Source organism: Brevibacterium samyangense (assembly GCF_039529845.1).
Classification (GTDB): Bacteria; Actinomycetota; Actinomycetes; order Actinomycetales; family Brevibacteriaceae; genus Brevibacterium; species Brevibacterium samyangense.
Map to the genome: position 1 here is coordinate 76,090 of NZ_BAAANO010000015.1, position 49,618 is coordinate 125,707.

Sequence of the window (49,618 nt, forward strand, 5' to 3'; positions counted from 1 at the left end):
GGTCGGTCCGAGGTCCGGGGCCGACCACCACCGGCGTGCGGCTCAGTGGAACTGAGCGGCCTCGGTCGAGTCCTTGAGCGCGGTGGTCGAGGACTGCGGGTTGATCGCGGTGGCGACGAGGTCGAAGTAGCCGGTGCCGACCTCGCGCTGGTGCTTCGTCGCGGTGTAGCCGCGTGCCTCGTCGGCGAACTCGCGCTCCTGGAGTTCGACGTACGCCTTCATCTGCTCACGGGCGTAACCGTGGGCGAGGTCGAACATCGAGTGGTTGAGCGCGTGGAAGCCGGCGAGGGTGATGAACTGGAACTTGTAGCCCATCGCCCCGAGCTCACGCTGGAACTTCGCGATCGTCGCGTCGTCGAGGTGCTTCTTCCAGTTGAACGACGGCGAGCAGTTGTACGCGAGCATCTGGTCCGGGAACTCGTCCTTGACGGCCTCCGCGAACTGCCGCGCCGCGTCGAGGTCCGGGGTGGAGGTCTCCATCCACAGCAGATCCGAGTAGGGCGCGAACGCCTTGGCGCGGGCGATGCCGTGCTCGATCCCGTTCGTGATCTTGTAGAAGCCCTCGACCGTGCGCTCGCCCGTGATGAACCGGTGGTCGCGCTCGTCGATGTCGCTCGTGATGAGCGTCGCGGACTCCGCATCCGTGCGGGCGATGAGGAGCGTCGGCACGTTCTCGACGTCCGCGGCGAGGCGCGCGGCGTTGAGGGTGCGGATGTGCTGGGCGGTGGGCACGAGGACCTTGCCACCGAGGTGGCCGCACTTCTTCTCGGAACCGAGCTGGTCCTCGAAGTGGACGCCCGAGGCACCGGCGTTGATCATGCCGCGCATGAGTTCGTAGACGTTCGCGGTGCCACCGAAGCCGGCCTCCGCGTCCGCGACGATCGGCGCGAACCAGTCCTCGACGTTGACCTTGCCCTCGGAGACCTCGATCTGATCGGCACGCATGAGGGCGTTGTTGATGCGGCGGACGACGGACGGCACCGAGTCGGCCGGGTAGATCGACTGGTCCGGGTAGGTCTGGGAGGCGTTGTTCGCGTCCGCGGCGACCTGCCAACCGGAGAGGTAGATGGCCTTGAGGCCGGCCTTCACCTGTTCGACGGCCTGGTTGCCGGTGAGGGCGCCGAGTGCGTTGACGAAGTCCTCGGAGTGGAGGAGGTCCCACAGGCGGGCGGCGCCGCGGCGGGCGAGCGTGTGCTCCTCGATGACGGAACCGCGGAGCTTGACGACGTCCTCGGCGTTGTAGTCACGGGCGATCCCGGACCAGCGCGGGTTCGTCGCCCAGTCGCTGCGGATCGCGTCGACGTCGTGGAGGTTGTTCTGAGTCATGGCACTCACTCCTTCGTGGGTGTGTCGGTCATCGGTGCCCGGTCGGACCCGGTCGTTCCGTTCGTTCGTTCCGGTCCGGGTCGTCCGGTGCGTGTGGAACCAGTCTTGACCGCCCGCAACCCTCGTGGGCAGAGTTTTTCGGTAGAAGAATTCGCATTTTTCTGCCTCAGAGAATTTTCCGTGTTCTGCTGCGAATTTCTCGTCCCGGCGTGGCCGAAGGGCTACGATCGGGCCCATGACACCCAGGACGAGGACGTCCGCCGGGGTCCCCGCAACCGGCCCCGCGACCCGACCGGGCACGGCCCTCACCACCGGCGACCCCACGGACACGACCACCCCCGAGGCGCCCGACGCCCTCAGCATCGGCCGGCGCGTCCGGCACTTCCGCACCGCCCGCGGCATGACGCTCACCGAGCTCGGTGCCGCCGTCGACCGGGCTCCGTCCCAGATCAGCGCGATCGAGAACGGCAAACGAGAGCCGAGCCTCACGATGGTGACGGCCCTCGCGAAGGCGCTCGGCACCTCGGCGGAGGAGCTGCTCGACCCGCGGCCGGTCGACGAGCGGCAGGCACTCGAGATCGAACTCGAACGTGTCCAGTCGAGTCCCCTGTACTCGACTCTCGGACTGCCGCAGGTCCGTGTGAAATCGCTTCCGCAGGATGCGCTCGAATCGATCGTCGGTCTGCAGCGCCAACTCACCTCGATGGTGAAGACCCGCGCCGCGACCCCCGAGGAGGCCCGGCGCGCGAACAAGCGACTCCGGGAACGGATGCGCGAGCGGAACAACTACTTCGGGGAACTCGAGCAGGCTGCGGCGGACATCCTCCGGACCATCGGGTACGAGGACGGACCGCTCTCGCAGCGGCAGGCCGCACGCATCGCCGAGCACCTCGGATTCACCCTCCACTACGTCCCCGACCTGCCACGATCCACCCGTTCGGTGTCCGACACCCGGCACAAGCGCCTGTACCTCTCGGCGCAGGAGGCGACCGGACACGACCCGCGATCGACGCTCCTCACGGCACTGTCCTCGCACATCCTCGGGCACACACCGCCGCAGGACTACGCGGACTTCCTCTCCCAGCGCGTGGAGACGAACTACCTCGCGGCGGCGCTCCTGCTCCCGGAGGCGGCCGCCGTGCCCTTCCTCCAGGAGGCGAAGAAGGAACGGCGGATCTCCGTCGAAGAACTCCGGGATTTCTTCTCGGTGAGCTACGAGACCGCGGCGCACCGGTTCACGAATCTCGCGACCGAACACCTCGGCCTGCCCGTGCACTTCATGAAGGTGCACATCTCCGGGACGATCCACAAGGCGTACTCGAACGACGGGCTGCCGTTCCCCACGGACCCACTCGGGGCGATCGAGGGGCAGTACGCGTGCAAGCGCTTCACGAGCCGTACCGTGTTCGGCGTCGCGGACCGCTTCAGCCCGTACTTCCACTACACGGACACCCCGCACGGGACTTTCTGGTGCACCGCGCGCGTCCTGCCCGGTGGCGGCGACTTCAGCGTGAGCATGGGAGTGCCCTTCGCCCACGTGAAGTGGTTCGAGGGACGGGAGACGGCCAACCGTTCGGAGTCGCGGTGCCCCGATCCCGGGTGCTGCCGGAGTGCACCCGAGGACCTCGCCGAGGCGTGGGCCGAGCACTCGTGGCCGGCCGCCCGCACCCATGCGAGCCTCCTCGCCGCCGTACCTCCCGGGGTCTTCCCCGGCGTCGACACGACCGAGGTCTACGAGTTCCTCGAGGCGCACGCCCCACGGGGGTGAGCTTCGGGTCGGTCAGTCGGTGCCGGTTCCCGTGCTCAGCACACCCCGGCCCCACGCCAGCAGTTCCGCGAGGTGCACGCCCTTCTTCTCGGACAGGTCGCTCACCTGGGTGCGGCACGAGTACCCGTCGGCGAGGACGATCGTGTCCTCGCCCGCGGCGTCGAGCGCGGGTTTCAGTGCGAGCTCGGACACCGCGACCGAGGTCTCGTAGTGCCCCTCGACGACCCCGAAGTTGCCCGCGAGGCCGCAGCACCCACCGAGCACCTGGGTCGTGATCCCCGTCTTCGCGAGGAGTTCCCGGTCCGCTGCGAACCCCATGACCGCGCTGTGGTGGCAGTGCGGCTGGACGACGGCGGTGAGCCCGCGCAGGTCCGGCGCCTCGTACCCGATCGACAGGAGGAACTCCGCGAGCGTCGTCGTCCGGCCCGCGACCCGCGCCGCCGCCTCCGTGCCGAGGAGTTTCTCTCCCTCGTCCTTGAGCGTCGCGGTGCACGAGGGTTCGATTCCGATGATCGGGGCGTCCCCCGTGGCGTCGAGCGAGGCGACCGCGGACCCGAGGACGTGCTTCGCCTCGTCGAGCTGTCCGGTGGAGATGAACGTGAGCCCGCAGCACTCCGTCTGCGGCACGATCCTGACGTCGACCCCCGCGTCGAGGAGCACGTCCGTCGCCGCCTGCAGCACCCGCGGCGCGAAGAAGTTCGACCACGTGTCCGCGAAGAGCACGACCTCGCGCACCTCACGCCGGGCGCCGCGGGGCGCCTCGGCGGTGTGGTCGGGGTGCTCCGCTGCGAACCGCCGCGTGAACGTGTCCCGGGTGAAGGTGGGGATCGTGCGGTGGGGGTCGATCCGGGAGACCTTCTTCGCGACCTTCGCGAGGGCCGGGATCCGGCTCACGAGGTTCGCCGCCGGGGCCATCGGGGCGGCGAGGCGCGAGAGGACGGGCAACCAACCGAGGACGTAGTGGTCCATCGGGCGGAGGCGACCCTTGTACGCCTGGAAGAGGACCTCGGACTTATAGGTCGCCAAGTCCGTGCCGGTCGGGCACTCGGAACCGCACGCCTTGCAGCTGAGGCAGAGGTCGAGGGCCTCGTGGACCTCGGGGGCGCGCCAGTCGGTGTCGACGAGGTCGCCGGTCACCATCTCCTGGAGGACGCGGGCGCGACCACGGGTCGAGTGTTTCTCGTCGCGGGTCGCCTGGTACGACGGGCACATGACGCCGCCGGTGAGCGCGGAGTCCGAACGGCATTTGCCGACACCCGTGCAGCGGTGGACGGCCGACCCGAAGTCCCCGTCGTCCTGGGCGAAGGAGAAGCCGTGGCCGCCGTGGTTCCCCGCCGCATGGGAGCCGCCGGCCGGCCCGCCCGTCCGTACCGGCAGCAGCTGCCCGGGCCGGTTCACCGCGAGGCGCATGTTCGCATCGAGCGGGTCCGGGTCGACGATGACGCCGGGGTTCATCATGCCCGTCGGGTCGAACAGCGCCTTCACCTGCGAGAACAGTTCGAGCGCGGCGGGGGAGTACATGCGCTGGAGGAGTTCGCCGCGGGCACGGCCGTCCCCGTGCTCGCCGGAGACCGAACCGCCGTACTTCGCGACGAGTTCCGCGGCGGCGAACATGAAGTCGCGCATCCGCTCGCGGCCGTCGGGTTCGTCGAGCGGGAAGTCGACGCGCATGTGGAGGCAGCCGTCGCCGAAGTGCCCGTACGGCAGCGCCCACATGCCCTTGTCGTCGAGGAGCTGCATGAGTTCGCGCAGGTAGTCGCCGAGTTTCTCCGGCGGCACCGCGGAGTCCTCCCACCCCGCGTGGCAGTCGCGGCCGTCGGGCGTGCGGGAGACGAGCCCGGCGCCGTCGGCGCGGATCTTCCAGATCGGGGCGGAGGTCGCCCCGGGCATCACCATGAACTCCCCGGCGGCCGAGGCGGCGGCGAGTTCCTGTGCCTGCGCGGCCAGCGCCTCGGGGTCGTCGCCCGCGAGTTCGACGATCATCCAACCGCCACCGGCCGGCAGTGCGGGGACCGCACCCGGGCCCTTCTGCGCGATGAGGCGGTCGAGCATCCGACGTTCCATGCCCTCGCACGCGGTGACCGGGAAGTTGCGGAGGACCGGGACGTCGTCGGCGGCCGCGGGCATGTCCGGATACCCGAGGACGACGGTCGTGACGAACGCGGGGTCTTCGACGAGGCGCATCTTCGCCCGCAGGACGACGCCCCAGGTGCCCTCGGTGCCGGCGAAGGCCCGGCGGACGTCGAACCCGTTCTCCGGCAGGAGGTTCTCGAGTCCGTACCCGGACACCTGCCGCGAGAAGGTACCGAGCTCGGTACGGATCAGCCCGAGGTGCCTGCCCACGAGTTCCTGCAACCGTGGGAAGTGCTGTGCGTCGTTCTTCCCGTCGAGGAGGACGATCTGCCCGTCCGGCAGCATGACCTCGAGTTCGATGATGTTGTCGACCGTCCGCCCGTAGCCGAGGGCCCGCGGCCCGCACGCGTTGTTGCCGATCATCCCGCCGATCGTGCAGCGGGAGTTCGTCGAGGGATCCGGGCCGAACCGCAGTCCGTGCGGTTTCGCGTGCCGCTGGAGGGTTGCATGGACGACGCCGGGTTCGACCCACGCCGCCCGCTCCTCGGGGAGGATCTCGAGCACCCGGTCCATGTGCCGGGAGAAATCGAGGACGAGGCCGGGCCCGATCGCGTTGCCGGCGAGGGTCGTGCCCGCCCCGCGGGAGGTCACCGCCACGCCGAGGCGCCGTGCGGCACCCAGCGCGGCCCGCACCTCGGCGGCGTTGCGGGGGAAGACGATGCCGAGCGGCACGATCCGGAAGAGGGACCCGTCGGAGGAGTACGCGCCGCGGTCGACCGCTTCGACGGTCAAGTCGGTGAGGCCCGCTCCCCGGAGGGCCGCCGCGAGGGCGTCGACGGATTCCTGCGGGGGCGCGGGGGTGTCGAAGGCGAGTTCGCGGAGGGTGGCGGCGGTGGGATCGACGGACCCGGGGGTGCCGTACGGAGTGGGGGAGGAGTGACCGGTGGGGATTCCGGGGTGCGGGCTGAGGGCAGTCATGCACCCATCCAACACCCGGTGCGGTGTGCGTCTCAAACAGCTGTCCGTCAGGGGGACGGCGTGCGTCGACCACGCGGGACGGCGCGCGGGAGTCGTGGGGACGGAATGGGGCCGCGGTCGTTCCGGCACCGGTCTTCGGGACCCTCTGTGACATGCGCAGATAAAGGTTCGATAACCGAGTGGCTTTCGAGTTGTAGGTCACAAAACGCGGTGTCTAGAGTGTGCCCAACAGCGCCGCTGCGGCGGATCCGGCCCATCCCCGACCAGCAATGAACCATGCCGGATTCTCACTCCCCGTGAAGCTCCCCGGTGGCGCCGAGAACGAGCAGAACGACCCCCGAGTACCCCGCGCGGGAGCCCTCCCCCGGGCCGTCCCGCGAAAGACCCAGAGCAGCACCGATGATGTGGTGAGAGGTAGAGCGATGTCCCGACGCGCGCGAGAGTTGAACAGCGACCAGCAGGCCGTGGTGGGCGCGGTGAAGAGGATCGCGAAGCAGCGCGCGAAGGTGAACGCGAACTACGTCTCCACCATCCTCCGCGCCCGCGAGCAGGGTGTCACCTACGCCGCGATCGCCGATGCCGCCGGGACCTCCTCTCAGGCGGTCCAGGAGGTCGTCCGCCGTCACCAGAATCGCGTCATCGCCGTCGAGGACGCGGTGCCCGGCCTCGCGGCGCCGGCTGCGGACGCCACGCCCGCTGAGGCCACGCCCGTTGCGGACGTCACCCCTGCCCAGGCGCCGGCACCCGAGGCCGCTCCCGTACCCGAGGCCGCTCCCACCACCGGGACAACGGCACCCACCCGGGTCCGCGCCTCGGTACCCGAGCAATCGCGCGACGCCGGCTTCGGCATCTCCGCCGCCACCGGTGACGGCACCCTGCGGAACGCTGCCGCGAGCTGATCACGCGCCGTTCACACCCGACCGTTAGGGTCGGGCGCATGGACATCGCCGCATTCCTCTCCGACCCGCTCCTCCTCGTCGCACGCAACGCCGCGGCGATCGCGACCGCACGACTCGATCACTGGTCGGGGCGCCTCGCGGGGGCGGACGTCGGCTCGAAGGACAACCCGAACGACCTCGTCACCGTCGCCGACGGGGAGATCGAGTCGCTCGTGCTCGGGTACCTCACCGCACTGCGCCCGCAGGACACCGTCATCGGCGAGGAGCACGCCGAGCCCCGCACCCTCGGGACCGCGCCGGACGGTGGGAAGGCGGCCGCCGCCCTCCTCACGATCCCCTCGTGCCTGAGCGACGGCCCCGTGTGGTCGACCCCGGTCGAATGGCACGTCGACCCGATCGACGGCACCGTGAACTTCGTGCGCGGGATCGAACACCACTGCTTCTCGATCGGTGGGAAGGACCCGGAGACGGGGGAGTGGATCGTCGGCCTCGTCGCCTCACCGGCGCTGCGGTCGGTGTGGTTCGCCCGGCGGGGTGCCGGTGCCTGGAAGACCGACCGCCTCCCCGTTCCCGGGGGTGACGGCACGGTTCCGACCGCCGCCGAGGCGGTCCCGGCGGGTACCTTCACGCGCCTCACCGGCGCCCCGGCCAACCGCAGGGGAACCGTCGCCGCCACCGGATTCGGGTACGCCCGTGAACGCCGCATCGAACAGTTCCGCCGGCTCGAGACGATCATGGAACGCTTCGACGACATCCGGCGCTGCGGATCCGCCGCGATCGACCTGTGTATGGCCGCCGAGGGGAAGGTCGACGCGTACTTCGAGCGGGGTCTCGGGATCTACGACTGGGCCGCCGGCGCGCTCATCGCGGAGGAAGCGGGAGTGCAGGTGGCGCGCGCCGCCTCGGGCCCGGAACCGACGATCGCCGCGAGCGATCCGGAACTCTTCGCGTTCCTGCGCGCGCACGCCTGAGCGCGCACGTGACGAGCGTGGGCGGGGGCGCCTCGGCCCGGGCGCCCGCGAACGACGGGGTCGAGTACGTCGCGTCGGCGCGGACGACCCTGCTCGCTTCAGCTCTCCTCGTCGAGACCGATGAAATCGCGGAAGGGCTCGGCGCCGATGACGACGACGGGTTCGGCAGGACGCACGAGCGCCTCGGAGCGGAGCACCATGCGGTGGGAGACGGTCGCCTCGCCGTCGGCGTTCGTGCTGCGGACCCGGCCGTTCTCCACGTACCCGGTCTTCTCGGAGACCCGGCGGCTGGGCGCATTGCCGTCGACGTACGTCGTGTAGAGCTCCTTCGCGTCGAAGGAGTCGAAGAAGGCGGCGGCGATCGTCTGCCGCATGAGCGTGCCGAGGCCGCGGCCCTGGAAGTCGCGGGACATCCACGAACCGGTCTCGGCGGCGTGGAGGACCGGGTAGTGCTCGGCGCGGATGCTCTGCACACCGATGACCTCGCCGCGCAGGCGGGCGGTGAACTCGAACGCCCAGTTGTCGGGTTTCGTCGCCGCGCGCACGCCCCAGTGGTAGGTGGCGAGATTGCCGGCGACGGTCCGCATATCGCCCTCGTCCCAGTTGAGGGGGAACACGCGCAGGCCCTCGGGCTGCACCCCGCCCTTGGCCGCACGGAGGAGTTCGGGCAGGTCCGCCTCACGGACGGGGGACAGCGTGAGGTCCCCGCACCGGATGGTGAGGGCGTACGGGGGCCAGATCTCTTCGAGCGTGCGCAGTGCGGGCATGCCTTCGATTGTCCCGGAGGACGGGGCGCGGGCGCTGTGATCCGGGCGTCCCGAGCCCGCGATCTTGCTCACGGCGGGCACGCGCTGCGTCCCCTGCACCCGGAATGCCAACGGTTTCGCCGAGAACGACCGAATGCGTTGCCGTTCCGCGGAAAGGCAAGCGATTCGATCGTCGTGGGTGAAAGCGTTGCCACGGGAGCGCCTCGGACGCGGCAGCCCCGAGAGCTGCAGCCCGCTCAGTAGTAGACCGCGAGCTTCCCGCGGGGGCCGTCGATGACCTCGACCGGGGTCTCGAACACCTCGGTGAGCACCGTGTCGGTCATGATCTCCTCGGGGGTACCGAACTCGACGACCTTGCCGTGCTTGACCGCGCAGATCCGGTCGCCGTAGTGACCGGCGAAGTTGATGTCGTGGATGACGATGACGACGGTGCGCCCAAGCTCGCGCGCGGCCCGCTGCAGGTGCTGCATCATCTGCACCGAGTGCTGCATGTCGAGGTTGTTGAGCGGCTCGTCGAGGAGCACGTAGTCGGTGTCCTGCGCGAGGACCATCGCGACGTACGCGCGCTGCCGCTGCCCGCCGGAGAGCTCGTCGAGGTACCGGTTCTCGAGCTCCTCGAGGCCGAGGAAGTCGATCGAGCGGCTGATGATCTCCTCGTCGTGACGGTTGAGCCGGCCCTTCGAGTACGGGAACCGTCCGAAGCCGACGAGCTGGCGCACCGTGAGGCGGGTGACGAAATGGTTCTCCTGGCGGAGGATCGACACGATCTTCGCGAGGTCCTTCGAGTGCGTGCTCGCGACGTCGTACCCGGCGATCTCGATCGTGCCCTCGTCCATGCCGAGGAGACGTCCGATCATCGTGAGGAGCGTCGACTTGCCGGCTCCGTTGGGGCCGACGAGTGCGGTGATGCCGCCCTCGGGGATCGTGAGGTCGACGGGTCCGATCGAGACCTCGTCGGTGTAGGACTTGCGGACTCCGGTCAGCGTGATCACAGGCGGCCCTTTCGGAGGATGTAGACGAGGAAGAACGTGCCGCCGACGAGCTCGATGATGATGCTCACGGCACCGGCGGCGTAGAAGATGTTCTTGAGGACGAAGTACGCCCCGGCGAGGACCGTGACGCCGACGGCCCAGGCCATCGGGAACACATAGCGGTGGTCGTGGGTGTCCGCGAGCTGGTACGCGATCATCGCGACGAGGAACCCGAAGAAGGTCATGGGCCCGACGAGCGAGGTCGACACGGCCATGAGCACGGACACGCACAGCAGGACGATCATCGTCTGCCGCTGGTAGTTCACACCGAGGTTCATCGCGGTGTCCCGTCCGAGTGCGAGCACGTTGAGACGCGTGGAGAAGAACCACAGCCCGCCACCGGCGAGTGCGACGAACGGCAACCCGATGAGCAGGTACGTGCTGTCGGCGTTCGCGATCGACCCGATGAGCCGGGCGGTGAGGACGTCGAACTCGCTCGGCGTGAGGAGCCGCTGCATGAACGTCGTGATGGATCCGAGTCCGCCACCGATGACGATGCCGACGAGCAGCATGATCTGGATGTTCCCGCGCTTGCCGGTGAGCAGCCAGCCGTAGAGCAGCGCGGAGAACCCGATCATGAGGATCACTTGGAACACGAACTGTGCGGGCCCCTGGACGATGACGACCCCGGCGGCACCGAACGCGAACACCGCAGCGGTCTGCACGAGTGAGTACAGGGACTCGAAGCCCATGATCGACGGGGTGATGATCCGGTTGTTCGTGGCGGTCTGGAACGCGACCGTCGCGACGCCCTGACAGAACGCGACGACGATGACGATCGCGACGTTCTCGGCACGCAACTGCGCGATCTTCCAGAACCCGTCGGATCCGATCGGCATCGGGTTGTCCCACGCGAGATTGCCCCACGAGAACAGGAGCGCGGCGGCGATGAGCGACCCGAGGATCACCCAGTACCGGCGGTGGCCCTGCTTCGTCGGGATCGGCCCGGCGTGCCGCAGCGGCTTGTGCACCGGGCGGTTGCTCAGCGGCGGGGTCGTGCGTTGGGGCGTCGTCGGCCGCCCGGTCCGGCGCACTCCCGAGGTGGTCGGCAGGCCCTTGCCGAGCAGCGACGGCGCCGCAGCGCCGGCGGGGCGGGAGGACGCGGAACCCGAGGCGCCGGAGGGCGCGGTACCGGAAGGGGCGGAACCCGCCGAGGCGCGGGTCGCCTCGGCGTCGTCGGCACCGGTCGCCCGGATGACGGGCGTGCCCGAGGTGCCCGGCGCCTCGGGAGCGGAGGTCCGGGGGATCCGCTTGCCGACGGAGCCGCCGGCCGGAGGATTCGGGAGGGAGTAACGATCAGCCATGGCGACGGGTCCTCAGGATCAGGATGACGAAGACGACGGATCCCACGACACCGAGGATGAGGGAGACGGGGACTTCGAACGGCATGATGATGGTGCGACCGATGAGGTCGCAGACGGCGACGATCCAGATCCCCGCGAGGGCGACCCACGGAAGGTTCGAGCGGAGGTCGTCCCCGCGGATCATCGAGACGATGTTCGGCACGATGAGGCCGATGAACGGCAGATTCCCGACGACGACGGTGATGACGCCGGTCGCGATCGCGATGAGACCGGTGCCGAGGTACATGACGCTGCGGTAGTTGAGGCCGACGTTCGTCGCGATCTCCTCGCCGAGGCCCGCCACGGTGAACCGGTCGGCGGTGACGAACACGGCGACGACGACGAGGATCGTCACGAGCAGGGGTTCCCACTGACCCTCGACGACCGAGGTGAAGGACCCGGCGAACCAGATACCGACGTTCTGCAGCATGTCGGTCGAGAGGGCGATGAAGCTCGAGAGGGCGCCGACGATCGCGCCCATCATCATGCCGACGATGGGGACGATGACCGAGGAGCGCAGGCGCACGCGCTGGAGGAACGCGAAGAAGATGACGGTGCCGATGAACGAGGCGATGATCGCGAGCGTCATCTTCACCATGAGGTTCCCGTGGGGGAACAGGATCATCGCGAGGAGGAGACCGAGGCCGGCCCATTCCGTCGTCCCCGCCGTCGAGGGGGAGACGAAACGGTTCTGGGTGAGCAGCTGCATGACGAGGCCGCACATCGCGAGCGTCGCCCCGGCGAGGACGAGCGCGATCGTGCGGGGGACGCGGGTGATGAGGAACATCTCCCACCCGTCCGGGTTGTTCCACACGTCGTAGACCCCGACGAAGAGGGACGCCACGAGCAGCCCGAGCGTGAAGACGATCGCGAGGCCGAACTGCCAGGTGAGGAGGCTGCGGCGGGTGCGGTTCCGGGCGTGGTTCGCGGTTTCCGGCAGGGCGGTGCCGCCGGCGGGGGGCGTGGTGCCCACCGGGGCGGTGGTGCCGGTGCCCGCCGGGTCCGACGGTGGTGGTGAGTCGAGTGTGCTGCTCATGCTTCCGAACTGTCTCGTGTGGTGGAGGGCCGGTGCGACCCGTGGGCCGGGGGCAGTCGGCCCACGGCCCGGTGGAGCGGGCCGCCGAACGCGACGATGGGCCCGACGACGCTGTCGTCGGGCCCAGGTCACGTGGCGGGCCGAGGCTTCAGGATGCCACTCAGCCGTTCTGCTCGAAGGCGTCGGCCATCTGATTGAGGTAGGTCGTGTACGTCTGGATGGACTCGTTGGTGTAGGTGTCCTGCGGCATGTAGAGGATGTTCTCCTCCTGCACGGCGGTGACGTTCTGCAGTGCCGCGGAGTTCGCGAGGAGTTCGTTCGCCGGCTTGTAGGCGGGGTCCTCGGTCGCGGTGGAGATCGCGGCGTCACGGTCCATCACGAGGATCCAGTCGGGGTTCGACTGGGCGATCGCCTCGACGGAGATGTCGTCACCGTGCGAGGTGTCCTCGGCCTGCTGCTCGAGCGCCGGGGTGAGGCCGGCCCAGTCGTAGATCGGGCCGAGCGTACGACCGGTGGACGGGGCGACGTAAGAGATCTCACCGCCGGAGGTGAGCACCGACATGACGGTGTCCTCCGGGTCGTAGGCGGCCTTCACGCGCTCGACGGCGGCGTCGAAGTCCTCGACGAGCGCGGCGGACTCCTCCTCCTTGTCGAACATGAGACCCATTGCCTCGATCTGGCGGACGAGGCCTTCATCGAGCGGCTCGTCCTCGCGCACATTGAGGTTGACGGAGTCGGCTTCCGGGGCGAGCTCGGCGAAGTCGTCCGCGTACTGTGCGAAGCGACCGCCGGAGATGATGAGGCCGGGCTCGGCGGCGACGATCGACTCGAGGTCGGGCTCATTGTGGGAGCCGAGGTCGATGATCTCCTCGTTCTCCTTCATCGGGTTCGTCGACGGCATGAGTGCGCGCGGAGCGGCGACAAGCTCGATGCCCCAGTCGGAGGCCGTCTGGAAGAGGCGGTTGTCGGTGATGACGACGTTCTGCGGCGGCACGGAGACCTCGACATCGACGACCTCGGTGGCCTCGTCCTCGAGGGCGAGGGACTGCACGGTGACGGTGCCCTCCGCGGCGGCCGTGGTCTCCTCGCTGCCGGCCTCGGCGGTCGAGTCGGTCCCACAGGCGGTGAGGCCGAGGACGAGGGTGACAGCGGCGGCAGCAGCGGCCGAGAGGCGGCGGTGCTTCTTCAGCATGGGGCGGGTCTCCTTGGTCGGATGGAATTACCGAAGACGACAGTACGGTAATTCGTCTTAGGCAAGGTTACCCTATCCAAATTTCGTTAGCGGTCTGTGACCTATACCTGCCGCGGTGAGGATTCATTCGCGGGGTGGATGCCTATGCGTGGCTGTGCACGGGCGGAGGGCGGTCCCGGTGGTCGGGCGGGGGACGGTGCGGAGGTCAGTCCTCCTCGCCGCCCTCGTCCTCCTCGTCACCACCGTCGGAGTCGTCCGCGCTGTCGCCGCCGTCGTCGGAGTCGCTGTCGTCCCTGCCGTCGTCGCCCTGTTCCTCGTTCTGCTCGGGCGAGGTGCCGTCGCCCTCGTCCTCCTCCCCGCCGCCCATCTGCCAGCACGCCGAGAGCGAGGCGGTGAGAGCGAGCGCGGCTGCAGCTGCTGCTGTGCGGCGGGCTGTGCGATGCCAGGTGATGCGTTTCATGGTGTCCTCCAGAGGTGGGCGCCGTGCGTGCGGCGGAAAGCGTCCGGGCAAGGTGCCTTCCCATCATGGGCCCGCGTCCGGGTGGCTGTCGACGGGACGCGACGTTTCTCCGTCGGCGTGCCGTGATGGAATGTCCCCCATGCGCCTCTTCTTCAACGCGGTCGTGCACGTTTTCGACCCCGCCCTCCCCGTTCCCCGCACCGTGTCCGACCTCGCCCCGGCGAACGCCCTGCTCGTCGGCGACGACGGGAAGGTCCTCGCGAGCGGAGGCGTCGAAGATCTGCGTGCCCGCGCCGCCGAACTGTCGGCGCCTGCCGAGGCGAGTGGCGCCTCGGCGACGAACCCCGGGGTGTCCGCCCTCGAGGAGATCGACCTCGGTGGGCGGGTCGTCGTGCCCGGGCTCGTCGATGCGCACCTCCACGTCCTCAGCTACGCGGAGTCGCTCGCGGAGGTCGACCTGCGCGGCACCGCCACGCTCGAGGAGGCGATCGCGGTGCTGCGCGCGTACGCCGCGGACCTGCCCGACGGCATGTGGCTCACCGGCGGGCGCTGGGACTTCAACAAGTGGGGCCTCGCGCAGCAGCCCGATCGCGAACTCCTCGATGCCGCGTTCCCCGACCGGCCCGTCGCACTCTCCTCGATCGACTTCCACACGCTCTGGTGCAATGGCGCAGCGCTGCGTGCGGCCGGTGTCGACGCCTCGACCGCGGACCCGGCGGGCGGTGCGATCGTCCGCGACGCGCACGGCGAGGCCACCGGCATCCTCCGGGAGACCGCTGCCGACCTCGTGTGGGCCGTCGTCCCCGACCTCCCACTCGAGGTGCGCGTCGAGTACCTGAGGCGGGCGCAGCAGGAATGGCTCGCAGAAGGCCTCACGAGCGTGCACGACATCGACGGCGCCGCCTCCCGGGAGGCGTGGGAGGAACTGCGTGCTCGCGGCGAGCAGCGCATGCGCGTCGTCAAGTACCTCCGCCCCGAGGAGCTCGCGTGGGCTGTGGAGGCCAGCTGGCACACCGGCGGCGGCGACGCATGGTTCACCCAGGGCGGCCTCAAGCTGTTCTCCGACGGCGCGCTCGGCTCGCAGTCCTCCCACATGTCGAAGGCGTACCCGCACGCCCATGACGAACCGGAGAACTACGGCATCCAGATCACGACCGAGGACCAGCTCGTCGAGCAGATCACCGAGGCGCTCGCCCACGGGATCGCCCCCGCGATCCACGCGATCGGCGACCAGGCGAACCACCACGTGCTGAACGCCTACGCCCGCACCGCGGAGCTCGCGGAAGCCGCACGTGCGCGCACCGGACTGCCGCTGCGCGGCCGGATCGAGCACGCGCAGTTCGTCCAGCCCGGCGACGTCGACCGATTCCGAGAGCTCGGCATCATCGCATCGATGCAGCCGCGCCACTGCATCTCCGACCTCCACCTCATCGAACGCCTGCGCCCGGACGAGGCGCTCGCCGCCTATGCGTGGACCGATCTCGAGGACTCCGGGGCGGTCGTCGCCTTCGGGTCCGACGGCCCGGTCGAGCCGAGCAACCCCTTTGCTGCGATCTACGCCGCGATGACCCGGGCCGACATCTCGGGCGACCCCGCGACCTCGTACCAGCGCGAACGCCGCATGAGTGCGTGCCGTGCGTGGCGGGCGCACTCCTGGGCGCCGGCCTTCGCTGCGGGGATCGAGGAGCGTGCGGGGCACCTCGGGGCCGGTGCGGACGCCGACTTCCTCGTCCTCGACATCGATCCCTTCACGTTCCGTGACGACTCCGGTGCCGTTGTCGGTGACGGGGTGAGCGGCGAATACGCCTCCGAGGAGGCGCTCTTCGCCCACGCCGAGGCGCTCCGGGACGCCACTCCGGTCCTCACCGTCGTGGCCGGCGAGGTCGCGTACGAGCGGGAGGCTGCGCGCGCGGCGGTGTGAGTGGAAGCGCGTCGGCCGCTGAGTTCCAGACTCTTGTGTGAGTTGCTGGCGTAGTGAACGCTAAGCGACCGGAAGTCGCGAGAGTGTCCGGAACTCGGTGCGGGCGCCGATGGGCGGGCGTGTGCGCGATTTTGCGCAGAAGTGTGCAAAAGTTGTGCCGTGAACACCTCGACCGTCTCCTCGACATCCCCGAACGCCCGTCGCATGCACCTCGTCGCGTACATGAAGACCGGCCCGACAGCTCTCCAGTCCGGCGGATGGCGGCACCCCGAAGCGCCCCTGAACTTCCTCGACCCGGGGTTCTACGAGGACGCCGCGCGCACCTTCGAGGCCGCGCGACTCGACGGCTGCTTCTTCGCGGACCTCTTCGGGATCGCGGACACGTACAAGGGCCTCGCCCCGTTCCTCGAGATGGGAGGGCAGAACAGCTACCTCGACCCGATGACGGTGCTGCCGGTCATGGCGCGGGTGTCGCGGCACCTCGGGCTCGGGGCGACCGTGTCGACGAGCTTCCACACCCCCTTCCACCTCGCCCGCTCGCTCCAGTCCGTCGACGTGCTCTCCGGCGGGCGGATCGCGTGGAACGTCGTCACCTCTGCGACGGACCTCGAGGCCGCGAACGCCGGGATGGACGGACTGCCGCCCCACGACGAACGCTACGACCGGGCCGACGAGGTCCTCGAGGCGTGCACCGCACTGTGGAACTCCTGGGACGAGGACCCCTTCGTGTTCGACCGCGAGCGCGGCCTCTTCGCCGATCCGTCCAAGGTGCACTATGCCGACTACAGCGGCCGGTGGGTGCGGACCCGTGGGCCGCTGCCCACACCTCGGAGTCCGCAGGGGCACCCCGTGCTCATGCAGGCGGGATCCTCCGGCCGGGGCCGGGAATTCGCCGCCCGCTGGGCCGAGGTGATCTTCACCCGGGCGGCCCCCGTGCCGGACATGCAGGCGTTCTACGCCGATATGCACGAGCGCCTCGCGGCCGCCGGCCGCCGGCCCGAGGACTGCCGGATCCTCCCCGGGGTCACGGTGGTGACGGGGGAGACCGACGCGATCGCGCGCGACCGCGCCGAGTACCTCGAACGCCTCGAACACGAGGAGTACCAGCAGGCGTACCAGTCGATGATCGTCGGCGCGGACCTCAGCCGGCACACGACGACCGAGGCGGTCGAGGCCGCGCGAGGCACCGCCGGGATCCACGGGATCACCGAGGGATTCGCGAAGGAGTCGGCCGCGACCGGGAAGACCTTCGCGGAGTCGACGCGGAAGATGCTGCGCGACCACGCGATCGTGGGGTCGCCGCAGACCGTCGCCGACCGTCTGCAGGAGATGTTCGAGTCCGGGTGCGGTGACGGGTTCGTCCTCATGCCGACGACGGTGCCGACGAGCCACGAACAGTTCTGCCGCCTCGTCGTGCCCGAACTGCAGAAGCGGGGGCTGTTCCGCACCGAGTACACCGCGTCGACCCTGCGGGGGAACCTGCAGCAGCCCTGAGCCTCCCGACCCGACAGCCCTGACGTGTTGTCCTTCGGAAACACCTCGCGGCTAGAATGGTCGGCAGCCGTCATGACGCGCGGTGGGAGAGCCGGATCCGCTCCGGCGCCGTAGGTGCAATCCCTCCCCGGGAAACTCTCAGGCCCAGTACCGCCGCGCGCAGGCACCTCTGAAGTGCTCCGCCCCTGCAGGGCGGAGCGTGACAGAGCGGGGAGGAACACGCCCAACCGTGTGTTCGTCACCGCTCGCGCACGGACTGCCCGATCCACGAGGATGCTCATGACCGCTGGCTCCCTGGCCCACACCTCCGCACCCACGGGGGACGCACCCCGCCCGTTCTCCGACCGGCACATCGGCCCGCGCGCCGGCCAGGTCGGTCAGATGCTGCAGACCCTCGGCTTCGACTCCCTCGAGGCACTCTCGACCGCCGCCGTCCCGGAGAACATCCAGCAGGCCGCGCCACTGCGCATGGCCCCGGCGATGACGGAGTCCGAGGTCCTCGCGAAGCTCCGTGAGATCGCCGGCCGGAACGTCGTGCGGACCCAGATGATCGGCCAGGGCTACTCCGACACGATCACCCCGCCGGTGATCCGCCGGAACGTCGTCGAGAACCCGGCCTGGTACACGGCGTACACCCCCTACCAGCCGGAGATCTCCCAGGGTCGCCTCGAGGCGCTCCTCAACTTCCAGAACGTCGTCCAGGACCTCACCGGGCTGCCGGTCGCGAACGCCTCCCTCCTCGACGAGGCCACCGCGGTCGCCGAGGCCGTCCTCCTCATGCGCCGCGCCACGAAGAAGGGCTCGGTCGTCGTCCTCGACTCCGAACTCCACCCGCAGGTCATCGCCGTTGTCCGGTCGCGTGCGATCGCGATGGACTTCCGCGTGCAGATCGCGGACCTCTCGCAGGGCCTCGTCGGCGAGGACGTCTTCGGCATCGTGTGCGCCCAGCCGGGCACCTCGGGCGCCGTCCGCTCCTTCACCGACGCCGTCGCCGGCGCCAAGGAGCGCGGTGCGCTCGTCACCTTCGCCGCCGACCTCCTCGCCCTCACGTTCCTGCAGACGCCGGGCGCCCAGGGCGCCGACATCGCCGTCGGTTCGGCCCAGCGCTTCGGTGTCCCCCTGTTCTTCGGCGGCCCGCACGCCGGCTTCATGGCCGTGAACGACAAGCTCCGCCGCCAGATGCCCGGCCGCCTCGTCGGGGTGTCGAAGGACGTCGACGGCAAGCCCGCGTACCGCCTCGCGCTCCAGACCCGTGAGCAGCACATCCGCCGCGAGAAGGCGACCTCGAACATCTGCACCGCGCAGGCACTCCTCGCCGTCGTCGCCTCGATGTACGCGGTCTACCACGGCCCCGTGGGCCTCACCCGGATCGCGTCCCGCATCCACCGCCTCGCCGTCTCCTTCGCCGAGGCGGTCCGGGCCTCCGGCGTCGCCGCCGTCACGACGGAGCACTTCTTCGACACCGTCACCCTCGAGATCCCGGGGGAGGGAGCGGCTGCCGCCGCGGTCGCCGCCGCCGAGGCCGCGGGCATCAACATCCGCCTCTTCGATGCGACCCACGTGTCCGTGTCCTTCGGTGAACCGCACACGGTCGCCGACGTCAACACGCTCCTCGGTGCGCTCGGGATCGATGCGCGCGTCGACGTGGAGGCCTTCGGGGCCGCCGGCCACGGCACCTTCGGCGCCGCGCACATCGCCGCCCCGCAGCTGCCCGAGGCGCTCCTGCGCACGAGCGAGTTCCTCACCCACCCGGTGTTCAACACCCACGGGTCGGAGACGATGATGATGCGGTACCTCCGCACCCTCTCGGACCGCGACCTCGCCCTCGACCGGACGATGATCCCGCTCGGCTCCTGCACGATGAAACTCAACGCCGTCGCGGAGATGGAGGCCATCACGTGGCCCGAGTTCGCCTCGATCCACCCCTTCGCCCCCGAGTCGCAGACGGCCGGATGGCGTGAGCTCACCGCGGACCTCGAGAACATGCTCGTCGAGGTCACCGGGTACGACCGCGTGTCCCTCCAGCCGAACGCGGGCTCCCAGGGAGAACTCGCCGGTCTCCTCGCGATCCGCCAGTACCACCTCGCGAACGGCGATGCGGACCGCACCGTCGTCCTCATCCCGCAGTCGGCTCATGGCACGAACGCCGCCTCGGCCGTCCTCGCGGGTCTCGACGTCGTCGTGGTCGGGACGGCTTCCGACGGGTCGATCGACCTCGAGGACCTCGACGCGAAGATCGAGAAGCACAAGGACCGGCTCGCGGGCATCATGATCACCTACCCGTCCACGCACGGCGTGTACGAGGAAGCCGTGAGCGACGTGTGCGCCCGCATCCACGACGCCGGTGGTCAGGTGTACGTCGACGGTGCGAACCTCAATGCGCTCGTCGGTCTCGCGCAGCCGGGCAAGTTCGGTGGCGACGTCTCCCACCTCAATCTCCACAAGACCTTCTGCATCCCGCACGGCGGTGGCGGTCCGGGTGTCGGCCCGGTCGCGGTCCGTGAGCACCTCGCCCCGTTCCTCCCGGGCGACCCGCGTGACGCGGAGCTCGTGAACGGTGAGGGCACGGCCCTCCCGGTGAGCGGTTCGCTCCTCGGATCCGCCGGTGTCCTCCCGATCTCCTGGGCGTACCTCAAGCTCATGGGCGGCGAGGGCGTCACCGAGGCGACCCGTTCGGCGCTCCTCGGCGCCAACTACATCGCGGCGTCGCTGCGCGAGGACTTCCCGGTCCTCTACACCGGTGACTCCGGGCTCGTCGCGCACGAGTGCATCCTCGACCTCCGCGAACTCACCGCCCGCACCGGTGTCACCGCGGAGGACGTCACCAAGCGCCTCATCGACTACGGTTTCCACGCCCCGACCCTCGCGTTCCCGGTCGCCGGCACGCTCATGGTCGAACCGACCGAGTCCGAGGACAAGGGCGAACTCGACCGGTTCATCACCGCGATGAAGCACATCCGGGCGGAGATCGACGCGGTCGGCACCGACTACCCCTACGAGGAGTCGCCGCTGCACCACGCACCCCACACCGCGACCTCGGTGATGGACGACTGGGACAAGCCGTACAGCCGGAAGACCGCGGTGTTCCCGGTCCACGGCCTCGAACTCACGAAGTACTTCCCGCCGGTCCGCCGCATCGACGGCGCCTTCGGCGACCGCAACTTCGCCTGCTCGTGCCCGCCGCCCGAGGCCTTCGCGAGCGCATTCGGAGAGGACGCCTGACATGAGCGACACCACTGCAGCAGCACAGGAAGCGACCCGGGCGGCCGAGGACGCGCCGCGGAAGACCTCCCTGTACGAGGTGCACGCGGCCCTCGGCGCCTCGTTCACGGACTTCGGTGGCTGGGACATGCCGCTCAAGTACGGTTCCGAGCTCGCCGAGCACCGGGCCGTCCGCGGGACCGCCGGCCTCTTCGACCTCTCCCACATGGGCGAGGTGCGGGTGTCCGGGAAGGACGCGGGCCTCTACCTCGACCACGCGCTCGTCGCCCGCTACTCGACCATGAAGGTCGGCAAGGCGAAGTACGGCGTCATCGTGAACGAGGACGGCTTCGTCGTCGACGACCTCATCACCTACCGGATCGCGGAGGACGAGTACCTCGTCGTCCCGAACGCCTCGAACGCCCCCGTCGTCGCGGCGGCCCTCGCCGAGCGCGTCGCCGGGTTCGAGGCGGCCCACGCCTCGATCCCCGGAACCTCGGGGGGGCCCGAGGTCACCGTCGTCGACGAGTCCGCGGAGACCTCGCTCGTCGCCGTCCAGGGCCCGCAGTCCGAGGCGATCGTCGTGAAGGCGCTCGACGCCGGCATCGACGCCTCCCTCGTCACCGAGCTGCGCTATTACGCGTGGTCCCCGGTGACGATCGCCGGGATCGACGTCATGCTCGCCCGGACCGGGTACACGGGGGAGGACGGGTTCGAGCTCTACGTGCCGAACGCCTCGGCCGTGGCACTCTGGGAGGCGCTCGTCGCCGCAGGTGAGGGCTTCGACCTCGTGCCGTGTGGCCTCGCCGCGCGTGATTCCCTGCGCCTCGAGGCAGGCATGCCGCTCTACGGCCACGAACTCACCCTCGCGACGACCCCGGTCGACGCCGGGCTGGGGAAGATGGTCGAGGGCAGCCTGAAGAACAAGGAGTGGGACTTCTTCGCGAAGCCCGCGCTCGAGGCGAAGGTCGGTTCGCAGCCGGCCCGCCTTCTCGTCGGTCTCACCTCCGAGGGGCGCCGCGCCGCGCGCGAAGGTGCTGCGATCCTCGTGGACGGGACCGAGATCGGTACCGTGACCTCGGGGCAGCCCTCGCCGACCCTCGGCCACCCGATCGCACTCGGTTACGTGGACCCGCAGTTCGCGGAGCCCGGCACCGCCGTCGCGGTCGACATCCGCGGCAAGGCACACGACTTCGTCGTCGCCGCCCTGCCGTTCTACTCCCGCGAACGCTGACTCCTCCCGGCCGGGCCTCGTGCCCGATCGGTCATACGATTTCCCGTACTCACAGCACGATCCGCACCGGATTCCCGAAACCTAAGGACACACCATGGCAGAACTTCCCGCACTCCCGCAGGACTTCACCTACTCCGCCGAGCACGAGTGGGTGAACGCGACGGCCGACGCCGTCGTCGGCGCCACCGTCCGTGTCGGCATCACCGCCGTCGCGACCGACGCCCTCGGTGAGATCGTCTACGTCGACCTCCCGGCCGTCGGCGACACCGTCACCGCAGGTGAGACCTGCGGTGAGGTCGAGTCCACGAAGTCCGTCTCCGATGTGTACTCGCCCGTCACGGGTGAGGTCGTCGCCGTCAACGAGGCCGCGTCGGACGACCCGGCGATCGTGAACTCCGACCCCTACGGCGAGGGCTGGCTCTTCGAGGTCGCCGTCACCGCGACGGGCGAGCTCATGGACGCCGCCGCCTACGCCGAGGCCAACAAGCTGTGACCTGCGGATGATCGTCGGACGGGCCGCAGCTCCTGGTGAGCGCGGCCCGTTCGTCTTTTCCCGGCCGCTCGGTCCTGGACCGGGCACCTGTTCCACTTTCCGTATCACTGCCTTCTGGAGGCTTCCGTGATCAGCGTCTTCGATCTCTTCACCGTCGGCATCGGGCCGTCGAGCTCGCACACCGTCGGTCCCATGCGCGCCGCGGTGTCGTTCGTCGAACTCCTGCAGGAACGCACCGGCGGCAGCCTGTCCGAGGTGGTGGCGCTCGAGGTCGACGTGTACGGCTCGCTCGCGGCGACCGGGCACGGGCACGGCACGTTCGACGCGATCCTCCTCGGCCTCGAGGGGTGCCGCCCGGAGACCGTGGAACCGAACGAACTCGAGGACCGCCGGGCCCGCATGGAACGCACGGGTGCGGTGCGCCTCGGCGAGGGACTCGTGGCGCCGGGAGGTGCCGGTTCCGGTGTCGAGGTGCGGGGCGCCTCGGGCGGGGACGTCGCCCCGGAAGCGGTGACCGGAGGCACCGCGGGCGCGGATTCGGAAGGTGCCGGGGTGCCGGAGATCCCGCTCACGGAGGCGGACATGCGGTTGCGGCCGCTCACCGTGCTGCCCCGGCACACGAACGGACTCACGTTCACGGCGCGGAATGCCGCCGGTGAGGTCGTGGCCGAGGAGACGTACTTCTCCGTCGGTGGTGGGTTCGTCGTGTGCCAGTCCGAGGAGGAGGCGGCCGCGGCGGCTGCCTCTGCTGCCGGGGCCGGTCCGGAAGGGCCGTCCGGCGAGGGCGCGGAAGCCTCCGGGGAGGTCGGCGCTGTCGCCGTGATCGGACGGTCCGACATCGCCGAGGTTCCCTACCGGTTCCGCAGCGCTGCGGAACTCGTGCAGATGGCCGAGTCCTCGGGCCTGGCGATCTGGGAACTCATGCTTGAGAACGAGAAGGTGAGCCGGACCGAGGAGGAGATCCGCGAGGGGCTGCTGCACATCCACGCGGTCATGGAGGAGTGCGCGCGGAACTCGCTCGACCGGTCCGGGCATCTGCCGGGCGGGCTCAAGGTGCGCAGGCGTGCGCACGACTGGGCACTCAAGCTCAAAGCGCACGACCCCACGCACGATCCGCGGTTCTACCAGGAGTGGGTGAACCTCATCGCGCTCGCGGTGAACGAGGAGAACGCCTCGGGCGGGCGGGTCGTCACCGCGCCGACGAACGGGGCGGCGGGCATCATCCCCGCGGTCATGTACTACGCGCTGGGCTACGTGGACTCGGTCGTCGACGGCGGTGCGCCGGCGCGTGAGGACGCGATCGTCACGTTCCTCCTCACAGCGGCCGCGATCGGGGTGCTGTACAAGGAACGGGCGTCGATCTCCGGTGCGGAGGTCGGGTGCCAGGGCGAAGTCGGGTCCGCGAGTTCGATGGCCGCCGGTGCGCTCGCCCAGGTGATGGGCGGGACGCCGGCGCAGGTGGAGAACGCGGCGGAGATCGCGATGGAGCACAACCTCGGGCTCACGTGCGATCCGATCGCCGGGCTCGTGCAGGTGCCGTGCATCGAACGCAACGCGATCGCCGCCGGCAAGGCGATCAACGCCGCCCGGATGGCACTGTGGGGCGACGGTGAGCACCGGGTGTCGCTCGACGAGGTCATCGCGACGATGAAGGCGACCGGCGCGGACATGAGCCACAAGTACAAGGAGACCGCGATGGGCGGCCTTGCGGTGAACGTGGTGGAGTGCTGAGGTGGCGCTGTCCTTCCGCTGGTTCGTCGCGCAGATGGGGTTGCGCGATCAGCTGTGCACTCCGGCACGAAATCCGGCCCGAGAATCGTGCCGGATCGCGCAGCTGACTTCACGCGGCTGTGGTCGTCGCCACGGTACTCGCGTCGGTTCCGCACTCGTTCGGGGCTGAGATCGACCACCCGGCCCGTTCGCGGAAGATGCAGGCGGTTCGGACACACAGAAATCCGGTGAAGACAGCTCCCGGGGGCTGTCTTCACCGGATTTCTGTGTGTCTTCGAGGAACGGGGTCGTAACCGCCCGCCCTCAGAACGTCTTCGCGTCGATGACGAAGCGGTACCGGACGTCGGAGGCGACGACGCGGTCGTAGGCCTCGTTGATCTGGTCGGCGGTGATGAGCTCGATCTCGGAGACGACACCGTGCTCGGCGCAGAAGTCGATCATCTCCTGGGTCTCACGGATGCCACCGATGTTCGAACCGGCGAGCGTGTGACGGCCACCGATGAGCGAACGCGGATCGATGTCCATGCCGCCCTCGGGCAGACCGAGGAGGACGACCGCGCCCTCGGGCTTGAGGGTGCGGAGGTACGCGTTGACCGGGTGCGGCACGGAGACCGTGTCGATGATGATGTCGAAGGCGCGGTGGTGCTCCTTCTCGAAGCCCTCCTCGGTCGTGTAGTACCCGGTGGCGCCGAAGCGCTCGCCGTCGGCCTTCTTCGAGAGGGAGTGGGAGAAGACGGAGACCTCGGCGCCCATGGCGGCGGCGATCTTCACGGCGACGTGGCCGAGCCCGCCCATGCCGACGACCGCGACCTTCTTGCCCGGGCCCGCGCCCCACTTGGCGAGCGGCGAGTACGTGGTGATACCGGCGCACAGGAGCGGCGTGGCAGCGGCGGGGTCGATGGAATCCGGGATGTGGATGACGAAGTCCTCGCGCACCGGGATGTGGGTGGAGTACCCGCCCTGGGTGACGGTGCCGTCGATCCGGTCGATCGAGTTGTACGTGCCGACGGAACCGTTCTCGCAGTAGTGCTGGTCGCCGCGGAGGCAGTACTCGCACTCCATGCACGAGTCGACGAGGCAGCCGACGCCCACGCGGTCGCCGACCTTCGCCTTCGTGACCTCGGAGCCGACCTCGGTGACGATGCCGATGATCTCGTGGCCGGGAGCGAGCGGGTACTTGCAGCCGCCCCACTCGTCGCGCACGGTGTGGATGTCCGAGTGGCAGATGCCCGCGTACTCGATCTCGATCATGACGTCGTTCGCGCGCACATCACGGCGATCGATCGTGGACTTCGCGAGGGGCTGGTCGGCAGCGGTGGCCTGGTATGCAGCAACGGTTCTCATAACCGGCAGTCTATGAGTCCGAGGCTGCGCGGGGATGAACGTCAGGTTTCCGGGGCCGTGAGAAATCCCTCCAGCAGGCGGGCGAAACCGGCCGCACCCGAGGCGCGGGTCGCCTCGACGAGTTCCCGCGCCGCTGCCTCGCGATCGGCCGAAGTCGGGGAAACCGCCGAGGCGCCACCGGCTCCGGAACCCCGTCCCCTCCCGGCACGGGGGCTCTGCGCTCTCCCGGCACGGGGACTCTGCCCCCGCGCGCGCCGCCGGGCGGCGCGGGTCGCGGCGACCTCGACCTCGGAACGGAACGCGCGAGTGAGGGCGTCGTCCGCCTCGGCGGCGAGGAGCTGGAGGAACTCGTCCGCGGTGAGGAGCGCGTACGGAATGCGGGAGCGCAGCGGCGAGTCCACGGGTGCGAAGGCACGCGTGTCGTCGGTGACGAGCCAGGTGACGGCTCCGGCAAGCGCGGCGTTGTCGAGGTGCGCGTCGGTCGGGTCGAGGACGTAGGCGCGGACGGTGCGGTCGTCGGTCGTGACGGGCTCCGGTTCGCAGGCCTCGAGCCACCCACGTTCGATCCCGCGCCGGCCTGCCTGGGAGATCCCGGGATGCGTGTGGGGGATGCCGTCCCAGAGTTCGCGGCGGACGTCCTCGGTCCACACGAGGGAGATCGAGGCGGTGCGTGCGGCACTCCCGGCGTTCGCCTCGGATGCGCCGGCGTTCGCCTCGGCGGCGGCGTTCGCCTCGGCGACGAGGGCCTTGATCCAGCGGCGCAGCGGGTCCGACAGGAGCACGTTCGTGTCCACGAGCGCCCGACGGGAACCGGGGGCTGCCGGGGGAGTGGGCTGAGGAGCAGGCACGTGCGGCCGAGGTGCGTTCACGGTGTCTATCGTAGGGAGGTGCGGCGCGTAGCGATGTCCTGCCACCGGTGGGCCGTGGCCCGGACGTCGAAACGTCGTGTTTCCCGGGTCGGGCTACTCTCGGGCCATGAACGCTGTCTCCTCGGTCACCACCCATCCCCGTCCGGCATCCGCCGCCCCTGCCGACCCGTCCATCGCCGAGGCGCTCTCCGCCCTCCGGCAGCACCTCAGCGCGGCGATCGCGGAGTCCCCGGCACCCGAGGTGGCCTGGGGACTCGTCAAGGACGGCCGGGTGGTCGACGGGGAGAACCTCGACCGGATCTTCCGTATCGCCTCGATGACGAAGTCGTTCACCGCGGCCACCCTGTTGGGACTCAAGTACGGGCTCGTGGAGTGCGGTGCGGGGGAGCGTCACCCTGGTACGGAAGGTTCCACGGGCGCAGGAGTCACGAGCGGAGGGGCTCCTTCGCCGCTCGATCTCGACCTTCCCGTCTCTACCTGGATCCCCGCCACGGCCGGCCTCCCGCACGGGGAGATCACCCTCCGCGATGCCCTCACGATGTCGAGCGGCCTGCCGAACGACGACCCGTGGGCCGACCGCCAGGAATCGCTCACCGCCGCAGAGTTCGACGCGCTCGCCGCCCGCGCCGCCCACATGAACTTCCTGCCCGGCACCGCGTTCGAGTACGCGAACTACGGGTATGCGATGCTCGGCCGCGTCGTCGAGGTCGTCTCCGGCCTGCCCTTCCCCGAGGCCGTTCGCACCGCTCTCCTCGCGCCTCTCGGCCTCGACTCGAGCGACTTCCGCGCGACCGACCTCCCGGCCGACCGCCTCGTCACCGGGTACCGGCCCACGGCAGCAGGCGGGCTCGAACCGCTGTCGTACTCGGACGCCGGGGCGTTCTCCGCGATCGGCGGGATGTTCTCCACCGTCCGGGATCTCGCGGTGTGGGTCGACCGGTTCGTGCGGGCGGCGAATCCGGGCGCGGGCGGCGCTGCGGGCGATGTTGCGGACGGGCCCGCGGGTGGGGTTCGGGCCGTCGTGGACCCGTGGGCCCGGCCGCTCCGTGACATGCAGCAGGCCCACCGTTTCGTCGACGTCCGACCGGCCGACCCGTCTGACGCGGACAGCCCGAACGGCGTGCGCTCCGCCGGGTACGGGTACGGCCTCAACACGGTCTTCGATTCCGCGCTCGGGCACTTCGTCGCGCACTCAGGCGGGTACCCCGGCTTCGGCTCCCACATGCGCTGGCATCCCGCGAGCGGGTACGGCCTCGTGATCCTCGGCAACACGACGTACTTCCCCGCGAGCGTCCTCGCCGACGCCGCCCTCTCCCGGTTCATCGCGGATGCCGAGGTGCCGACCGGACTCGAACCCGTGGGCGCGCCGGCACGTACGGCCCCGGTCTTCTCCGGGAAGGCGACCGCGGTGCAGCGCCATCGTCCGTCGTCCGAGGCGATGGCGCTCATTCCCCGCCTCGAGGAGTGGATCCGCCTCGGCGCGACCGACGACTCCTTCGCCGACGCGGTGTTCGCCGAGAACATGGACCTCGACGTGCCCCGCATCGAACGCCGCACCCGCATCACCGAGGCGCTCGCCGCCACGGGTGAAACGGACACCGTCGTGTCTGCCCCGGGAACGTCCGACGCAGCGGCGGACGTTGCCGGGCAGGGGAGCCCTGCGGCCGGTACTCCGATCGGCACAAGCGGCAGCGGTGCCACCGGTGGGAACGATGCCGAGGCGACTCGCACCTCGGCACCCGAGGTCATCTGGGTCAACGCCTCCCGCGCCCGGTGGACGGTGGCCGGCCCGCAGGCGGAGCGCCTCGTCGACGTGCTGTTCACCGCCTTCGGCGAGGTCCAGAGCCTCTCGGTGACGGTCAAGGACTGAGCCGGTCTCGCTCCCGAGCGAGCAGCACAGAGGCGTCGCCCCGGAAAGTACGCGGACAACGGAAATGTTTGGGCGGTCCGGGGACGAAACGCCGGTCGCCGGTCGTGGTGCGAAGGGGTACTGCCGAAAAGTACCTGGACGGCGGAAACGTTTGCGGGGTCCGGGGACGAAATGTGGGTAGGTGAGTGCTCCGGGGGGATCGGATCGATCGGGAAGCGCCCCGGATCCTCTTTCGGGACCGGCGTGTGGCGATGACCGCATGTGTCGCCGCGGGGTTCACGCGCACCGGGCGCGGGAGTAGAGTCGGTCCGCTCGCCACCCGGGCACCCACCCCGGCACCCACTGCGGAAGGACACCTTCGTTCATGCACGACGGCCACACCCAGGACAGCACCCTCACCACCCCCGGGAGCGCCACCGCGGCTCCCACCACCGCCACTGCGACCACCACCCCCGCCGACCATGCACTGTTCTCGCCGGTGACCCTCGGTGCCCTCGACCTCGCGAACCGCGTCGTCATGGCCCCGCTCACCCGCCTCCGTGCCGACGAGAACGGTGTGCCGAACGACCTTCATGTCGCGTACTACAGCCAGCGCGCGACCGCGGGCCTCATCGTCGCCGAGGGCACGTACCCGCACATGTCCGGCCGCACGTGGATGGGCCAGCCGGGTATCCAGACCCCCGAGCAGGTCGCCGCGTGGAAGCGGGTCACCGACGCCGTGCACGCCGAGGGCGGGAAGAGCGTCCTCCAGGTCATGCACGGGGGTCGGGTCTCCCACCCGGAGATCGCCGGGGTGCCGCGGATCGTCGCCCCGAGCCCCATCGCCTCGCCCGCTCCCATCCGCCTGCCGAACGGTGAGAAGGTCGACGCCCCGGTCCCCGAGGCGCTCTCGCCCGGTGAGATCGCCGAGGTCGTTCAGAGCTTCGTCCTCGCGGCCCGGAATGCGATCGAGGCCGGCTTCGACGGCGTCCAGGTCCACGGTGCGAACGGCTACCTCCTCCACCAGTTCCTCGCCCCGAGCTCGAACCAGCGTGCCGACGAGTACGGCGGCAGCCCCGAGAACCGTGCCCGTCTCCTCGTCGAGGTCACCCGTGCGGTCGCGGCGGAGATCGGCGCGGACCGCACGAGCGTCCGTCTGTCGCCGCAGCACAACGTGCAGGGTGTCGTGGAGGACGACGACGCGGACGTCGACGCCGTGTACGCGGTGCTCGCGAAGGAGTTCGGTGCCCTCGGCCTCGGGTTCGTCGACGTACTCCGTGCCGAACCGCGCGACGCGATCGTCCAGGACGTCATCCGTGCCGGCTCCGGACTCCCGCTCGTCGTGAACACCGGCTTCGGCCACCACACGACCCTCGAGGAGGCACAGGGTCTCGTCGAGGAGAACGTCGGCGAGGCCGTCGGCGTGGGCCGGGCCGTCATCGCCAACCCCGACCTCGTCCTCCGCTGGCGCACGGGCGCCGAGGAGAACCCGACGGACTCCTCGACGTTCTACGTCGGCGGCGCCCGCGGATACACCGACTACCCGACGCTCTGAGCCCACGCTGTCGCCGGGCCGGGGCGCGACCCGGCTCCCTCCGCAGCCTCACCCGGGCCGCCCCGGCCCCGCACCGAGCGGCACCGAAGGCCCACCCCGGAAAGTCCTGAAACGCTCTCACTGGCGGCGTCGGGATTCCGTTCACCGGAACGGAATCCCGACGCCGTTCCGGTATCCGGACCCCGGTTGACGCAGTGACGCGCATCACCGCAGGATTCCCTCCATGGCAAAGGTGCTGGACGGGAGTCCTCGTTCCGCTGAACGGAACACGCGGGGACCCGGAGCGAACGCAGGGGACGGAACCGCGCAGACCCTGCGGCGTTCCGCGGCGCTCGTCCACGCTCTCGCCCAGGGGGCACCTGCCCCCATGTCCCTCGCCACGCTCGCCGGCGCCTCGGGCCTGGCGAAATCGACGGTGCACCGCCTGCTCGCGGGGCTCGTGTCGATCGGCTGGGTCGCCCGGTCCGGTTCGGACTACCTCCTGTCCGCAACGCTCGTGCGGATCGGCGAGGCGGCTCGCGCCACCCATCCCGCGGATGCGGGGATCCGGGCGGCGCTCGGCCGGATCACCGCCGCGACGGGCGAGACCGCGTTCCATTCGGTCCTCGAGGGGACCTCGGTCGTGTGCACCCACCGCCGCGAGGGCACCGGCCCCATCCGCAACACCGTCCTCCAGGAGGGGGACGTCCATCCCCTCGGCGTCGGCGCCGGGTCCCTCGCGATCCTCGCAGCCCTGCCCGAGGCGGAGGCCACCCGGGCCCGGGAGGCGAACCTCGCCGCCCACGGGCCGGATTCCCTCCTCGGCCGGCTCGAGGCCGACGGCCGCCTCGCCGCCGCCCTCGCTGAGGCGCGGGAACTCGGCTACGCCCTCAACCCGGGCTTGGTCGTCCCGGCGTCGTGGGCCCTCGGTGTCCCCGTGTTCGACGCCGAGGGGCGGCCCACCGCCGCCCTCTCGCTCGGCTCGATCGAACAGCACCTCGGCCCCGACCGCCGTCCGGAACTCGTCCGCATCCTCACCCTCGAGGCGACCCGATTGTCGAAGGAGACATCGTGACACCTGCAGGATCCCCCACCGCCCCGACCGTCGGTTCAGCACCGACCGCGCGCACGGCACCGACGATCATCGGATGGTCCCACTCGGCGTTCGGCCGGCGGCCCGAATCGCTCCAGGAGCTCATGGGCCAGGTCGCCCGTGAAGCCGTCGCCCATGCCGGGCTCGAGCTCACCGAGGTCGATGCCCTCCACGTCGGGGTGTTCAACAACGGTCTCTACCCGCAGGGGTTCGAGGCGGCCCTCCCCGCCGTCGAGATCCCCGAGTTCGAACTCGTTCCCGCCCACCGCCACGAGAGCGCGTGCGCCACCGGGTCCGCCGCCGTGTTCGCCGCGTACGACGCCGTCGCCGCCGGCCGCGCGAAGGTCGCCCTCGTCATCGGCGCCGAGCACATGACGCACGTTCCCGGTCACGACGTCGGCAATGTGCTCCTCTCCGCGAGCTACCGCGAGGAGGAAGAGCATCATAAGAGCTTCGCCGGGGTGTTCGGGGAACTCGCCCGCCAGTACACGGACCGCTACGGCGACCCCTCGGAGTCCCTCGCCCGAATCGCGGCGAAGAACCACGGGAACGGCGCCCACAACCCGCTCGCGCACATGCAGAAGGACCTCGGTTTCGAGTTCTGCCACACGGTCTCCGAGAAGAACCCGTACGTCGCCGAACCCCTCCGCCGCACCGACTGTTCACTCGTCTCCGACGGTGCCGCCGCCCTCGTCATCGCCGCTCCCGAGGTCGCCGTCTCCGCACCGCAGGCCGTGGGCTGGCGCGGTCAGGGCAACGCGAACGACGCCCTCCCGATCTCCCGGCGCGATCCGCTGGAACTGCGGGGCGCCTCGGCGGCGATGGACCAGGCCCTCCGGGCCGCCGGCGTCCGCCTCACGGACCTCGACCTCCTCGAGACCCACGACTGCTTCACGATCGCCGAACTCCTCCAGTACGAGGCCTTCGGACTCGCCGCGCGGGGCGAGGGCGGCTCCGTCATCGACAGCGGATTCACCGCGATCGACGGCGCACTGCCGGTCAATCCCTCCGGCGGACTCAAGTCCAAGGGGCACCCGATCGGTGCGACCGGCGTGTCCATGCACGTGATGGCGGCCCGGCAGCTCGTCGGTGACGCGTCCGGCCTCCAGGTGCCCGGCGCGGAACTCGCGGGGGTCTTCAACATGGGCGGGGTCGCGGTGTCGAACTTCGCCTCGGTGCTGGAGCGGGTGCGATGAGCGCGACGACCGAGGTGCGGGGCGGCACGGGCTCGGGCGTGCCCGGCCCCCGCCCGACAGAAACACCGGAGGCGTCCACCGGCCTCGACCCGATCTCCCCGGACGCGGCCGCCGCCGACTTCGTGCCCTCGTGGCGCCGTGGGGTGAACGTCGCCCACTTCCTCACGCAGACCGCGCACAGGCTTCCCGAGCACCCCGCGGTCATTGCCGAGGAGGGGACGTGGACCTGGCGTGACCTCGACGAACGCGCCCATGCGATCACCGCGGCGCTGAGGGGCGCCGGGGTGCGCCGCCGCGACACCGTCATGGTGCTGAGCCCCAACCACCCGGAGATGATCGCCGCGTTCTGGGGCGCCTTCCGGGCCGGAGGGGTGCTCGCCCCGCCGAACGCGAAGCTCTCGCCGGGCGAGATCGCCGCGCTCGTGCGGAACACCCGGCCCCGCGTCGTCGTCGTCCACCGCGAACTGAGCGCGGTCGTCCGGCACCTCGCCGAGGAGGGACTTCTCCCGGCCACGGTGTTGTGGATCGACGGGGTCCCGGAGGCACACGAGGGCACGGCCGTCGCCGACGTCCCCGTCCCGGAGGAGTCCGCGCGGTTCGAGGCCGAGGTCGACGAGGACGACCCCTGCTGGTACTTCTTCACGAGCGGTTCGACCGGCACCCCGAAGGCCGCGACGTTCACGCACCGGCACCTCGGTGCTGTGCTCATGAACCACTACTGCGATCTCTTCCCGGGCGAGGACCACACGGGCGCGTCCCTCGTCATCGCGCCGCTCTCGCACGGCGCGGGAATCCACATGTTCGCGCAGGTCTTCGCCGGGTGCCCGTCCGTCCTCTATCCCTCCGGCGGGTTCCGCGGGGAGAAGGCGTGGCCGCTCATCGATGCACACGGAGTGACGAACGCATTCACCGTGCCGACCATCCTCAACCGCCTCGTCGAGGGCTATCCGGCCGACCGGGGGCCGTCCGACCACACCCTGCGGAACGTCGTCTACGCCGGCGCGCCGATGCTCGCCCAGGACCAGGAACACGCACTCGAACGACTCGGGGAATGCCTCGTCCAGTACTTCGGACTCGCCGAGGTCACCGGTGCCATCACGGCGCTCCGACCGAGTGAGCACGGCACGGTCCCCGTCGACGACGCGGGGATCGGTACCTGCGGACGCGCCCGCACGGGCGTGCGCATCGGCATCCGGGAGACCGGTGACGACGGGATCGAACGCGAACTGCCTCCGGGGGTCTCCGGAGAGGTGTGCGTCGCCGGTCCGACCGTGTGCGCGGGGTACCTGAACAATGCGAAGGCGAACGCGGAGTCCTTCGCCCACGGCTGGTTCCACACCGGCGACGTCGGGTACCTCGATGAGCAGGGGTACCTCTTCCTCACCGGACGGAAGTCGGACATGTTCATCTCCGGCGGCTCGAACGTGTACCCGCGCGAGATCGAGGAAGCGCTGCTCCTCGACGAGGCCGTGGCCGCCGTCGCGGTCCTCGGCGTTCCGGACCCGAAATGGGGCGAGGCCGGCGTGGCGATCGTCGAACTGCGGGACCCGAGCGTGCTCGACGGAGTCACCGCAGGTGACGGGACTGCCGCACGAGAAGGCGCCATGGGCGACCCCGAGAACCCGCTCGCCCCCGAGTCCATCGACGTCGGCGTCGTCCTCCCCGAGGAGTCCGAGCGGCTCCGGGCCTTCGTCGCCTCGCGCCTCGCCGGGTACAAGGTTCCACGTGAAACGCGCTTCGTGAGATCGATGCCCGTCACCGCGTACGGCAAGATCGCGCGCAAGGAACTCAAGGCCGGCCTCCTCGCCCGTGCTGCATCGAACGGAGCCGGCTCATGAACCGCCTCGCCGGCCACGTCGTCATCGCTTTCGGCTGCGGCAGCCCCGACGGGAGCACGAACAACGGCCTCGCCGCCGCCCGCGCCTTCGCCCGCGAGGGCGCCTCGGTGTGCGTCGTCGACCGCGACGACACGGCCATCGGGCACACCCTCGCGGCGCTCGACGCCGCGCACACGACTCCGCCTCCGCGGCACCTCGGCGTCCGGGCGGACGTCACCGAGGACGGTGACGTCGCTGCGGCCGTGGAGCGGTGCCGGGAGGATCTCGGGGTGCCGAGCGTCCTCTACTACAACGTCGGCATCGTCGTGAACGGTGGGCCCGAGGAACTGCCGACCGAGTCCTTCCGCTTCGCGCTCGACGTGAATCTCACCGGGGCGTTCCGCGCCGTCAAGGAGGTCCTGCCGCTCATGCGAAAGGCCGGGCGCGGGTCGATCGTCACGGTGTCCTCGGCCGGCGGGCTGCGGTGGATGGGGTACGACTACCCCGCGTACGCCGCCTCGAAGGCGGGGCTGCTGGAACTCACGAACTCGGTGGGGCTCGCCCATGCCCACGAGGGCATCCGTGCGAACTCGATCGCCCCCGGTCTCATCGAGACCCCCTTGTTGCGCACCTCGATCGCCGGACACCACGGCTCCGTCGAGGACATGCTGCGGGCGCGCCACGCCGCCTCACCCACCGGGCGGATGGGCACCCCCGAGGACGTCGCGGAGGCCGCCGTGTTCCTCGCGAGCGACGAATCCCGCTACATCAACGCCACCGTGCTGCCGGTCGACGGAGGGCTCACCCACGCCTCCCCGTCCCCGGCGGCACCCCCTTCGGCCCACGCGCCGGAATCCACCGACCGACCGGCTCACAAGGCCTGACCGCTTCCCTCACCCCTCTCTCAAGGAGATGCACTCATGACCACCGTGCGACAACGTCGTCGCCGGGTCCGGACCCTGTTCGCCGCCGCTCTCGCGCTCACACTCGGGGTGCTCGCGGGATGCGGCACGAACTTCGGCACGACCGCAGACGGGCTCCAGCGCTACCGCTGGAAGATGACCGTGACCGTCGGTACCACCTCGACCTGGTACCTCGCCGCCGAGAAGTTCGGTGAGGACCTCGCTCGGGAGACCGACGGCCGCATCACCCTCCAGGTGTTCGCGAGCGAACGGCTCACGGCGGGCGAACCGACCGCGGGCGTGGAGCAGCTCATGGACGGCGGCAAGGACTTCAGCTACAACTCGCCGATCATCTACGCCGGTGTGAACCCCGTGTACGGTGCCGCCGCCGCGCCGTTCCGCTTCGACTCCGTCGAGGACGGGTACGCCGCGATGCAGGGTGCCGGCGGTGAGGCGTACCGACAGCAGCTCGCGGAGGACGGGGTCGAACTCCTCGGCTGGGGCGAATCCGGGATGCGGCAGCTCACGAATTCCCATCGCGCCATCCATGCGCCCGCGGACATGCACGGACTCAAATTCCGGATCCCCGGCTTCGGGCTCTACACGGACTTCTACCGCTCGCTCGGGTCGAACCCCGTCGGGATGCCGTTCTCCGAGGTGTACACCGCGCTCCAACAGGGAGCGATCGACGGCCAGGAGAACCCGCTCGACGTCATCTACTCGTCCTCCCTCGAGGAGGTGCAGCCCTACCTCACGCTCTGGGACTACTCCTACGATCCGCTCGTGTTCGGCATGAACAAGGACCTCTTCGACTCGCTCAGCGAGGACGACCGGGAGCTCGTGAAGCGCCTCGCCGCGGACGCGAACGAGTTCCAGGTGCAGCAGAACCGGGAGCTCGAGGCGCAGGAACTCGAGGAACTCGAGGCCGCGGGCATGCAGGTGAACGAGATGACGGACGCGGAGAAAAAGGAGTTCAAGGCCGAACTCGCCCCTCTCTACGAGACGTACCGCGAGGTGTGGGGACCCACCCTCTCGGCGGAGTTCATTCCGGAGGGGTACTGATATGCGCATCCTCAGATTCGTCGAGGACTGGACCGTCGTCCTCTCGTTCCTCGCCATCGTCGTCATCACCTTCGTCAACGTGCTGTCCCGGTTCGTGTTCCGGGCGTCGCTGTCGTTCACGGAGGAACTCACGATCAACCTGCTCGTCGTCCTCACGATGTCCGGTGCCGTCGTCGCCCTCCGCACCGGCACCCACCTCGGCTTCGATCTGCTCCTCGAGAAGTCGCGCGGCAAGCTGCACACCGTCATGGTGCTCGCGTCCGGGCTCGTCGTCGTGCTGTTCCTCCTCGTCCTCCTCGTCTTCGGCGGAGAGATGCTCCTCGCCCAGGCGGAGCGCGGGCGTGCGACGCCCTCGCTCGGGATCCCGCAGTGGTTGTTCACCATGGCCATCCCGCTCACCGGGCTCTTCGGGATCATTCACGCCGTCGAAGCGGTCGTGACCTCCCTGCGCGGGGCCGGCTCCCGGCAGGACACCCACGTCCCCGCCGAGGTGCCCGGCGCCCTCGCGGACGAGGACCCTCTCACCGTCGGCGGCACGGGCCCCGCGGGCGGATCCACCACCTCGATAGGCGGTTCCACCGGCTCCGACGGCGGAACCTCTCGGAAGGGAGGTGAGGGGAAGTGATCGAGCTCCTCCTCTTCGGTTCCTTCTTCGTCTTCCTGCTCCTCGGGGTGCCGGTGGCGTTCTCGCTCGGCGCCTCGGCGGTCGTCGTGCTCCTCACGACCGACGGGCTCCAGGTGCTCGACGTCGTCCCCGGGGTCATGTTCCCGTCGCTGTCCTCCGGCACCCTCCTCGCGATCCCGTTCTTCGTGCTCGCAGGTGCGGTCATGCAGCACACGGGGATCTCGCAGCGGCTCGTCGACCTCGCATACATGCTGTTCGGCCGGTTCTCCTTCGGCCTCGCGGCGGTGACGATCGTCGCGGCGTTCTTCTTCTCCGCGATCTCCGGGTCGGGCCCTGCGACGGTCGCCGCGATCGGTGCGATCCTCATCCCGGCGCTCGTGCGGAACGGGTACAAGCGCGAGCACGCGACCTCGCTCGTCGCCGCCTCCGGATCGATGGGCATCGTCGTGCCGCCGTCGATCGCGTTCATCATCTTCGCGGTCGTCGCGGCGGAATATCAGCGGGTGTCGATCTCCCGGCTCTTCATCGCCGGCATCGTCCCGGGTGTTCTCATGGCCGTCGCCTTCTTCGTCGCGGCGATGATGGTGCCGCGCGTGCGGCAGGTCGCGGTGGCGACGGTGCGGGGACGCGCACAGTCGGAGGGAACTCCGAGCATCCTCGACGACGAGCACCGGGCGAGTGCGAAGGACATCGGCCTCGCGTTCGTGCGGGCGATCCCCGGACTGCTCATCCCCGTCATCATCATGGGCGGGATCTACGGCGGGATCTTCACCCCGACGGAGGCCGGTGCGGTCGCGAGCGTCTACGCACTCGTCGTCGGACTTCTCGTGTACCGCGACCTGCCGCTCAAGCGGTTGCCGGCCGTGATGCTCGAGGCCGGGGTGTCGACCGCGACGATCATGTTCATCGTCGGCCTCGCGAGCCTCTTCTCCTACGTCATCACCGTCGAGGGCGTGGCCTCCCGGGTGTCCGAGGCGGTCCTCTCCGTCACCGACAACCGGGTGATCGTCCTCCTCATCGCGGTGGTGATCCTCCTCGTCGTCGGCGCGTTCGTCGATGCGGTGAGTGCCTTCTACCTGTTCGTTCCGATCCTCGTTCCCGTGCTCCTCGCCGTCGGCGTCGACATCACGACGATCGGCGTGTTCATGACGGTGGCCCTCGCGATCGGACTGTTCACCCCACCCGTGGGTCTCAACCTGTTCGTCGCGACGGGGATCTCCGGAGCCCGCCTCTCGGAGACCATCCGCGGTGTCGTGCCGTTCCTCCTCGCCGCGATCGTCGTGCTCCTGCTCATCACGTTCGTCCCGGCGCTCTCGAACGGACTGCCGGACCTCCTCGGCGTGCAGTAGCGCCGGCCTCCCGCCCCGTCTCTCCTCCCGTCGAAAGGACTCTCCTCATGACCACCGGCACCGCTCCGGCCACCGCCCAGAATCCGGCCACCGCCACCGCCGAGGCGCCCCACCGCGGCAAGGTCGCTCTCGTCACCGGGGCCGCCCGGGGGATCGGGCTCGCCTGTGCGCGCCTGCTCGCCGGCGGTGGCGCCTCGGTCGCGATCGTCGATCTCTCCGGTGCCACCGACACCGCCGAGGCGCTCGCCGCCGAGTTCTCCGGACGCCCCGAGATGCCGGGCTCGGGGGCCGGCGCCTCGGGCCCGGATGGGTCGGCCTCGGCACCCCGGTTCCTCGGGTTCGACCTCGACGTGCGGGACACCGCTGCGGTGACGGCGGCGGTCGACCGGGTCGTCGCCGAGCTCGGGTCGCTCGACATCCTCGTGAATAATGCGGGGACGGCCGCCCGGGTGGGGCTCGAGGACATGACGGCGGAGCTGTGGGAACGGGACCTGTCGACGAACCTCGGCGGGACCTTCGCGTTCACGAAGGCGGCGATCCACCCGCACATGGCCCGGCAGCGGTCGGGCAGCATCATCAACATCTCGTCGATCTCCGGGATCAACGGGGGAGCGGTGTCGAACGGGGAGGCGGGCGCGCGTTCCGGGCCGGCCTACGCGGCGTCGAAGGGCGGCATCATCGCGCTCACGAAGTGGGTCGCGAAGGAGGTCGGGCACCTCGGGATCCGCTGCAACTCGGTGGCACCCGGGCCCGTCGAGTCGGCCCTCACCGTCGGTCAGGACTACGACCTCTCGGGCCAGGCGATCGGCCGGATGGGAGTGCCCGAGGACATCGCCTCGGCGGTCGTGTGGTTGGCGTCCGACGGCGCGGGGTTCGTCACCGGGCAGGTGATCCGCGTCGACGGCGGCGCGGTCATGGCGTGAGTGGGGACGGTGTGACCGGGCACGGTGTGACCGGGAACGGCCCGAAGGAGGAGAGCGCGTGATCGAGCTGCCGGTGCATCCGGGGCCGGTGGCCACGGAGCGGGTGACGAGCGTCGAGGGGAGCTATGTGCGCATGCGCACCCGGCTGACCTCGGCGGATGCCTCAGGAACGGGCACGCCGGTGTCCGTCATGGACGCGCTCACGCAGGCCGTGCGGGCCGCGGGCTCGGACTACGGTTTCGTCGAGATCGGGACCGGTCCGCTCGCCCGCGTCGAGTACTGCTATCCCGCGTACGGCGACGAGACCCACCCGATGCTCTACTCGGCGACACACGTGAGTGAGCACGCCACGGCGCTGTTCGGCGCGGCGACCGTGGGGGAGCGGGTGGTGCCCGATGGTGCGGCTCCCGAGGCGCGTGAGCGCTGGTCCCACATCCACCTCATGTGGGCTGACGCCGACGGGTCCGTTCGGGGCGGGCATCTGTGGCCGGAGACCGTCGTCGACGGCGACGGTCCGGAGGCCCTCGTGTACGCGGTGCACGGGTTCTCGCTCGTGAATGCGCGCGATCCGGAGACGCAGCTGCCGGTCTTCGGCGGGCACACGGAGCCCGGGCCGCAGGCCGGTGACGGCCGGATCCTGTTCGCGCGGGTCGCGCCGAACATCGAACTCGCCGAGGCGATCGTCGAGGTGTGCCGGCGCCACGGCGTCCGGCGGGCGCGGCCGGTGGCGGGGACCGGATCCTTCGTCGGGGTGACGCTCGCGGACCGGACGACGGGCGAGACGATCGAGATCCCCGGGCCTGCGCTCGAGGTCATGCGCCTGAGCGGCACGATCGACCTCGACGGGCCTGCCGACGCGCAGGTCGTCCTCGAGATGAGTGCGGTCGACGGGCGAGGCGCCGTGCACTCCGGCCGCCTCGCACAGGCCGGCAACCCCGTCGGAGCGACGTTCGACCTCGCGTTGGTGGTGGAGTGACGCGGGACGACCTGCAACGTCCGACTGACCTGCAGCGTGACCTGTTTCACCATGCGGATGGAAATGCCTGGTATGTGAGAGGTCGGCAGGATGGGGTCATGGCAGAGTCGCCCGGTATTTCTTCGCACACCTCGGAACTCGAACTCGGCCTCGACACGGGGCTCTTCACCGAGGCGTCCTCGCGCCGTGCGCCCAACGGCACCCAGTCGCTCACTCGGACTCTCGCCATCCTGCGTGCGCTCGCTGAATCGGCCATGTCCGGCCGGCCCTATCTCACGCTCGGAGCACTCGCCCGCACCGTGGGACTCGCGAAGTCGACGGTCCACCGCCTCCTCGCCGGACTTCACGCGCACGGACTCGTCGCGCGGGACGACCACGGCGGGTACGCGATCGGTTCGGCGTTCATCGGGCTCGGGCGGATCGCGGAAGAGGTGCATGCGGTACCGCCGGCAGGTGCCCGCGCTGCCGGCTCCCACACCGAGCGCGACGAGTACTCCACCGAACGCGCCGCCCTCGCCTCCTGGCACACGAGCTGAGGCAACCCTTCTCCGAACGGCTTCAAGGCTCCTTGTAGAGTCAGACGGTGCATTCCACAGCAGACATGAGCCCCACGACACCCGTCTCCCGGCACGTCCCGCAGCCGAAGCCACACCCGTTCCTCGCCTTCCTCCTCGGAATGGTGAACGTCCTCAGCTGGACCGCGTTCGTCCTGTTCTGGCCGTTCATGATTCTTCACCTACGTCGGTGGAGCTTTCGTCGGGTGGCGCCAGGTCGAACCGCCCACCGATTCGCAGGTACTCACCAAGCAGACTCTGTTCACTTCTGCGGGGACATTCGTCGTGGCCTGGGCCTTCTGGGGAGTGGCGGCCCTGCGTCGTTTCTCCCTGCCCTGGATGAGCGTCGTCCTGTTCCTCACCACCGCGGCGACGGTACTCGCCTTCCTCGGACGCTGACGTCGGGAGCTGAGGGGCGGTGACCGAGCGGCGGCAACGCCGGACACACGAAAACCCGGAGAACGCACCTCCCGGGAGGTGCGTTCTCCGGATTCTCGTGTGGGTACAGTCAGCACCTCAGTACAGCGCCGCCATCCGCTCGGCCGACTTGAGCCCCGTCCCGGTGAGGATGAGCACCGTCGTCTGCTCCGGCGTGATGACACCCGCCTCCTGGAACCGGGTGAGCGCCGCGGCCCCCACCGCGCTCGTCGGCTCCGCGTAGAGCCCCCGGCGCACGAGGTCCCGGGTCGCCGAGGCGATCTCCTCCTCCGACACCGCCACGGCTCCTCCGCCGGACCGGTGGACCGCCTCCACCGTCTCCGGCAGGCGGACGGGGCTCGCGATCGAGGACCCCTCCGCCATCGACGGGGTGCGTGCGGGCAGGCCGTCGGCACCGCGCGCCTCGGTCCGGGCCGCGAGCGCCTCGAGCGGGTCGAGGCCGTTCACGGTGTCCGCGATCGGCGCGAAGTGCTCGGGCTGGCCGAGGAACAGGCGGGGTCGCTTCTCGATGAGTCCGGCCGCGAGGAGTTCGGTGAACGCGACGTCGCACCCGAGCACATTGCTGCCGCCCCCTGCGACGACGACGACGTTGTCCGGGGCGGTGAACCCGAGCGACTCCCACATCTCGTACGCGATCGTCTTCGTGCCCTCGAGGAACATCGGGTGCCACGCGTGGCTCGCGTAGGGGATCTCCGCCGACTGCCGGATCGCCTCCGCGGACACCTCGTCACGGGTGCCGCCGACGAGTTCGATCTCCGCGCCGAACGCCTTCACCATGAGGACCTTCGCCTCCGAGGTGGCGGCGGGCACGAGGATCTTCGCGTCGAGGCCGGCGGCCGCGGCGTAGGCCGCGACGGAGGACCCGCCGTTGCCGGAGCTGTCCTCGAGGACCCGGCGGGCGCCTCGGGAACGGAGGTGGGAGACCATGACGGCGACACCGCGGTCCTTGAAGCTCGAGGTGGGGTTGAACCACTCGAGCTTCGCGTGGACGCGTGCGCCGTTCCACTCGAGCGGCACCATCGGGGTGCACCCCTCGCCGAGCGAGGTGCGGAACGCGGGATCGACGGGGATCGCTGCGCCGTACCGCCACAGCGAGCGTTCCGCCGGGTCGATCGTGTCCGGCGTGGGCGCGGGGACGGGGCCGACGAGCAGCGGGCTGCCGTCGGCCCCACGCCACCGGTCGTCGTCGAGGGCGTAGCGGGTGCCGGCCCGGTCGACGGTGTACAGGGAACCGAGATCGGGGAAGAGGGAGGCGCTCATGCACCCGACACTAGCGCGACGGGCTCACCGCGGGGCGAAGGGCCCGGCCCACCGATCGGCTCGGCCCACCGATCGGCTCGGCCCACGGCGCCGAGCGCGCGCAGGACGAGGATGAGGAGCATCGCCCCGAAGAGGATGCCGCCGCCCACGACGAGGAGCACGCGCAGCCACACCCTCGGCAGGTACAGCCGGTGGAGGAGGGTGTACCGGAAGACGATGTCCTCGATGAGCGCCATGACGAGCGGGCCGAGCGTCGCGTACACCGCGACCGCGAGCAGCGCACCGCTCGCCGTCACGGGGTCGATCGTCGCCTCCGCGGCGGCGCCCCCGGCCGAGGCGCCCCCGGCGCTCGCCGCATCGGCCGCCGAGTACGCCCAGGGGTTCACCGACTGGACGAGGGAGATCACGACCTGGAGGACGATCGCGCCGCCGACGACGAGAAGGAGGAGTCGTCCCCAGGAGCCGCGGAGCCTGCGCCAGTGTTCGGCGAGCATCCGGCGGTAGAGGACGACGAGGGCGACGAAGAAGGCGATCCGGAGCGTCGTGTCCGCGAGAACGGTCGGGACGAGTCCGATCGAGAGCTTCTCGAACGCGTAGCCGAGGAGCAGGAGCGCCGGGACGAATCAGACGACGAGCGTCTCCCGCCACGTCCACTCGATGCGGGTGGGGAACTCCTCGGCGTGCATCTTCGTGAACATCAGAAGGAGTATTCCTCGCTGGGGAATGCGCGTGTCCGCACATCGGACGCGTATTGCGCTGCGGCGGCCCGGAGGTCCTCGCCGATCTGCGCGTACACCTTGACGAACTTCGGCTTGCGGCCCGGCGTCATCCCCGCCATGTCCTGCCACACGAGGACCTGTGCATCCGTGCCGACCCCCGCGCCGATCCCGACCGTGGGGATCTCGAGTTCGGCGGTGACCTCGGTCGCGACCGCGGCGGGCACCATCTCGAGGACGACGGAGAAGGCCCCGGCGGCCTGGACGGCCTGTGCGTCGGCGCGCAGCTGTGCGGCGGCGTCGTCGCCACGGCCCTGCACCCGGAACCCGCCGAGGGCGTTGAGGTGCTGTGGGGTGAACCCGATGTGGCCCATGACGGGGACGCCGGCGTCGACGATCGCCCGGATCGTCTCCGCCCGCGCGGTGCCGCCCTCGAGCTTGACCGCGTGCGCTCCGGCCTCCTTGACGAACCGGATCGCGGTCGCGACGGCCTGCGCGGTCGACACCTCGTAGGACCCGAAGGGGAGGTCCGCGATGACGAGCGCGTGCGGGGCACCGCGGACGACCCCACGCACGAGCGGCAGGAGTTCGTCGACCGTCACCGGAGCGGTCGAGTCGAGGCCGTACACCGTGTTCGCAGCCGAGTCGCCGACGAGGAGCACGGGGATCCCGGCATCCTCGAACGCGGCGGCCGAGGAGTAGTCGTATGCGGTGAGCATCGCCCACGGCGTCCCCTCGGCCTTCCACTGCGCGAGGTGGTGGATCCGGGTCACCCGGCGCTTCGCGGGGGTGGCCTGAGTGGTACCGGCGGACTGCGGGGTGGACGGTCCGGACGGCGTTGCAGAGGTCGGGGCGGCGCTTGCGGCAGCGTCGTTGCTGGGATGGAAGCTCATGCCCCCACTCTATTGCGCACTCCGGCGCGAAACGCCGGGTGTTCGTGGTGCGGACATCACATGCCCCACGCCGAGGCGCCCCGACCTTCGCAGGTCGCGGCGATTCGCCGCGGGCCTCAAGACGGGCGACGGAATGTGGGCGATCCGACGCGGCCCAGCCCGGCGCGGGGCCGTTCCCGAGTGGTTGAATCGGCCCATGACCCTCTCCCTTCGTGAAGCCACCCCGACCGATGTTCCCGCGATCCTCTCGCTCGTCCACGGACTCGCCGTGTACGAGAAGGAACCCGATGCAGTCGACGTGGACGAGAACGACTATCGGCAGTATCTGTTCCCCGACGACGGCGAACCGACCGCTCATTGCTTCGTCGCGGAGAAGGACGGCGAGGTCATCGGGATCGCCATCTGGTACGTGACGTTCTCGACGTGGACCGGTCCCGGGATCTGGCTCGAGGACCTCTTCGTCCTCGAGGAGCACCGAGGCGGTGGCGCCGGGAAGGCACTGCTCACGCGCCTCGCTCAGGAGGTCGTCCGACGGGGATGGAAGCGTCTCGAATGGAGCGTGCTGCGGTGGAACGCACCGTCGATCGCCTTCTACGAGCACATCGGCGCCACCGCCCAGAGCGAATGGATGACGTATCGCCTCCACGGCGAAGCGCTCGGCACCCTCGCCGAGGGCTGAGCGCCGGGGCGGGACGAACAGTCCTCACCGGGCCGCAGAACGCCCGAGGCGCCCCGACATGCGCAGGTCGCGGCGCCTCGGCGGTGGTGCGGCTCAGAGTGCGGCGGCGGCCGCGTCGAACACCGGCTTCATGCGCAGGAGGCCCTCCTCGATGCGCGCGGGCGCGTTCGAGACGAAGGAGAAGCGGATGGTCGCGGGGTCCGGGTTCTCGACGAAGAACGTCGACCCGGGGACGTACACGGTGCCGCGGGGGCCGATCTCCTCGACGAGAGCGGTCGCGTCGAAGCCGTCCGGGAGCTTCGCCCACAGGAACATGCCGCCGTCGGGACGGGTGATCGAGGTGCCCTCCGGCAGGACGGTCGGCAGCACCTCGAGCATGGTGTCGCGGCGCTGCCGGTACGCGTCCTTCACCGCGAGAAGCTTCTCCGGGATGCTGTTGTGCTCGATGTAGTGCGCGGCCGCCATCTGGTCGATCGTCGAGGTCTGCAGGGAGGTCGCCTGCTTCGCGGTCGCGAGGCGTTCGAGGATCCACTCGGGGCCACGGATCCAGCCGATGCGCAGACCCGGGGCGAGGACCTTCGAGAGGGTACCGAGGAGGAGCGACTTGTCCTGGATGCGGGGGTCGGTGGAGATCGCCGGCACCGGTTCGCCCTCGTACCGCAGCTCCGAGTACGGGTCGTCCTCGATGAGCCAGATGCTGTGGCGGGCGATGACGTCGGCGATCGCGGTCCGACGTTCGGCGGGCATCGTGCTGCCGGTGGGGTTCTGGAACGTCGGGATCGTGTAGAGCGCCTTCGGGGAGTGTTCGAGGATCTTCGCCTCGAGGTCCTCCGGGAGGATGCCGAACTCGTCGGACTCGACACCGCGGCACACCGCGCCCTGCAGCTTGAAGGCACCGAGCGCGGACATGAAGGTGGGGTTCTCCGCGAGGACGACGTCGCCGGGGTTGATGAGCGTCTGACCGCACAGGCCCAGGCCCTGCTGCGAGCCGGAGGTGATGAGCAACTGATCGGGGCTCGTGGCGCACGAGGACTCCGAGAGGCGTTTCGCGGCGGCCTCCTTCATCTCCGGTTCGCCCTCGACGGAACCGTAGTTGAGCGCGCGGCCGCCGATGGTGTCGATGACGTGCGCATAGGACTGGGCGATGCCGACGGTGTCGAAGAGCTCGTTCGCCGGGGTGCCGCCGGCGAAGGAGATGACGTCGGGTCCGGCCGCGAGCTTGAAGATGTTCCGGATCGCGCTGCCGGTGGCGCCGGCGACGTGGCGGTTGAGCTCACGGGGTGCGCCGGGGTGCGCGGTGTCCGAACCCGTGGTCGCGCCGGGGACGGAATCGGCGGGGGCCGGGGTGCTGGGGGTGGCGGGCGCCTCGGGTTCGGCGGGGACCTGGACCTCGGTGGGGGCGTGGGAACCGGCGGGCATCCGGGACTCTGTGGGAACCTGGGTGGAGGGGGAGAGTGTCATGCTTCCAAATCTACGCCGCGCGATGTTTCGTTCGCGTGCACAGCTGTTTCGCACCGCTTCCCCGTGATTTCCTCCGCCTGTCCTCCACCCGTCACCGCGCGTCCACCGAACGGTCCTAGCCTCGCCGTCATGACGACGACACATGCATTCTCTCCGATCGTGAAGGTCGCGCACCGCGGCGCGAGCTTCGAGGCACCGGAGAACACCCGCACGGCGTTCCGGCGGGCCATCGAGCAGGGCGCGGACCTCATCGAGACCGACGTGCACCGGACGGCCGACGGTGTGCTCGTCCTCGTCCACGACGACACTCTCGAACGCACGACGAACGTCCGGGAGGTGTTCCCCGGCCGTACCTCCTACGCCGTCGCGGACTTCACCTGGGACGAACTGCAGCAGCTCGACGCCGGCTCCTGGAAGGGCACGGAGTTCGCGGGCGAGCGCATCCCGTCGCTCGCCCAGTTCCTCGACCTGCTCCAGGGGTGCCGCACCGGGCTCCTCCTCGAGGTGAAGGACCCGACCCTCTACCCGGGGATGGCCGCGGACCTCGTCGCCGTGCTCGAGGCCTCCGAACAGTTCGTCGAACCGGCCCTCGTGAGCGGCAAGCTCATCGTGCAGTCCTTCCACTGGGACTTCGTCCGCGAGTTCCACGCACTCATGCCCGCCGTACCCGTCGGTTACCTCGCGCTTCCCGAGTGGGAACCGCACGCGGAGGACGCGGCCTGGCTCGCCACGTACAACCCGTACTACAGGGCGGCCTCGCCCGAACTCATGGAACGGGTGCACGAGCTCGGGATGCGCTCGTTCCCGTGGACGGTCAACGAACCGGAGGAGATGCACGCGGTCCTCGACGCCGGAGCCGACGGCATCATCACCGACAAGCCGCTCGTGCTCGAGCAGGTCGTCCGCGAACGCGAGGCGCGGGCCGCCGGTGCAGCCGGTGCCGGTGTCCCCGGCGCGGCCGTCGCCTGACCCGGCATTCGCCCGTGGTGTGTCGGTCTCTTCCGCTCGCGCCGGGACGGGCCTAGCCTCGAGGGCATGAGCAACGACGCCATGGAACCCACCCGCCCCATGTCCGCCCCCGAGGGATGGAACGCGGTCGGCCACAAGCTCCGCGTCCGTTTTGCGAGCCCGTCCTACACCGCAGGCGCCGCCTTCACCGCGGCGATCGCGGCGGTGGCGGACGAACTCGACCACCATCCCGACATCACCCTCCGCTACGGGGACGTCACGGTCCTCACCCACAGCCACGACGTCGGTGGCATCACCGACCGCGATCAGCGCCTCGCCTCCCGGATCACGGCGCTCGCCCGCGAGCACGGCATGACCGCCCTGCCCGAGGTGCCGCAGCAGCTCACGATCGCGATCGACACTCCCGACTTCCGCACCATCGCTCCGTTCTGGCAGGCGGCGTACGGCCTCCCTCCCCGGGACTTCGGGGAGGCGGACTGGGAGTCCGCGGACATCGTCCCACCGCACGACGACCTGCCCGTCATCTGGTTCCAGGAATCACCCCTCCACGCGGGGCGGAACCGGTTCCACCTCGACATCCACCTGCCGTTCGCGGACATCCCGGCGCGCCTCGAGTCGGCGACGGCGGCCGGCGGCACTCTCGTCACCGACGAGTTCGCGCCGGAGTGGTGGGTCCTCGCCGACGCCGAGGGCAACGAGATCTGCCTCTGCCACGGCGATCCGGGTTCCGCCTGAATCGCCGCTGCGCCGAATCGGCGTTCTGTCTGAATCGGCACTGCGCGGCCCGGGAACACGGTGGCCCCGGAACACGGCCGAGGGACCGGCTCTCGGCGTGCCCGGAGCCGGTCCCTCGGTTCGTTACCGGTCCCTCGGGACGGCGCGCCGTCAGGCGACGGTGGCGTCGACCGTGACCTCGATGTTGCCGCGGGTGGCGTTCGAGTAGGGGCACACCTGATGGGCCTCGGCGACGAGTGCGTCCGCGGTCTCCTGGTCGATGCCCGCGAACTCCGTGTGGAGGGCGACGGAGAGGGCGAATCCGCCGGCGTCGTTCGGGAAGATGCTCACCTCGGCGACGACGGCCGAGTCGGTGAAGCTCACGTTCTTCGACTTCGCAACGGACTTGAGGGCGGAGTGGAAGCAGGCGGAGTAGCCGGCGGCGAACAGCTGCTCGGGGTTCGTGCCGCCGCCTCCACCGCCCATCTCCTGCGGGACCGCGAGGGTGAGGTCGAGGATGCCGTCGTTGGTTTCGACGCGGCCTCCGGCGCGGCCCTCGCCGGTCGAGGTGGCTACTGCGGTGTACGTGGTGTCTGCCATGGGGTGTCCTCCTGAAACGTGGTGGTTCCGGACGGTGCACCTCCGACCCTAGGGGCGCAGCGGCCGGGCCGGAACGGGCCCGCGGCGGGTTCGGACCGGACTCCCAGAAACGCCCGAGGCGCGAGTTCCCGACGTAGTGGCGAGTTCCTTTCGCTCGACGCGATTGGTGCAAGGAACTCGCCATCACGCAAGGAACCCGCGGCAGCGGTGGCCCGGCGGCGCCTCAGCGGAGCCCGGCGGTCTCCTGGAGCGCATCGACCTCGGAACGGCCGATCTGCTCGGGGTGCCTGCGCAGCTGGGAGTTCCAGTAGCCGAAGCCGAAGTAGATCGCGACGCCGATGACGAGCCAAACCGCGAACCGCAGCCAGGTCTCCACGTCGAGCTGCATCATGAGCCACAGGCACAGGGCCGCGCTCACGTAACGGAGGGCGTTCCCGAAGGGCACCGTGAAGCCGCCTTCGGTGATGCCGGCCCGCGCACGCTGGCGGCGCAGGAACGGAACTCCGAGGCTCACGAGCACGAACGCGGAGAGCGTGCCGATGTTCACCATGTTCCCGAGGATGTCGACGGGGAAGAAGCACGTGACGACGATGAGGACGATCGTGATGAGCGCGGTGAGCCACGCCGGGGTCGTGCCGTTCACCTGGAACGCGGTGATGATCGTCGCCGAGGCGCCGTTGTCCGGGGTGGCGGCGCGCAGTTCCTCCGGGGTCGCCATGCCGAAGAGGGTGAATCCGACGACGATGATGACGAGGACGATGCCGACCTTCACGTACGTGAGGACGCCGGTGAACCGTGCGGAGAGCTTGGACCCGGACGCGAGGACGATCGCGAGGACGACGAAGAGCGCTGCGGTGCCCCAGTCGAAGACCACCCCACCGATCGACACGGTGTTGTGGATCCCGGTCGCCTGTCCGGTCGCATCCGTCCCGCCGAGCCCCACGAGGGCGAGGAACCGGTCGAAGTACAGTCCCCACGCCTTCGCGACGACCGCGGCGGCGAAGAACATCTCGAGGATGAGGTCCCAGCCGATGATCCACGCGATGAACGTGGAGGGACGCTACTCCCGGCACTGTGCCCGTCCCAAGTCTCCTTGTCGGAAATGAGACGCTTTCCGGGACGCTCCGTTCTGCCGTGCGCGGATTCCTTCGGAAGCCGGAACTTCTGTGTCGCGCACCTCACACTCCGGGGTGAACCGCAGTAGAGTGCCGGTATGGACGTTCACGACCCGGCGCTCCTCGGTGCGCTCCAGTTCTCCTTCGCGACGGAGCTCGCGCGCACCGACCCCGCCGCGCCCGTGCCCGGGCTCGACTGGTCGGTCCGCGACCTCGCCGCCCACCTCTCCGGCGTCCACCACTGGGCGACCGGCCGGGTGCTCGGCGAACCCGGCAACCGTGACGCACACCTGCCGGTGCCCGACCCCGAACTCGCGGATCACTACGCGGCCCGCGCCCGGTACCTCCGCGAGGCGCTCGCGTCCACCGATCCGTCCGCGCAGGTCATCACCCTCATCGGCCCGGGCCCGGCCGCCTTCTGGCAGCGCCGTCAGGTCCACGAGACCCTCGTCCACCTCGTCGACCTCACCGCGGCCGGCCGCGCCGGGGCCCCGCTCGACGAGGTCGACGCCGCGCTGCCGAGCGCAGGCGATCCCGAGGAGGTTCCGCGCGGCACGTGCGTGGCGCCTCGGGTGTGGGCCGCCGGCGTGGACGAGGTCCTCACGGTGTTCCTGCCCCGTCAGGTCCGCAAGGGCCGCTGCCCGGACCTCGGCGCCGCGGTGCGGCTCGAGGCCACGGACACCGGCGACGTGTGGACGCTCGGCCCGCAGATGACGCCGCCCGTCGGGGCGGACGGGAAGGACGCCGCCACCGCCGAGGCGC

The 49,618-nt window shown here is 70.2% G+C and carries 42 protein-coding genes and 1 riboswitch; of the genes, 25 read left to right on the plus strand and 17 right to left on the minus strand.

What is annotated here, in order from left to right:
* Window positions 1-42 precede the first annotated feature (42 nt).
* Window positions 43-1,326 (minus strand): isocitrate lyase, encoded by a 1,284-nt coding sequence (gene aceA, locus ABD172_RS08635; RefSeq protein WP_344308775.1) that lies wholly within the window; start codon window positions 1,324-1,326, stop codon window positions 43-45.
* A 235-nt stretch (window positions 1,327-1,561) separates the two neighbouring features.
* Here aceA and ABD172_RS08640 point away from each other — a divergent pair, with 235 nt between their 5' ends.
* Window positions 1,562-3,094 carry a helix-turn-helix domain-containing protein gene (locus tag ABD172_RS08640; protein ID WP_344308776.1) on the plus strand — a complete coding sequence of 511 codons (1,533 nt, stop codon included), beginning with the start codon at window positions 1,562-1,564 and terminating at the stop codon, window positions 3,092-3,094.
* A 12-nt stretch (window positions 3,095-3,106) separates the two neighbouring features.
* Here ABD172_RS08640 and ABD172_RS08645 read toward each other — a convergent pair whose 3' ends face one another.
* Window positions 3,107-6,145 carry an FAD-binding and (Fe-S)-binding domain-containing protein gene (locus ABD172_RS08645; RefSeq protein ID WP_344308777.1) on the minus strand — a complete coding sequence of 1,013 codons (3,039 nt, stop codon included), beginning with the start codon at window positions 6,143-6,145 and terminating at the stop codon, window positions 3,107-3,109.
* Between the two features lie 422 nt (window positions 6,146-6,567).
* On the opposite strand from ABD172_RS08645, the gene ABD172_RS08650 reads away from it, so the two are divergent.
* Window positions 6,568-7,044: a hypothetical protein gene (locus ABD172_RS08650; protein WP_344308778.1), complete on the plus strand. Its 477-nt coding sequence runs from the start codon at window positions 6,568-6,570 to the stop codon at window positions 7,042-7,044.
* Between the two features lie 38 nt (window positions 7,045-7,082).
* Window positions 7,083-8,015, plus strand: coding sequence for an inositol monophosphatase family protein (locus ABD172_RS08655; protein ID WP_344308780.1), 933 nt, complete (start codon window positions 7,083-7,085; stop codon window positions 8,013-8,015).
* A 98-nt stretch (window positions 8,016-8,113) separates the two neighbouring features.
* Here the strand turns inward: ABD172_RS08655 and ABD172_RS08660 are convergent, their stop codons facing one another.
* The 6 genes from ABD172_RS08660 to ABD172_RS08685 form a co-directional block, all read right to left on the minus strand.
* Window positions 8,114-8,782, minus strand: a complete 669-nt coding sequence (locus ABD172_RS08660; RefSeq protein WP_344308782.1) for a GNAT family N-acetyltransferase — start codon at window positions 8,780-8,782, stop codon at window positions 8,114-8,116.
* A 236-nt stretch (window positions 8,783-9,018) separates the two neighbouring features.
* Window positions 9,019-9,774 (minus strand): iron ABC transporter ATP-binding protein, encoded by a 756-nt coding sequence (locus tag ABD172_RS08665; RefSeq protein WP_344308784.1) that lies wholly within the window; start codon window positions 9,772-9,774, stop codon window positions 9,019-9,021.
* Window positions 9,771-11,117, minus strand: a complete 1,347-nt coding sequence (locus ABD172_RS08670) for an iron chelate uptake ABC transporter family permease subunit (RefSeq protein ID WP_344308785.1) — start codon at window positions 11,115-11,117, stop codon at window positions 9,771-9,773. The genes ABD172_RS08665 and ABD172_RS08670 overlap by 4 nt, the downstream gene beginning before the upstream one ends.
* The gene (locus tag ABD172_RS08675) at window positions 11,110-12,192 is read right to left on the minus strand and encodes an ABC transporter permease (protein ID WP_344308787.1); all 1,083 of its coding nucleotides are present in this window, start codon (window positions 12,190-12,192) and stop codon (window positions 11,110-11,112) included. The genes ABD172_RS08670 and ABD172_RS08675 overlap by 8 nt, the downstream gene beginning before the upstream one ends.
* 160 nt (window positions 12,193-12,352) lie before the next feature.
* The gene (locus ABD172_RS08680) at window positions 12,353-13,384 is read right to left on the minus strand and encodes a siderophore ABC transporter substrate-binding protein (RefSeq protein ID WP_344308788.1); all 1,032 of its coding nucleotides are present in this window, start codon (window positions 13,382-13,384) and stop codon (window positions 12,353-12,355) included.
* A gap of 205 nt (window positions 13,385-13,589) precedes the next feature.
* On the minus strand, window positions 13,590-13,844 hold the full coding sequence (locus tag ABD172_RS08685) for a hypothetical protein (RefSeq protein ID WP_344308790.1): 255 nt from the start codon (window positions 13,842-13,844) through the stop codon (window positions 13,590-13,592).
* 139 nt (window positions 13,845-13,983) lie between these two features.
* On the opposite strand from ABD172_RS08685, the gene ABD172_RS08690 reads away from it, so the two are divergent.
* From ABD172_RS08690 to ABD172_RS08715, 6 genes are all read left to right on the plus strand, one after another.
* Complete coding sequence (locus ABD172_RS08690; protein WP_344308792.1) at window positions 13,984-15,765, plus strand: amidohydrolase; 1,782 nt, start codon at window positions 13,984-13,986, stop codon at window positions 15,763-15,765.
* A 159-nt stretch (window positions 15,766-15,924) separates the two neighbouring features.
* Window positions 15,925-17,259, plus strand: coding sequence for an NtaA/DmoA family FMN-dependent monooxygenase (locus ABD172_RS08695; protein ID WP_344308794.1), 1,335 nt, complete (start codon window positions 15,925-15,927; stop codon window positions 17,257-17,259).
* Window positions 17,260-17,332: 73 nt separating this feature from the next.
* Window positions 17,333-17,422, plus strand: a riboswitch (glycine riboswitch).
* A gap of 116 nt (window positions 17,423-17,538) precedes the next feature.
* Entirely contained in the window at window positions 17,539-20,481 is a 2,943-nt protein-coding gene (gene gcvP / locus ABD172_RS08700) for an aminomethyl-transferring glycine dehydrogenase (RefSeq protein ID WP_344308796.1), read from the plus strand.
* A 1-nt stretch (window position 20,482) separates the two neighbouring features.
* Complete coding sequence (gene gcvT, locus ABD172_RS08705) at window positions 20,483-21,694, plus strand: glycine cleavage system aminomethyltransferase GcvT (protein WP_344308798.1); 1,212 nt, start codon at window positions 20,483-20,485, stop codon at window positions 21,692-21,694.
* Window positions 21,695-21,788: 94 nt separating this feature from the next.
* A complete protein-coding gene (gcvH, locus tag ABD172_RS08710; RefSeq protein ID WP_344308800.1) occupies window positions 21,789-22,187 on the plus strand; it encodes a glycine cleavage system protein GcvH in 399 nt (132 codons plus the stop codon).
* 126 nt (window positions 22,188-22,313) lie between these two features.
* A complete protein-coding gene (locus ABD172_RS08715) occupies window positions 22,314-23,918 on the plus strand; it encodes an L-serine ammonia-lyase (protein ID WP_344308802.1) in 1,605 nt (534 codons plus the stop codon).
* Between the two features lie 303 nt (window positions 23,919-24,221).
* Here the strand turns inward: ABD172_RS08715 and ABD172_RS08720 are convergent, their stop codons facing one another.
* Window positions 24,222-25,262, minus strand: coding sequence for an NAD(P)-dependent alcohol dehydrogenase (locus ABD172_RS08720; RefSeq protein ID WP_344308804.1), 1,041 nt, complete (start codon window positions 25,260-25,262; stop codon window positions 24,222-24,224).
* A 41-nt stretch (window positions 25,263-25,303) separates the two neighbouring features.
* The gene (locus tag ABD172_RS08725) at window positions 25,304-26,131 is read right to left on the minus strand and encodes a PIN domain-containing protein (RefSeq protein ID WP_344308806.1); all 828 of its coding nucleotides are present in this window, start codon (window positions 26,129-26,131) and stop codon (window positions 25,304-25,306) included.
* A 106-nt stretch (window positions 26,132-26,237) separates the two neighbouring features.
* Here ABD172_RS08725 and ABD172_RS08730 point away from each other — a divergent pair, with 106 nt between their 5' ends.
* The 12 genes from ABD172_RS08730 (at window position 26,238) to ABD172_RS08785 (ending at window position 39,993) form a co-directional block, all read left to right on the plus strand.
* Window positions 26,238-28,001 (plus strand): serine hydrolase domain-containing protein, encoded by a 1,764-nt coding sequence (locus tag ABD172_RS08730; RefSeq protein WP_344308808.1) that lies wholly within the window; start codon window positions 26,238-26,240, stop codon window positions 27,999-28,001.
* Between the two features lie 364 nt (window positions 28,002-28,365).
* Entirely contained in the window at window positions 28,366-29,535 is a 1,170-nt protein-coding gene (locus ABD172_RS08735) for an alkene reductase (protein WP_344308809.1), read from the plus strand.
* 223 nt (window positions 29,536-29,758) lie between these two features.
* Complete coding sequence (locus tag ABD172_RS08740; protein WP_344308811.1) at window positions 29,759-30,589, plus strand: IclR family transcriptional regulator; 831 nt, start codon at window positions 29,759-29,761, stop codon at window positions 30,587-30,589.
* Window positions 30,586-31,803 carry a thiolase domain-containing protein gene (locus tag ABD172_RS08745; RefSeq protein ID WP_344308813.1) on the plus strand — a complete coding sequence of 406 codons (1,218 nt, stop codon included), beginning with the start codon at window positions 30,586-30,588 and terminating at the stop codon, window positions 31,801-31,803. The genes ABD172_RS08740 and ABD172_RS08745 overlap by 4 nt, the downstream gene beginning before the upstream one ends.
* Window positions 31,800-33,641 carry an AMP-binding protein gene (locus ABD172_RS08750; RefSeq protein WP_344308815.1) on the plus strand — a complete coding sequence of 614 codons (1,842 nt, stop codon included), beginning with the start codon at window positions 31,800-31,802 and terminating at the stop codon, window positions 33,639-33,641. The genes ABD172_RS08745 and ABD172_RS08750 overlap by 4 nt, the downstream gene beginning before the upstream one ends.
* The gene (locus ABD172_RS08755) at window positions 33,638-34,504 is read left to right on the plus strand and encodes an SDR family NAD(P)-dependent oxidoreductase (RefSeq protein ID WP_344308817.1); all 867 of its coding nucleotides are present in this window, start codon (window positions 33,638-33,640) and stop codon (window positions 34,502-34,504) included. The genes ABD172_RS08750 and ABD172_RS08755 overlap by 4 nt, the downstream gene beginning before the upstream one ends.
* A gap of 36 nt (window positions 34,505-34,540) precedes the next feature.
* On the plus strand, window positions 34,541-35,584 hold the full coding sequence (locus ABD172_RS08760; RefSeq protein WP_344308819.1) for a DctP family TRAP transporter solute-binding subunit: 1,044 nt from the start codon (window positions 34,541-34,543) through the stop codon (window positions 35,582-35,584).
* A 1-nt stretch (window position 35,585) separates the two neighbouring features.
* Entirely contained in the window at window positions 35,586-36,209 is a 624-nt protein-coding gene (locus ABD172_RS08765; protein WP_344308821.1) for a TRAP transporter small permease, read from the plus strand.
* A complete protein-coding gene (locus tag ABD172_RS08770; protein WP_344308823.1) occupies window positions 36,206-37,558 on the plus strand; it encodes a TRAP transporter large permease in 1,353 nt (450 codons plus the stop codon). The genes ABD172_RS08765 and ABD172_RS08770 overlap by 4 nt, the downstream gene beginning before the upstream one ends.
* A gap of 47 nt (window positions 37,559-37,605) precedes the next feature.
* Entirely contained in the window at window positions 37,606-38,481 is an 876-nt protein-coding gene (locus ABD172_RS08775; RefSeq protein WP_344308825.1) for an SDR family NAD(P)-dependent oxidoreductase, read from the plus strand.
* Window positions 38,482-38,539: 58 nt separating this feature from the next.
* Entirely contained in the window at window positions 38,540-39,457 is a 918-nt protein-coding gene (locus tag ABD172_RS08780; RefSeq protein ID WP_344308827.1) for a PCC domain-containing protein, read from the plus strand.
* A 98-nt stretch (window positions 39,458-39,555) separates the two neighbouring features.
* Window positions 39,556-39,993, plus strand: a complete 438-nt coding sequence (locus ABD172_RS08785; protein WP_344308829.1) for a helix-turn-helix domain-containing protein — start codon at window positions 39,556-39,558, stop codon at window positions 39,991-39,993.
* A 40-nt stretch (window positions 39,994-40,033) separates the two neighbouring features.
* On the opposite strand, the gene ABD172_RS08790 is transcribed toward ABD172_RS08785, so the two are convergent.
* The 4 genes from ABD172_RS08790 to panB form a co-directional block, all read right to left on the minus strand.
* Entirely contained in the window at window positions 40,034-40,183 is a 150-nt protein-coding gene (locus ABD172_RS08790) for a hypothetical protein (RefSeq protein ID WP_344308831.1), read from the minus strand.
* Window positions 40,184-40,527: 344 nt separating this feature from the next.
* Complete coding sequence (locus ABD172_RS08795; RefSeq protein ID WP_344308833.1) at window positions 40,528-41,709, minus strand: threonine synthase; 1,182 nt, start codon at window positions 41,707-41,709, stop codon at window positions 40,528-40,530.
* Window positions 41,706-42,203, minus strand: a complete 498-nt coding sequence (locus tag ABD172_RS08800; RefSeq protein ID WP_344308834.1) for a hypothetical protein — start codon at window positions 42,201-42,203, stop codon at window positions 41,706-41,708. Before ABD172_RS08800 ends, ABD172_RS08795 begins: the two co-directional genes overlap by 4 nt.
* Before the next feature lie 203 nt (window positions 42,204-42,406).
* Window positions 42,407-43,318, minus strand: a complete 912-nt coding sequence (gene panB, locus ABD172_RS08805) for a 3-methyl-2-oxobutanoate hydroxymethyltransferase (RefSeq protein ID WP_344308836.1) — start codon at window positions 43,316-43,318, stop codon at window positions 42,407-42,409.
* Between the two features lie 196 nt (window positions 43,319-43,514).
* Here panB and ABD172_RS08810 point away from each other — a divergent pair, with 196 nt between their 5' ends.
* Entirely contained in the window at window positions 43,515-43,997 is a 483-nt protein-coding gene (locus tag ABD172_RS08810) for a GNAT family N-acetyltransferase (protein WP_344308838.1), read from the plus strand.
* Window positions 43,998-44,090: 93 nt separating this feature from the next.
* Here ABD172_RS08810 and ABD172_RS08815 read toward each other — a convergent pair whose 3' ends face one another.
* Window positions 44,091-45,458 (minus strand): aminotransferase-like domain-containing protein, encoded by a 1,368-nt coding sequence (locus tag ABD172_RS08815; protein WP_344308840.1) that lies wholly within the window; start codon window positions 45,456-45,458, stop codon window positions 44,091-44,093.
* A gap of 129 nt (window positions 45,459-45,587) precedes the next feature.
* Here ABD172_RS08815 and ABD172_RS08820 point away from each other — a divergent pair, with 129 nt between their 5' ends.
* Both ABD172_RS08820 and ABD172_RS08825 read left to right on the plus strand, forming a co-directional pair.
* Window positions 45,588-46,427, plus strand: a complete 840-nt coding sequence (locus ABD172_RS08820) for a glycerophosphodiester phosphodiesterase (RefSeq protein WP_344308842.1) — start codon at window positions 45,588-45,590, stop codon at window positions 46,425-46,427.
* Between the two features lie 66 nt (window positions 46,428-46,493).
* On the plus strand, window positions 46,494-47,162 hold the full coding sequence (locus tag ABD172_RS08825; protein ID WP_344308844.1) for a VOC family protein: 669 nt from the start codon (window positions 46,494-46,496) through the stop codon (window positions 47,160-47,162).
* A gap of 150 nt (window positions 47,163-47,312) precedes the next feature.
* Here the strand turns inward: ABD172_RS08825 and ABD172_RS08830 are convergent, their stop codons facing one another.
* Both ABD172_RS08830 and ABD172_RS08835 read right to left on the minus strand, forming a co-directional pair.
* Window positions 47,313-47,741: an organic hydroperoxide resistance protein gene (locus tag ABD172_RS08830; protein ID WP_344308846.1), complete on the minus strand. Its 429-nt coding sequence runs from the start codon at window positions 47,739-47,741 to the stop codon at window positions 47,313-47,315.
* Window positions 47,742-47,964: 223 nt separating this feature from the next.
* The gene (locus ABD172_RS08835) at window positions 47,965-48,750 is read right to left on the minus strand and encodes an amino acid permease C-terminal domain-containing protein (RefSeq protein ID WP_344308848.1); all 786 of its coding nucleotides are present in this window, start codon (window positions 48,748-48,750) and stop codon (window positions 47,965-47,967) included.
* A 204-nt stretch (window positions 48,751-48,954) separates the two neighbouring features.
* On the opposite strand from ABD172_RS08835, the gene ABD172_RS08840 reads away from it, so the two are divergent.
* The coding region (locus tag ABD172_RS08840; protein WP_344308850.1) for a maleylpyruvate isomerase N-terminal domain-containing protein at window positions 48,955-49,618 on the plus strand (664 nt) is incomplete at its 3' end.

Excerpts from the sequence above, each read along its gene's own strand:
- ABD172_RS08730 (WP_344308808.1), top strand. The coding sequence starts at position 26,238 with ATGAACGCTGTCTCCTCGGTCACCACCCATCCCCGTCCGGCATCCGCC.
- ABD172_RS08735 (WP_344308809.1), top strand. The coding sequence starts at position 28,366 with ATGCACGACGGCCACACCCAGGACAGCACCCTCACCACCCCCGGGAGC.
- gcvT (WP_344308798.1), top strand. The coding sequence starts at position 20,483 with ATGAGCGACACCACTGCAGCAGCACAGGAAGCGACCCGGGCGGCCGAG.
- ABD172_RS08830 (WP_344308846.1), bottom strand. The coding sequence starts at position 47,741 with ATGGCAGACACCACGTACACCGCAGTAGCCACCTCGACCGGCGAGGGC.
- ABD172_RS08775 (WP_344308825.1), top strand. The coding sequence starts at position 37,606 with ATGACCACCGGCACCGCTCCGGCCACCGCCCAGAATCCGGCCACCGCC.
- ABD172_RS08765 (WP_344308821.1), top strand. The coding sequence starts at position 35,586 with ATGCGCATCCTCAGATTCGTCGAGGACTGGACCGTCGTCCTCTCGTTC.
- gcvH (WP_344308800.1), top strand. The coding sequence starts at position 21,789 with ATGGCAGAACTTCCCGCACTCCCGCAGGACTTCACCTACTCCGCCGAG.
- ABD172_RS08645 (WP_344308777.1), bottom strand. The coding sequence starts at position 6,145 with ATGACTGCCCTCAGCCCGCACCCCGGAATCCCCACCGGTCACTCCTCC.
- ABD172_RS08800 (WP_344308834.1), bottom strand. The coding sequence starts at position 42,203 with ATGCTCGCCGAACACTGGCGCAGGCTCCGCGGCTCCTGGGGACGACTC.
- ABD172_RS08795 (WP_344308833.1), bottom strand. The coding sequence starts at position 41,709 with ATGAGCGCCTCCCTCTTCCCCGATCTCGGTTCCCTGTACACCGTCGAC.
- ABD172_RS08720 (WP_344308804.1), bottom strand. The coding sequence starts at position 25,262 with ATGAGAACCGTTGCTGCATACCAGGCCACCGCTGCCGACCAGCCCCTC.
- ABD172_RS08750 (WP_344308815.1), top strand. The coding sequence starts at position 31,800 with ATGAGCGCGACGACCGAGGTGCGGGGCGGCACGGGCTCGGGCGTGCCC.
- ABD172_RS08755 (WP_344308817.1), top strand. The coding sequence starts at position 33,638 with ATGAACCGCCTCGCCGGCCACGTCGTCATCGCTTTCGGCTGCGGCAGC.
- ABD172_RS08815 (WP_344308840.1), bottom strand. The coding sequence starts at position 45,458 with ATGACACTCTCCCCCTCCACCCAGGTTCCCACAGAGTCCCGGATGCCC.
- ABD172_RS08650 (WP_344308778.1), top strand. The coding sequence starts at position 6,568 with ATGTCCCGACGCGCGCGAGAGTTGAACAGCGACCAGCAGGCCGTGGTG.
- ABD172_RS08655 (WP_344308780.1), top strand. The coding sequence starts at position 7,083 with ATGGACATCGCCGCATTCCTCTCCGACCCGCTCCTCCTCGTCGCACGC.
- aceA (WP_344308775.1), bottom strand. The coding sequence starts at position 1,326 with ATGACTCAGAACAACCTCCACGACGTCGACGCGATCCGCAGCGACTGG.
- ABD172_RS08670 (WP_344308785.1), bottom strand. The coding sequence starts at position 11,117 with ATGGCTGATCGTTACTCCCTCCCGAATCCTCCGGCCGGCGGCTCCGTC.
- ABD172_RS08675 (WP_344308787.1), bottom strand. The coding sequence starts at position 12,192 with ATGAGCAGCACACTCGACTCACCACCACCGTCGGACCCGGCGGGCACC.
- gcvP (WP_344308796.1), top strand. The coding sequence starts at position 17,539 with ATGACCGCTGGCTCCCTGGCCCACACCTCCGCACCCACGGGGGACGCA.
- ABD172_RS08785 (WP_344308829.1), top strand. The coding sequence starts at position 39,556 with ATGGCAGAGTCGCCCGGTATTTCTTCGCACACCTCGGAACTCGAACTC.
- ABD172_RS08640 (WP_344308776.1), top strand. The coding sequence starts at position 1,562 with ATGACACCCAGGACGAGGACGTCCGCCGGGGTCCCCGCAACCGGCCCC.
- panB (WP_344308836.1), bottom strand. The coding sequence starts at position 43,318 with ATGAGCTTCCATCCCAGCAACGACGCTGCCGCAAGCGCCGCCCCGACC.
- ABD172_RS08835 (WP_344308848.1), bottom strand. The coding sequence starts at position 48,750 with ATGTTCTTCGCCGCCGCGGTCGTCGCGAAGGCGTGGGGACTGTACTTC.
- ABD172_RS08820 (WP_344308842.1), top strand. The coding sequence starts at position 45,588 with ATGACGACGACACATGCATTCTCTCCGATCGTGAAGGTCGCGCACCGC.
- ABD172_RS08740 (WP_344308811.1), top strand. The coding sequence starts at position 29,759 with ATGGCAAAGGTGCTGGACGGGAGTCCTCGTTCCGCTGAACGGAACACG.
- ABD172_RS08680 (WP_344308788.1), bottom strand. The coding sequence starts at position 13,384 with ATGCTGAAGAAGCACCGCCGCCTCTCGGCCGCTGCTGCCGCCGCTGTC.
- ABD172_RS08760 (WP_344308819.1), top strand. The coding sequence starts at position 34,541 with ATGACCACCGTGCGACAACGTCGTCGCCGGGTCCGGACCCTGTTCGCC.
- ABD172_RS08810 (WP_344308838.1), top strand. The coding sequence starts at position 43,515 with ATGACCCTCTCCCTTCGTGAAGCCACCCCGACCGATGTTCCCGCGATC.
- ABD172_RS08790 (WP_344308831.1), bottom strand. The coding sequence starts at position 40,183 with ATGAACGGCCAGAACAGGACGAACGCGGTCCAGCTGAGGACGTTCACC.
- ABD172_RS08685 (WP_344308790.1), bottom strand. The coding sequence starts at position 13,844 with ATGAAACGCATCACCTGGCATCGCACAGCCCGCCGCACAGCAGCAGCT.
- ABD172_RS08690 (WP_344308792.1), top strand. The coding sequence starts at position 13,984 with ATGCGCCTCTTCTTCAACGCGGTCGTGCACGTTTTCGACCCCGCCCTC.
- ABD172_RS08660 (WP_344308782.1), bottom strand. The coding sequence starts at position 8,782 with ATGCCCGCACTGCGCACGCTCGAAGAGATCTGGCCCCCGTACGCCCTC.
- ABD172_RS08825 (WP_344308844.1), top strand. The coding sequence starts at position 46,494 with ATGAGCAACGACGCCATGGAACCCACCCGCCCCATGTCCGCCCCCGAG.